Raw genomic sequence first — 56,769 nt, forward strand, 5'->3', positions numbered from 1 at the left:
AGCCGCACACGAGCGCCGGACGGATCCCCACCGATAAGGGTTACCGGCTGTTCGTGGACCGGTTGGCGCAGGTCAAGCCACTGTCGGCGGCCGAGCGCCGCGCGGTGCAGACGTTTCTCGCCGGCGCGGTCGACCTCGACGACGTGCTGCGCCGCAGCGTCCGGCTGCTCGCGCAGCTCACCCGGCAGGTCGCCGTCATCCAGTACCCGACCCTGACCCGTTCGACGGTGTGTCACCTCGAGGTGGTCGTGCTGACCCCGGCCCGGCTCATGCTGGTGTTGATCACCGACAGCGGCCGGGTCGACCAGCGCGTCGTCGACCTCGGGGACGTGCTCTCCGACGACGACGTGGCCACCCTGCGCACGCGAATCAACGCCGCGCTGGTCGGCCGCCCGCTGGCGGCCGCGTCCGCGGAGGTGGCCGAGTTGCCCGACACGGTGCCCCCCGAGCTTCGTGACGTCGCCACCACGCTCTCGACCGTGCTCATCGAGACCCTGGTCGAACATCCGGAGGAGCGGCTCGTGCTCGGCGGCACGGCCAACCTGACCCGGAACGTCGCGGACTTCCCCGGCACCTTGCGCCAGGTGCTCGAGGCCCTCGAGGAGCAGGTCGTGGTGCTGAAGCTGCTGGCCGCGGCGCAGGACCGGAACCTGGTCACCGTGCGGATCGGCGAGGAGAACGAGATCGAGGACCTGCGGGCGACGTCGGTGATCTCGATCGGCTACGGGCTGGGGACGGTGTTGGGCGGTATGGGGGTCGTCGGCCCGACCCGGATGGACTACCCGGGCACAATCGGGGCGGTGCATGCGGTCGCCCGGTACGTAGGTGAGATCCTGGCCGGGCGCTGACTGCGCAGCGGCACGACTCCGAGCGCGAAGGATCATGAGGAACGCAAGGGTGGTTCGGGACTACTACGGGATCCTCGGCATCGAACGCGGTGCCGGGCCCGACGAGATCAAGCGGGCGTACCGCCGGCTGGCCCGGGAGCTGCATCCCGACGTCAATCCCGACCCGGAGGCGCAGGAGCGCTTCCGGGAGGTGAGCACCGCCTACGAGGTGCTCACCGACCCGGAGAAGCGGCGCATCGTCGACCTGGGCGGCGATCCGTTGAGCAACGGCGGTGCGGGCGGCGGCGCCGACCCCTTCAGCGCGTTCGGCTTCGGCGACATCATGGACGCGTTCTTCGGCGCCGCGGGCGGCGGCCGGGGACGCGGCCCCCGCAGCCGCGTTCAGCCCGGCGCCGATGCGCTGATCCGCATGCAGCTGAACCTGGAGGAGTGCGCGACCGGGGTGCAGCGCGAGCTGGCCGTCGACACCGCCGTGGTGTGCTCGGACTGCGGCGGTAGCGGCTGCGCGCCCGGTTGCAGCCCCACCGTCTGTGATATCTGCGGCGGTAGCGGCGAGGTGCAGACCGTGCAGCGGTCGTTCCTCGGCCAGGTCGTCACCTCCCGGCCGTGCCCGACCTGCCGCGGTTTCGGCGAGGTCATCCCGGATCCGTGCCGGCAGTGCGCGGGCGACGGGCGGGTCCGTGTGCGGCGCAGCGTCGGCGTGCGGATCCCGGCCGGGGTGGCCGACGGCATGCGCGTGCGGCTGGCCGGTCAGGGCGAGGTCGGTGCGGGCGGCGGGCCCGCGGGAGACCTGTACGTCGAGGTCGAGGAGATCCCGCACGACGTGTTCACCCGCGACGGCGCGGACCTGCACTGCACGGTCTCGCTGCCGATGACCGCGGCGGCGCTGGGCACCACGCTGCCGCTGCCGACCCTCGACGGTGTCGAGGAGCTGCACGTGGAGCCGGGCACCCAGACCGGGACCGTGCGCACGTTGCGCGGGAAGGGGATGCCGCGGCTGCGCTCGACCGGCCGGGTCGACGGGCAGGGCGACCTCATGGTGCATATCGACGTCGCGGTCCCGACGAAGCTCGACAAGGAGCAGATCGAGCTGCTGCGCCAGCTCGCGCGGCTGCGCGGGGAGGAACAGCCCGACCTGGCGGTCGGGTCGCGCAACGGGCACGGGTTGTTCTCCCGGCTGCGCGACTCCTTCGGCGGCCGGTGAGCACCGCACCGCTGTTTCTGGTCGACGCGCTGCCGACCGGCGAGGAGGCGGTGCTCGATGGTCCGGAGGGCAGGCACGCCGCGACCGTGAAGCGGCTGCGCCGCGGTGAGGAACTGGTGCTGGCCGATGGCCGCGGCGGGCTGGCGCCTGCGGTGGTGGAGGCGGTGACCGGGCGCGACACGCTGGCGGTGCGGATCGTGCACCGGCTGCGGGTCGACCCGCCCGCGCCGCGGGTGCTGCTCGCGCAGGCCCTGGTCAAGGGGGAGCGCGGCGAGCTGGCCGTCGAGCTGGCCACCGAGGCCGGGATCGACGGGGTGCTGCCGTGGCGGGCGGCGCGTTGCGTCGCGAAATGGGAACCGGGGCCGCGCGGGGACCGGGCGCTCGAACGCTGGCGTGGCACCGTCCGCGCCGCCGCGAAGCAGGCCCGCAGGCCGTGGGTGCCCTGGGTCGAGGAGCCGCTCGACACCCGCGCGCTTGCGCGCCGGGCCGCCGCGGCCGACCTCGCGCTGGTGCTGCACGAGGCCGCCGCGGACGGTCTGGCCGATATCGCGGGGCAGTTGCCGGAGCGAGGTGACGTGCTGCTCGCCGTCGGTCCGGAGGGCGGGGTCTCGGATGCCGAGCTCGACGAGCTGGTCGCGGCGGGTGCCCGCGCGGTTCGGCTGGGCCCCGAGGTGCTGCGCGCCTCCACGGCCGGCACGGTCGCTCTCGGCGCGATCTCGGCGCTGACCTCCCGATGGACGCACCCGATCTGACGATTGGGTGATCCGGTGCCCAGTTGACGCTGCAAACGGTCTATCCTTGCGGGCGGTCCGGTAGAGAGCGCGACCGGAACTGGACTGCGGATGTTGCATCCGCTGGGCCGCCGGAGAGTCCCCCTCGGCCGGCGGCACCACGTCGCGGTGGGTATCCCCCCATATCCACCGCGACGTGGCCACCCTGGTCACCCCGCGAGTCGCGGTGTTTCCGCGGCCGAGTCGCTCCACTTCCACGTCGTCCCGGGGGATGCTGGGCTCCTGACCCCGAGGAGCCGCCATGCCCGTGCTGCAGGATCTGCTCGACGCGTTGCGCACCCGCCGCGTCGCGGTCGTCGACCTGACCGCGCCCCTGCACGCCGGCACCCCGGTGCTGCAGCTGCCGCCGCCGTTCGCGAACACCATCGCGTTCGGCCTCGAAGAGATCAGCCGTTACGACGAGCGCGGCCCCACCTGGTACTGGAACGACATCCACACCGGCGAGCACACCGGCACCCACTTCGACGCGCCCGTGCACTGGGTGACCGGCAAGGACGGCGAGGACGTCGCGCAGGTGCCCGCGGCGCGGCTGCTCGCGCCCGCCGTGGTGCTCGACTTCTCCGCCGAATCCGCCGACGACCCGGACTTCCTGCTGGAGATCGAGCACGTGCGCGCCTGGGAGGCCGGGCACGGCGCATTGCCCGAGGGCGGCTGGCTGCTCTACCGCACCGGCTGGGACGCGCGCAGCGCCGACGCCACCAGATTCCTGAACGCGGACGAGAAGGGCCCGCACACCCCCGGCATCTCCGTCGCCTGCGCCCGGTGGCTCGCCGAGGAGACCGCGCTGCTCGGCGTCGGCGTGGAGACCGTCGGCACCGACGCGGGCGGGGCGCACTCGTTCGACCCACCCTTCCCCTGTCACGCGTTCCTGCTCGGCGCGGGCAAGTACGGACTCACCCAGCTGCAGAACCTGGCCCGGCTGCCCGCCACCGGTGCGGTCGTGATCGCGGGTCCGTTGCCGATCGTGGGCGGGTCGGGCAGTCCCGCCCGGGTGCTGGCACTGGTGGAGACATGATCGTCGCCGAGCTGGTCGGCCGGGTGCTCGGCGAGCTGGGCGTCGGGCACGCGTTCGGCGTGGTCGGCAGCGGGAACTTCCACGTCACGAACGCGCTGCGGGCGGCGGGGGTGGAATTCACCGCGGCCCGGCACGAGGGCGGGGCCGCGACCATGGCCGATGCGTTCGCCCGGATGAGCGGGCGGCCCGCGGTGCTCTCGGTGCATCAGGGCTGCGGGCTGACCAATGCGCTGACCGGGATCACCGAGGCCGCCAAGAGCCGCACCCCGCTGATCGTGCTGGCCGCCGACACCGCAGGCGCCGCCGTCCGCTCCAACTTCCGGATCGACCAGGACGCGCTGGTGACGGCGATCGGCGCGGTCGCCGAGCGGGTGCACTCGCCAGGCAGCGCGCTCGCCGACACCGTGCGCGCCTACCGGACCGCCGTGCAGCGCCGGACCGTGGTGCTCAACCTGCCGCTGGACGTCCAGGCCGAGAAGACGGCCGACCCCGGCGCCGTGCCCGCCGTGGCACAGCTGCCGGCGTCCCGGCCCGCCGCGGCCGCGGTCGCCGCACTCGCGGAGCTGATCGCGGGGGCGCGGCGGCCGGTGTTCATCGCCGGGCGCGGGGCCCGCGCCGCCCGGGACGAGCTGTGCGCCCTGGCCGCGGCGTCCGGTGCGCTGCTTGCGACCTCCGCGGTGGCCTCCGGGCTCTTCCGCGGCGACGAGTGGTCGCTGGGCATCTCCGGCGGGTTCGCCACCCCGCTGGCCGCCGAGCTGATCTGCGGCGCCGACCTCGTCGTCGGCTGGGGCTGCGCGCTGAACATGTGGACGACCCGGCACGGCGCGCTGATCGGCCCGGACGCCCGGGTGGTTCAGGTCGACGTCGAGCCCGACGCGATCGGTGCGCACCGGCCCGTCGACCTCGGGGTGCTCGGTGATGTCGCCGCCACCGCCGTCGAGGTGCACGCGGCGCTGCCGGGAACCCGGGCCGGGTACCGGACCGACGAGGTCCGGGCCGCGATCGCCGCGCGCGGACGCTGGCGCGACGAGCCCTACGAGGACCTGACCGGCGCTGCGGGGATCGACCCGCGCACGCTGTCGATCGGGCTGGACGACGTGTTGCCCGCGGAGCGGGTGGTCACGGTGGACTCGGGCAACTTCATGGGCTACCCGAGCGCCTACCTCGCCGTCCCGGACGAGTTCGGGTACTGCCTCACCCAGGGCTTCCAGTCGATCGGGTTGGGCCTGGCCACCGCGGTCGGCGCGGCGCTGGCCCGGCCTGACCGGCTCACCGTGGCCGCGCTCGGCGACGGCGGCGCGCTGATGAGCGCCGCGGAGCTGGAGACGGTGGCGCGGCTGCAGATCCCGATGGTGGTGGTGGTCTACGACGACCGCGGCTACGGCGCGGAGTTCCACCATTTCCCCGATGCCGACCACGGATGCGTCCGGTTCCCGGAGACCGATATCGCGGCGATCGGGCGCGGGTTCGGTTTCGAGGCGGTGACGGTGCGGGCGCCGGCGGATCTCGCGGGCGTCGCCGACTGGGTGGCCGGTCCGCGCTCGGCCCCGCTGCTGGTCGACGCCAAGATCGCCTCCGACGGCGGGTCGTGGTGGCTGGCCGAGGCGTTCCGCGGCCACTGACGTTACGGTGGGTGGGTGCTGATCTCCGCGACCCGGTCGGTGCTGCTGCTCGTCGACTTCCAGGCCCGGTTGATGCCCGCGATCCACGGCGGCGAACAGGTCGTCGCCAACGCCGCGCGGCTCGCCGAGGGCGCCGGGCTGCTCGAAGTGCCGGTCGCGGCGACCGAGCAGAACCCCGACGGCCTCGGCCCGACCGTTCCCGAGCTCGCCGGGTCCGCCCAGCTCGTGCTGGCCAAGACCGCCTTCGGCGCGGTGTCCGACCCGGGGTTCGAGACACTGCTGCCGCCCGGGCGCGACGAGGTCGTCGTGACCGGCTGCGAGGCACACGTGTGCGTGCTGCAGACCGTGATCGGGCTGTCGGAGACGGGACGGCGGGTGGTCCTGGTCGCCGACGCGATCGGCTCGCGCGACCCGGCGAACCGGGACGCCGCGGTGCGACGGGCCCGCGAGCACGGCGCGGAGGTCGTGACGACCGAGATGGTGCTGTTCGAATGGCTGCGCGACAGCACACATCCCCGGTTCCGCGAGGTGCAGAAAATGATCCGATGAACCGCATCCGGGTCGTCGAGGCGAAATCACCGGGCGTTCCGCTGGCCTCAACCGGTAACGTTGCCGACGTCCCACGAGCAGAGCCACAGAAAGCAGGCGCTACCGGTTTTGACACGTACTGAGCCGGCCCCCGTCCAGTCCCGGATGGCCGTCCCGGACGCTGCGCTACTCGCTCTGCTCGGCTCCCGCGACGAGAGCCTGCGCGCCGCGGAGGACCTTCTCGACGCCGACGTGCATGTCCGCGGCAACGAGCTGACGCTGTCCGGCGAGCCCGCCGACGTCGCGTTCGCCGAACGGGTCTTCGCCGAGTTGATCACACTGGCTGGTCGCGGTCAGCAGGTCGGCAAGGACACCGTGGCACGCACGATCGAGATGCTGTCCGACGAGAACGCCGCGCACCATGATCGCATCGGGGAGTCGCCCGCCGAGGTGCTGAGCCTGGACATCCTGTCCCGGCGCGGCAAGACGATCCGCCCGAAGACGCTCAACCAGAAGCGTTATGTCGACGCGATCGACGCCTGCACCATCGTCTTCGGCATCGGCCCCGCCGGGACCGGCAAGACGTATCTGGCGATGGCCAAGGCGGTGCAGGCCCTGCAGGCGAAGCTGGTCACCCGGATCATCCTGACCCGGCCCGCGGTGGAGGCCGGGGAGCGGCTGGGCTACCTGCCCGGGACGCTGTACGAGAAGATCGACCCGTATCTGCGTCCGCTGTACGACGCGCTGCACGACATGATCGATCCGGAGTCCATCCCCAAGCTGATGGCGGCCGGGACGATCGAGGTCGCGCCGCTGGCTTATATGCGCGGGCGTGCGCAACCACTGTCCACGAACGTCCTGACGCCCGACGGTTTCCGCCCGATCGGCGGCCTGAAGGTCGGGGACCTCGTGATCGGCTCCAACGGTGGACCGACCCCGGTCCTCGGCGTGTACCCGCAGGGCGATAAGGACATCTACCGCGTCACGGCCCAGGACGGCTCGTCCACGCTGTGCTGCGGCGAGCACCTCTGGACCGTGCGCACCGCCTCGGACCGGCGGCGCGACAAGCCGTGGCGTGTCCTCGAGACCGAGGAGATGATCGGCAACCTCCGGGCCGCCCACGCCCGGCGGTACGAGCTGCCGCTCCTGACGGCGCCGGTCCATCACCCCGAGCGCAGCGTTCCGATGGACCCGTATGCGCTCGGCCTGCTGCTCGGCGACGGGTGCCTGACCGGTGCGACGACGCCGTCCTTTGCGACCGCGGATCCGGAGCTGGTAGAGGCGCTCGGCGCGGTCCTGCCCGGTGTCGCCGTGCGACACAAGGACGGGCCCGACTATGTGCTGAACCGGGTGCAGACCCCGGGGGAGGTCATCACGCTGGAGAACCCGGTCACGGGTGCCCTGCGGGCGTTGAACCTTCTCGGCACCCGTTCGCACACCAAGTTCATCCCGGAGGACTACCTCCGCAACGCACCCGAGGTGCGACTCGGCGTTCTCCAGGGGCTGCTCGACACCGACGGCGGCCCCGTCACACAGACGGACCGCACCTGCCGCATCCAGTACACGACGACGTCGCCGCGGTTGAGAGACGGCGTGATCGAGCTGGTCCGGTCGCTGGGCGGCGTCGCGTACTCGCGCGTCCGGCCGGCCGAAGGCCGCAACCCAGGACGCTCGAAGGGGCGCGAGGTCGCCTTCCGCCGCGATGCGTATGTGCTCGACCTGCGGCTACCCGCGGGTGTCGAGCCGTTCCGGCTGCGCCGAAAGGGCGAGAAGTACCACGCCGGCGGAGGCGGTGGCAGGCCGATGCGCTTCATCGAGAGCATCGAGCCCGCGGGACGCGCGGAAACGGTGTGCATCCAGGTCGCGGCGGCTGACTCGCTCTACGCCACCGAGGACCACCTGCTGACCCACAACACCCTGAACGACGCGTTCATCATCCTCGACGAGGCGCAGAACACCACGCCCGAGCAGATGAAGATGTTCCTCACCCGGCTCGGCTTCGGCTCGAAGATCGTGGTGACCGGTGACGTCACCCAGATCGACCTGCCGGGCGGGACGCGCTCGGGGCTGCAGGTCGTCCGGGAGATCCTCGCCGATGTCGAGGACGTCCACTTCGCGCTGCTGACCAGCACCGACGTCGTCCGCCACCGGCTGGTGAGCGATATCGTCGACGCCTACGCCCGCTGGGACGCCGCCGGTGAGCGGCGCGGGTTGGCCACCGCCCCACGGACCGGGCCCGAGCAGGTGCGGCGGCGCGGGCGGCGCTGAGCCGGCCCGCCGGTCCTCAGCCCAGCTCGGCCGCGATGGCGCGGGCCGCGGTCATCACCCGTTCGCCGATCCGGCCCGTACCCGTCCGGGCACCGACGTAGACCACCGCGACCGCGGCCGTGCCGGCGCCGTCCGGGGTAGGGATGGGCGCGGCGACCGAACGCATCCCGGGGAGCACCTCCTGGAACGACGTCGCCCAGCCCCGTTTGCGGGCCACCGTCACCTCGCGGCGTTCCCCCGGCCGGGCAGGCCCGCCGGCGAGCAGGGCGAGCCCGGGTGCGCCCCGGTCCACCGGATGGCGGACCCCGGGCCGGTAGGCGACGTGTACATGCGAATGCCGGGGCTCCACGCTCGCGATGGTGACCGCCTCGTCGTGGTCGCGGACCACCAGGAACGCGGTCATGCCGAGCGCCCCGGCCAGATCGGACATCTCCGGCAGCGCCGCGCTCTGCAACGTGGGCTTGACGGAACGCGCGAGCGGAGCCAGACCCACCCCCGGTGCATACCGGCCAGCCGCATCGCGCTCGACCAGCCGATGCCTCTCGAGCGTGCGCAGGATCCGGTACGCGATCGACCGGTGTACCCCGAGCCCGGTGGCGACTTCCTGGATGGACAGCTTCCGCTCGGCCGCGGCGAGGATGTGTAACACCCGGATGCCCCGGTCCAGCGTCTGCGAGTAAATCGTCCGATTCCGCACGTTCTCCGGATTGGTCATCACTTGAAGCGTCACGAATCCCTCGGTATGGTCATTCGCAATCAGAACCAGCGATTCTATATGTGCATTACCGCGGCTCATAACGCGTTGTCACACTGCTGGTCGGGAGGTCCGCATGGGCAGGCGTGTCACCCGTATCGCCCTCCTCGGGGCGCTCGCGCTGGTCCTCGCCGCCTGCGGCGGCGGATCCGGCGGACAGGCCGGCCAGGCCGGCCAGGGCGGCGGGTCCGGTCCGATCAAGCTCGGCCAGATCGCCTCGCTGACCGGCAACTACACCCCGCTCGGCACCAACGACCAGCTCGGCGCCGCGCAAGCTGTCAAGGAGATCAACGACGCGGGCGGGCTGCTCGGCGGCCGCCAGCTGGAGATCACCGTCCGGGACGACAAGACGCAGCCCGACCAGGCCGTCATCGCCTTCAACGACCTGGCGAGCCAGGGGGTCGTCGCGGTCGTGGGCTCCTCGTTCTCCAACTCCAGCCTGGCCGTCATCCCCATCGCGGAACGCCGGGAGATCCCCTATGTCTCCACCGCGGCCGCCGACGAGCAGGTCGAACCGGTCCGCAGCTACGCGTTCATGACCCCGCCGACCGCCGGGGTCGTCGCCGAGCAACTGCTGAAGTACTTCCAGGCCAGCGGCATGACCAGGATGGCGGTCGCCTACGACACGCAGAGCGCGTTCGCCCAGACCGGCTGGAACAAGCAGCAGGCGATGGCCGCGAAGTACGGCGTCGAGTTCGTCGCGGTGGAGTCCTTCGAGACCGGCGCCACGAACTTCAGCTCCGTGCTGACCCACGTCCGAGACAGCGGCGCCCAGGGTCTGATGGTGTGGGCGACGGGCGCACCCGCCGTGATCATCACCAAGCAGTTCGCCACGTCCGGGCTGGCGATGCCGCTGGTGATGAGCCACGCCGAGGCCAGCACGCTCTACACCCAGCCGGCGGGCCCGGCCGCGGAGGGCGTCATCGTCGCCAGCTCGCTGGCGGTCGCCGGGCCGGAGCTGCCCGCTTCCAAGGTCAAGGACGTCGTGCTCGCGATGGCGGGCCCGTTCCAGGAGGCGAACGGCTACTACCCGCCGCAGTTCGCGTTCGACGGCTACGGCGCGGTGAAGCTGATCGCCGCCGCGATCGAGCAGGCCGGAAGCGATGACCCGAAGGCGATCCAGCAGGCGTTGAACAATCTGACGCTGCTCACTCCCGAGGGCGAGTACCGCTATACCCCGCAGGACCATTCCGGGCTGCAGGTCGAGGACGTGGCAATCACCCAAGTTCAAAACGGACAATTCGTTCTCACCGATTGGTCGAGAAAGCAACTGGAAAGTGCGCTGAAGTAGTGGAGATCGAGCCGATGCTCGATGTGCGCCAGGTGTCGCGATCATTCGGCGGGGTGTTCGCCGTCCGCGACGTGACGCTCTCGGTCGCCGACGGGGAGCTGCGCGGCATCATCGGTCCCAACGGCGCGGGGAAGTCCACGCTGTTCAACCTGGTCAGCGGGCATCTGCAGCCCGACGGGGGAACGGTGCGCTACCGCGGCGCCCGCCTGGAGCGGCGCTCGCCGCACCGCCGGGCGCGCGACGGTATCGCCATCGTGTTCCAGGGGGCACGGATCTTCCGCCGGATGACCGCCGTGGAGAACGTGATGGTCGGTGCGCACGGGCACACCCGCTGCGGCTTCGTCGCCGGTGCGCTGCGGTTGCCGGGGCAGCACCGAGAGGAGCGTGCGATCCGCGACCGGGCGTGGGAGGCCCTCGAACAGGTAGGGCTGACCGCGTGGGCGCACCGGGAGGCGGAGTCGCTGCCGCTCGGCCAGCAGCGGCAGCTGCAGGTGGCGCGCGCGCTGTGCGGCGAACCGAGGCTGCTGCTGCTCGACGAGCCCGCCTCCGGGCTGCGCGCCGCGGAGCGAGAGGCGCTGGCGGCGCTGGTGGCCGAGCTGCACGCGGGCGGGCTGACGATGCTGTTGATCGAGCACGACGTGGGGTTCGTGACGCGGCTGGCGGACCGCGTGACGGTGCTCGACCTCGGCGAGGTGATCGCCGAGGGGACGCCCGAGGAGATCGGCCGTGACGAACGGGTGATCACTGCGTACCTCGGCGACGGGGCGGGTGGAGACCGGCGTGCTTGAGGTGACCGATCTGGTGGTCCGGTACGGGCGGGCCACCGCGCTGGACGGGGTGAGCCTCGAGCTGGCGCCCGGCGAGATGGTGGCGCTCGTCGGTCCGAACGGCGCGGGGAAGTCGACCCTGGTCGACACGCTGTCGGGCATCGTCGCGCCCGCGGCGGGCCGGGTGGTGCTGCGCGGGCGGCTCGCCCAGGTCCCCGAGGGCAGGCAGCTGTTCGCCGAGCTGAGCGTCGCGGACAACCTGGCGCTAGGCGCCTGGCGGTCCGGGCGGGGCAGGGCGGGGCGAGACCCTGCTCGGGTGTTCGAGGTGCTGCCCGACCTGCGGCCGCTGGCCGGCCGGCTGGCCGGCACGCTCTCCGGGGGCGAGCAGCAGATGGTCGCGGTGGGCCGCGCGCTGATGGCCGACCCGGACATCCTGGCCGTCGACGAGCTCTCGCTTGGTCTCGCCCCGCGCGTCGTGGCCGACCTGGCCCGCCACCTTCGGGAGCTCAACGCCGAGCGGGACACCACGGTGCTGCTCATCGAGCAGAACGCCCGGCTCGCCTTCGACCTGTGCCGGCGCGCCTACGTCCTGGAGTCCGGACGCATCACCGCATCCGGGCCGTGCGTCCAGCTCGCCGAGAGTCCCCAGGTCGCCCGCGCCTACTTCGGCGGGACGACCGAGGGGGCCGGCGACCCCGTCCCGGGAGGGGCCCGAGACCCGTGAGCGCCTTCCTCACCTACCTGATCACCGGACTCGCCCTCGGTTGCTCGTTCGCGCTGGTCGCCTCTGGTTTCGTGGCGATCCATCGGGTCACCGGGGTGGTCAACTTCGCCCAGGGAACCTTCGCGGTCGTGGCCGGGCTGATGGCGGGTTCACTGCTGGGCCGTGGGCTGCCGCACGGCCTCGCCGAGATTCTCGCGATCCTGCTGGCGGGCGCCGTCGGGCTGGTGGTCGGCGTCATCGCGATCGGCAAGCGGGGCACCCCGCCGCTGGCCTCCCTCGTGATCACCCTGGGGCTGGGCATCCTGGCCTACGCCGTCGAGATCATCATCTGGGGAGACCAGCCCATCTCCTTCCAGATGGTGCCGGGTTCGGTGGACATCGCGGGCGCTCCGATCCTCCGCCAGTACCTCGTGGTGATCGCGGTGGCTCTGGTGACCTTTGCCGGGCTGGGACTGTTCTTCGGTCGCTCGTATCTGGGCAAGGCGCTGACCGCGTGCGCCTCCAACCCCTACGCCGCCCGGCTGGCGGGGATCAACGTGATGCGGATGGGCCTGCTGGCCTTCGCCCTCGGCGGGCTGCTCGGCGGGTTGGCCGGCGTGCTGGTCACGCCGCTGCAGCCGGTGGCCTTCGACTCGGATGTCGCGCTGGCCACCAACGGGTTCGCCGCGGCGATCTTCGGCGGCCTCAACCGGCCCGGGCTCGCGCTGGTCGGCGGGCTGGTGCTGGGGGTGGCCGAGGCATTCGTCGCCGGGTACCTCAGCGGCTCGTACCAGACCGAGGTCGCACTCGCGTTGATGTTGGCGATCATGATCTGGCGGGCCAGCAGGCGGGTCTCGGTCGCCGAGGAGCCGGCGTGAACGCGCCCCGGATGGTCGGATTCGTGCTGGGCGGCCTGGTTGCCGTCGCGGCCCTGCTGGCCCCCCTCGTGCTGTCCGGATCGCAGCTGACGATCTACGTGCTGCTGGGCACGGCCGCGATGGTGACCGTCGGGGTGTCGCTGCTGATGGGCTATGCCGGGCAGGTCTCCCTCGGGCAGGCGGCCTTCTATGCCATCGGCGGCTACACCGCCGGGCTGATGGGCGTGCATGGACTGCCCACCGTCGCGGGCCTGGTCTGCGCGCCGCTGGTGGCCGGGCTGCTCGCCGCGCTGGTCGGAATCCCGATCATGCGGCTGCGGGGGCACTATCTGGCGTTCGCCACCCTCGCGTTCCAGCTGATCCTGCTGTCGGTCGTCGGCCAGCTCGAGGTCCTCGGCGGCGACATCGGGCTGCAGGGCATCCCACGGCTGGGCATCGGCTCGGCGCAGCTGTCGAACACGCAGTCCTACGCCTGGCTGACGTGGGCGGCCACGGCGCTCGTCCTGCTGATCGCCCGCAATGTCATCACCTCGCGGGCCGGTCGGGGACTGCGGGCGCTGGCGACCAGCGAGATCGCCGCCGAGTCGTCCGGCGTTCCGGTCGCGCGCTACAAGCTCGCGGTGTTCGCGCTGTCCGCCGCCTTCGCCGGGCTGGCCGGCGGGATCTACGCCTTCTTCCTCGGCTATATCGCCCCCGGGTCGTTCCCGGTGCTGCTGTCGTTCGAGTTCGTCGTGATGGCGGTGGTCGGCGGGCTGGGCACGATCTGGGGGCCGGTGGTGGGGGCGGCGGTCATCACCGTCCTGGTGCAGGTGCTGAACAGCCTCGGCACCGAGCCCGGGATGCCGCCGTACGCGTCGTCGGTGTTCTCCTATGCGGTCTACGCGTTGCTGCTGGTGCTCACGCTGCTCTTCCTGCCGCGCGGGCTGCTGCCGACCGCGACCGAGTGGGTGCGCCGGGCGCTGCGTGGGCGGGAGCCGCCGGCCGCGGGCGACCGGCCTGCCGCGGCGGTGCCAACCGGAGACGCGAGCGGTTCACCGGCCCGATGAGGCCTGTGGTGGCTGCTACCGACCACGGCCACGCTCGCGCAAGCGGTCCGGGGCAGCCGGCTCACCGCAGCGGCGCACGACCGCGCCATCGACATTCTCGATCGACTGTGGCCGATCTCGGCGTCTCGACGTTCGACCCCGACCGGCCAGCCTGACGGCCCGCCGCCGGCGATACCCTCAATCCTGGTCAGCAGCGCTCGGCAGCGGTTCAGGGGGATTCCCAGGTGAGCATCGAGATCGCCAACGAGTCCGGCATCGCGGTGGACGAGGCGCTGATCGTGTCGGTGGCCCGCTACGCGCTCGACGCGATGGGGGTCAACCCCGCCGTCGAGCTGGCGATCACGGCCGTGACCACGGAGGCGATGACCGAGCTGCACGAGCGCTGGATGGACGAGCCAGGGCCCACCGACGTCATGGCGTTCCCGATGGACGAGCTGGTCGACGAGACCCGCAGACCCGACGCCCCCGACATCGGGCCCGCGCTGCTCGGCGACATCGTGCTGTGTCCCGCGTTCGCCCGCGAGCAGGCCCGCAAGGCGGGCCACGGTCTCGCCGACGAGCTGCACCTGCTCACCGTGCACGGCGTGCTGCACCTGCTCGGCTACGAGCACGCCGAACCCGAGCAGGAACGCGAGATGTTCACGCTGCAGGGCAAGCTGTTGCGCGACTGGCGGCGCGCCCGCGCCGACGCCGCCGCCCGCCGGGCCCAGCGGCGCAGCGACACCCGGGTGCTGGGCACCGTCGGGCTCGAGGACGACTGACGCCGTGAGCGCCACCGCGACGATGATCGCCGTCGCCGTGCTGCTGGTGCCGCTCGCCGGGCTGTTCGCCGCGGCCGATGCCGCGATCACCTCCGTGTCGCGGGCGCGAGTCGAGTCCCTGGTGCGGGCCCGGCGGCCGGGCGCGCGGGCGCTGGCCGCCGTCGCCGCCGATCGGCCCCGGCACGTCAACCTGTTGTTGCTGCTGCGGCTCGCGGCCGAGACGGCCGCGACGGTGCTGCTCTCGGTGGCGCTGCTGCGGGTGGTCACCCCGCCCTGGCTGGGGGTGCTGCTCGCCGCCGTGATCATGGTGGTGGTCAGCTACGTCCTGATCGGCGTCGGGCCCCGCACGCTCGGCCGCCAGCACCCCTACCGGGTGGGCATGCTCGTCGCCGCGCCGATCCGTGCGCTGGCCACCTTGCTCTCGCCGCTGGCCACGCTGCTGATCCTGGTGGGCAACGCGATCACCCCGGGTCCCGGGTTCCGGGAGGGACCGTTCTCCTCGGAGGTCGAGCTGCGCGAGCTCGTCGATATGGCCAGCACGCGCGGCGTCGTCGACGAGAACGAGCGACAGATGATCCACTCGGTCTTCGAGCTGGGCGACACCGTGGTCCGCGAGGTGATGGTGCCGCGCCCGGACGTCATGTGGGTGGAGCACGACACACCGGTGGACAAGGTACTGCGGCTCGCGCTCAAGAGCGGCTACTCGCGGCTGCCGGTGCTCGGCGAGGGCATCGACGACATCATCGGCGTCGCCTATCTCAAGGACCTCGTCGGCGCCCTGCACTCCGACCGGCCCGATGTGGCGCTCACCGAGGTCGCCCGGCCCGCGGTGTTCGTGCCCGACAGCAAGCGGATCGACGAGCTGCTCAAGGAGATGCAGCGCACCCGCAACCACATGGCCATCGTGGTCGACGAGTACGGCGGCACCGCGGGCGTCGTCACGATCGAGGACATCCTCGAGGAGATCGTCGGTGAGATCACCGACGAGTACGACGCCGAGGAGGTGCCTGTGGTCCAGGAGCTGGACGGACGTAGGCTGCGGGTCGCCGCGCGGTTGCCGGTCGAGGATCTCGGTGAGCTGTTCGGCAGCGGAGCCGACAGCGAGCTCGGCACCGAGCTGGCGACGGCGCTGGAGGCGACGGACGTCGACACGGTCGGCGGGCTGCTGGCCGAGCGGCTCGGCCGGGTGCCGCTGCCCGGAGCCGAGGCCGAGGTCGCCGGGCTGCGGCTGCGGGCCGAGGGCGGCAAGGACGCCCGTGGCCGGATCCGGATCTCGACCGTGCTCGTCAGCCCGGTGGAGCGGGAGGCAGGTGCCGAGCACGGCGACGTTGCCGACGGTGCCGACGCAGAGCAGGACGGGGCCGGTGGAGACACCGCCCGTCGGGAAGGAACAGATGTCCGCAAGTGACCGCGGCGGCCTCGACCCCGAGGACGCGAAGATCGTGACCCTGGCCCGTTCCGCGCGAGCCCGCACCGGGGCCGCCGAGGGTGCCGCGGTGCGCGATACCGACGGCCGCACCTACACCGCGGCCACCGTCGCCCTTCCGTCGCTGCGGCTCACCGCGTTGCAGGCGGCCGTGGCCGCCGCGGTGTCCAGCGGCGCGCCCGGTCTGGAGGCCGCTGCCGTGGTGACCGACGCGGACGCGCTCGACGTCGCCTCGCTCGGCGCCGTCCGCGATCTGGCCCCCGCCGCGGCCGTGATCGTCGCGGACGCATCCGGCGCCGTCCAGCAGACCTACGTTGCCGGAGCCACCACGTGACCCCCGCGAGTCGCGGTATTTCCGCGACCGGGTCGGGGGGTCTCCGCGCCGATGCCGCCACCGTGGCCGCGGCCCGCCCCGGCGGGGCGCTGCCGCCCACCCCGCGGTTCGACGTCGTCGTCGTCGGCGGCGGGATCGTCGGGCTGGCCACGGCCTACGAGGTCGCCCGGTCCGGCCGCTCCGTCGCCGTCCTCGAGCGTGAGCCGCGGCTGGCGAACCACCAGACCGGCAACAACTCGGGTGTCATCCACTCCGGGCTCTACTACGCCCCCGGCAGCTTCAAGGCCCGGCTGGCCGTGGCCGGCTGCGCGGAGACGGTGGCGTTCTGCCGCGAGCACGACCTGCCCCACGAGATCACCGGCAAGCTCGTCGTCGCCACCGAGCCCGAGGAGCTGCCGCGGCTCGCGGAGCTCAGCCGGCGCGGCGATGCCAACGGCGTCCCCAACCGCGAGCTGGACCAGGCCGGGATGCGCGAGCACGAACCGCACGTGCGGGGTATCGCCGCGCTCTACGTGCCGTCGACCGGCATCACCGACTACCGCGCGATCGCGGAGAAGCTCGGCGAGCTCGTGGTGAAGGAGGGCGGCGAGGTGCACCTCGGCCGCGCCGTCCGCCGGATCGTGCGCCGGGCCGCCGACGTCGTGGCGCGCACCGAGGATGGCGACCTGCTCGGTACGCAGGTGGTCGTCTGCGCCGGCCTGCGCTGCGACGAGGTGGCGAAGGCCGCGGGCGCCGACCCCGACATCCGGATCATCCCGTTCCGCGGCGAGTACTCGGGCTTCGGCGACCGGGCCGCGGCACTGGTCAAGGGTCTGATCTACCCGGTGCCCGATCCGGCCTTCCCGTTCCTCGGGGTGCACGCGACCCGCGGCATCGACGGGCACGTCCACGCAGGCCCGAACGCCGTGCTCGCGCTGGCCCGCGAGGGCTACTCGTGGGGCGCGATCAAGCCCAGGGAGTTCCTGGAGACCATCACGTACCCGGGCATGCTGCGGATCGCCAGGCGGCACTGGCGCTACGGTTTCGGCGAGATGCACCGGTCGCTGTCGCGGAAGGCGATGGTCACCCAGATCCAGCGGATGCTCCCGGAGGTGCAGGCCGCCGACCTGCATCCGGCGGGAGCGGGCGTGCGCGCGCAGGCCGTCAAACCGGACGGCACGCTCGTCGACGACTTCCTGTTCGTCGAGCAGGGCAGAGTCGACGGCAGCGCCGGTCCGCCCGCGGTGCTACATGTGCTCAACGCCCCCAGCCCGGCCGCCACCGCCGCGCTGCCGATCGGCCGGGAGATCGTCGCGCGGCTGGGGCGTCCGTGAGCGCGCACGTCTGCTCCAGCGTTCCTTCTCGCTCACGAGCCGAGCGGAGCGAGGCGTGACCGGTTTCGCCCAGGTCCCGGAGGGCTTCCGGTCCGGGTTCGCCTGCTTCGTCGGGCGGCCCAACGCCGGCAAGTCCACGCTCACCAACGCGCTGATCGGGTCCAAGATCGCGATCACGTCGAGCCGCCCGCAGACCACGCGGCACGCCATCCGTGGCATCCTGCACCGGCCCGACGCGCAGCTCGTCGTCGTCGACACACCCGGCCTGCACAAGCCGCGCACGCTGCTCGGCAGCAGGCTCAACGACGTCGTCCGCGAGACATGGGCCGAGGTCGACGTCATCGGCTTCTGCGTGCCCGCCGACCAGCCGGTGGGCCGGGGGGACGAGTTCATCGCGGGGGAGCTGCGATCGGTGGCGAACCGCACCCCGGTGCTCGGGATCGTCACCAAGACCGACCTCGCCCGGCCCGAGCAGATCGCCGAGCGGCTCACCCAGGTCACCGGGCTCATGGACTTCGCCGAGGTCGTGCCCTGCTCGGCCGTTGACGGGTTCCAGGTGGACCTGCTCGCCGACCTCCTGGTCGCGCGGCTTCCCGAGGGCCCGCCGCTCTACCCGGACGGCGAGCTCACCGACGAACCCGAGGAGACGCTGGTCGCGGAGCTGATCCGGGAGGCCGCGCTGGAGGGCGTGCGCGACGAGCTGCCGCATTCGATTGCCGTGGTGATCCAGGAGATGGTGCCGCGCGAGGATCGCCCCGAGTCCGCGCCGCCGCTGCTCGACGTGCACGCGACCATCTACGTCGAACGGCCCAGCCAGAAGGGCATCGTGATCGGCAAGGGCGGGGAGCGGCTGCGTCAGGTGGGAAGCGACTCGCGCCGCCAGATCGAGGCGCTGCTGGGCACCAAGGTCTACCTGGACCTGCATGTCACGGTGGCCAAGGACTGGCAGCGCGACCCGCGCCAGCTGCGCAAACTCGGCTTCTAACCCCTGTGAGTGCGTAACAGTGTTCTAACACTGTTACGCACTCACAGGGGGGTTTGAGCTGCGGAGATGGGCTCAGATGAGGAGCCACAGCAGGAGATCGGTCAGCGCGCCGCCGACGACGACGCTCATGAGGCCGACCCCCTCTCTGCCTCCGTGCGCTTGCCCAACAGCGTGACCAGGCCGAGCAGGAGCCCGACCGGCGGCAGCAGAAAGCGACAGCAGGCAGCCGCAGCCGGCGGTGTTGCTGATCTCCGGAGGCCGGGCCGGGCCGGGCCCGGCTGCCCGGTGGGCGGTCGCGGAATCGGACGGGCGTCGGCGGGTGGTACAGGTACCGGTGGTGGGGTCGCCCGCGGTGGGAGCGGTTTCGCGCCCGGCTTGAGCCGTCGGTTCGCCGGTTTCGCGCCCTTCGGCGGGAGCGGCAGCGAGCGCGCCGGGGCCGGTACCGGTCTCGGACGAGCGGCGTGGGGGCGGGCTGGACCACGGGCCCCGGGGGCTGCGGTGGGGCTGGTGCAGCGGCGTCGAGAAGCCCCGGCGGTGTCGGGGCGGAGGCAACGGAACCCACCGTCGGATGCGTGGGTTCCAGCGGGCTCGCGAAGGACTCGCCGGGCACGGCGGCCACGTCCTCGACGAGCGGCTCCAGCCCGGCCGGCGCGGCGAGCGGATCGGGGAACCGTTCCCAGGGTTCGAAGCCGGACAGGGTCGGATCGGCACTCCGCCACGGCTCGCGGTCCACACCCGCATCCTCGCCGGTTCGGTGAGGCCGCGGAAACTGGCCCCGGCGCGCGGTTGGCGATCGCGAACGCGTCGTAGGCTCGTGGAATGAGCCTGTACCGCGACACCGGTGTGGTGCTGCGCGTGCAGAAGCTGGGTGAGGCCGACCGGATCGTCACGCTGCTGACGCGTCGGCACGGGAAGATCCGCGCCGTGGCCAAGGGGGTGCGCCGCACCCGGTCGCGCTGGGGTGCGCGGCTGGAGCCGTTCAACCATGTCGACGTGCAGTGCCACACCGGCCGCACCCTCGACGTCATCACCCAGGCCCAGACGGTCGACGCGTTCGGCGCCGGTCTGATCAGCGACTACGCGCGGTACACCGCGGGCTGTGCGGTGCTGGAGACGGCCGATCGGATCGTCGCGGAGGAGGGCGAGCCCGCGCTGCGGGTGTATCTGCTGCTGGTCGGGGCGATTCGGGCGCTGGCCGGCCGGGAGCGCGACCCGTCGCTGGTGCTCGACGCGTTCCTGCTCCGCGCGATGACGCACGCGGGCTGGGCGCCCGCGATCAACGACTGCGCCCGCTGCGCCGCGCCCGGCCCGCATCCGGCGTTCAACATCGCGGCCGGGGGAGCGGTATGCCCGCGCTGCCGTCCTCCCGGCTCGATCACGCCGTCGCGCGAGACGTTCACGCTGCTCGACGCGCTGTTGCACGGCGACTGGGCCACCGCCGACGCGGCCGCCCCGGTCACCCGCCGCGACACGAGCGGGATCGTGGCCGCGCATCTGCAGTGGCACCTGGAGCGGCAGCTGCGGTCGCTGCCGCTGGTGGAGCGGCGGACGTTCACTCCTGCGGCGGAGTCAGGAACGCGCAGCGTGGGCCAGGAGCCTGTGCGAGCCGACGGTCGAGGATGAGCAGCGGGTGCACGTCGATCGCGACGTCGGCCGCGCCGGGGTGCTTCGCCGCGTTCGTCACGGCCTCGGACACGACGAACCAGGCGGCGGCCCGCACGGCGGGAGGGGGCTCGGCGAGCGCGCACGTGATCCGCACCGGCGAGGCCGACGCCGGGCGCTGCCTACGCGGCGGCCGGAAATTCGATCGCGGTGCCGCGGCGGGCCGACCTAGGCTCGCCGCCATGTCCGCTTTCATGGTGATGGTCCGTCGTGTCCGGCTACGAGCGCCGGAGGCAGGCATGGCCCGCACGGACGCGCCGGTCGTGGGGATGGCACCGGCTCGCTGACGACTGGGCGGTGCGCGTCGTCGCCGAGGCGGGTGTCCGGCCGGGCGACCTGGTGGTCGACGTCGGTGCCGGGAACGGTGCCCTGACCGAGCATCTGGTCGCGGCCGGTGCCCGGGTGGTCGCCGTGGAGCTGCATCCGGTGCTGCAGCGAGCGGTGGTGCGGCGCTTCGTCGAGGGGGGTGCAGCCGGATCGGGGCGGTGGGCTCGTGACTTCGTCCTCCGGCGAGGTCTCGCCATCCCGAGAGCGGCGTTCCGGCCGTCACCCCGGGTCGACTCGGCCGTCCTGGTCATCCGCCCCCGATGACCCCGGCACCGTGCGGCCGGTCGCGCCCCGGCCCGTAGGGTGACCGTCCGTGGCCCGCTTCTCCCCACCCCCGTCGCATCCGTCGGGCGCGCGGCCTCCCGCGATCCCGCCCGAGCTCGTCCCGAACCACGTCGCGCTGGTGATGGACGGCAACGGCCGCTGGGCGAACGCCCGCGGGCTTCCCCGGATCGAGGGGCACCGGCGCGGCGAGGCCTCCCTGATGGACGTCGCCCGCGGCTGTATCGACATCGGTGTGCGGTGGTTGTCGGCCTATGCCTTCTCCACGGAGAACTGGAAGCGCAGCCCCGACGAGGTGCGCTTCCTGATGGGCTTCAACCGCGACGTCATCCGCCGCCGGGTTGATGAGATGCACGCAATGGGGGTGCGGGTGCGCTGGGCGGGCCGCAGGCCGCGGCTCTGGCGAAGCGTGATCAAGGAGCTGGAGATCGCGGAGGAGAAGACGAGGCACAACGACGTCCTGAACCTCACCATGTGCGTCAACTACGGTGGGCGCGCCGAGGTCGCCGACGCGGTGCGGCAGATCGCCCGGCTCGCCGCGGCGGGTCGGATCAACCCCGACAAGATCGACGAGCGGACGATCGCGCGGTTCCTCGACGAGCCGGACATGCCCGACGTCGACCTGTTCGTGCGCTCCTCGGGTGAGCAGCGCACGTCGAACTTCCTGCTCTGGCAGTCGGCCTATGCGGAGATGGTCTTCCTGGACACGCTGTTCCCCGACTTCGATCGCCGGCACCTCTGGCGGGCCGTTGAGATCTACGCGAAACGGGACCGTCGCTTCGGCGGTGCGCTCGACAAGCCCGGGACGGCGTCATGAGTGTCATGAACGGCGACCCGATCCCGGAGATGCTCGACACCGCCCGGCGCGCCCTGGAGCGCTACCTCGAGGTCAACGTCGATCCCGACGGCGCGCTGACCTTCCGGCACGGCGAGGTGCTGTGCGTTCTGCAGGGTCTGGAGCTGGCGGAGGGACTGCCGGTGCTCAGCCTGACGTGCGTCGTCGCCTGGGACCTCCCGGCCGAGTTGGACATCGCCACCCGGGTGGGGCTGCGGGCCGGGGAGGGGTTGTTCGGCTCGCTCGGCGCGGTCAGGGGCAGCCACGGCTGGGACATCACGCTGCGCTACGCGTTCCCGGCCGTCGGGCTGAGCGAGCAGGCGATGGGCACGCTGCTGATGCTGGTGGTCAGCAACGCCTCGACGGTCCGCACCGAGCTGACCGCGGACGTCGAGTAGCGGCGCTCCCCGGGCAGGTCAGTCGCTCAGGTGCACCAACGGAAGGGCGTTGAGCGCCACCGGGTTCATCTCGGCCGCCGCGGCGAGCACCTGCTGCTGGGCCTCCTGCATCCGCCGGTCGACCAGCCCGGACAGCTCGTAGGCGACTCGCCCGAGCTGGCGCACGGTGGTGTCGTCGACGCCGGGCTGGCGCCCGGAGACGACCGCGACGCCGGTCGGGGCCCCGTCGTTCGCCTGCGCGACTCCGATCGTGAAGGTCTCCCGCGGGTTCACGTGCCGGGACGCGTAGTGGTCGCGCAGCCGCTCGAGCAGGTTGTGGAAATCGAGGACCTGGCCCTCGAGGTTGAGCGCGGTGAGGTCGTCCTCGGTGAGCACGCCGGTCCGTCCGGAGAAGCACCGCACGTACCCGACGAGCGCGCCCGTCCAGAGCGCCTCGATCAGCGCGGCGTCGGTCTCCACCCTGGCCGGGCCGGAGTCGGGGGCGTTCAGCGCGGTGACCAGGTGCTCGCAGCAGCGCAGCACGTACTGCAGATCCTCGAAGACGGCCGCCAGCCGGGCGAGCTCGCCGGATTGCGGTGTGTCGAGCCTGCGGACGGAGGTGGGCGCCTCCGGGATGCTGCCGGTCGTCCCGTTGCTCGGCGCGTCTGTCACGTTGGCCTGCCTCCCTGCATGCGTCCGCTGGAGGTTAGCCGCGGGCAGAGGCGGCGAGAATCTCGATATGAGACGCGACCGTGAGTGCGTAACAGTGTTCTAACACTGTTACGCACTCACAGGGGGAGAGCAGGCGCGGCAGAGGCCGAAGATCTCCACGGTGTGGCTGAGGTCGGTGAAACCGTGTTCGTCGGCGACCCGCTGGGCCCAGGTCTCGACCGCGGGCCCCTCGATCTCCGCGGCCGCGCCACAGCGCCGGCACACCAGGTGGTGATGATGGTCGGCCGATTCGCAGCGCCGGTAGACGGCCTCGCCGCTGCTGGTGCGCAGCATGTCGATCTCGCCGCTGTCGGCGAGCGCCTGCAGGGTCCGGTACACGGTGGTCAGGCCGATGCCCTCGCCGTTGCGGCGCAACTCCTCGTGGATCTCCTGGGCGGATCGGAAGTCCTCGAGGCGGTCGAGCAGCGCGGAGATGGCGGCGCGCTGCCGGGTCGCCCGCATCGCGCGCGGCGGGCTCGTGCGGGCGTTGGTCATCCGGGCTCCTCCACATGTGCCACCGCATCGACGACGATATGTGCGAGATGGTCGTCGACGAGTGAGTAGAGGACCTCCCGTCCATGACGCTCGCCGTGCACCACCCCGGCCGCCTTGAGCACCCGCAGATGCTGGCTGATCAGCGGCTGGGCGACCCCGAGCGCATCGACGAGGTCATGCACGCAGCGTGCCGACTCCAGCAGTTGTAGCACGATCGCGATCCGGACCGGTGCGGCGAGCGCGCGGAGCAGGTCGCCGGCCGCGGCGAGGGTGCGCGGGGTGCGCACCGGGCCCGGCTCGACGGGGGGTCGCTCCGTGGAGTGAACATGCTCCTCGGCGGGCCCGGCACCTGCGGTGATCGACATCGTCCCCCCGTTCCGCGGGCGGCGGCCTCGCCCCACGGTGGATCGTCCCTGATGGCCGCGCTCCCCATGGTAGGCGGTCTGGATCGATCGGCCGCGATTCGCGGACGGAGAGCGGGGCGTCCTCGGTCTGCGGCCGTGGCGACGCACCGTGCGCTGCCGGGCCGAGGCCGGAGCGTTCGGCGGCGGCGGCTAACCTGGGGGCTCGCCGTCCCACCTCGCAGGAGTTCGCCTCGTGGCCAGCAAGCCGACTTCCGCCAAGATCGACACCATCGTCGCGCTCGCGAAGCGTCGCGGCTTCGTCTTCGCCTCCGGTGAGATCTACGGTGGAACCCGGTCGGCCTGGGACTACGGTCCGCTCGGTGTCGAGCTGAAGGAGAACATCAAGCGGCAGTGGTGGCGCTCGATGGTCACCGGCCGCGAGGACGTCGTCGGCCTCGACTCGTCGGTGATCCTGCCGCGCCAGGTGTGGGTCGCCTCCGGGCATCTCAGTGCGTTCCACGACCCGCTCGTGGAATGCACGAGCTGTCACAAGCGGTTCCGTGCCGACCAGCTCGCCGAGGAGTACGCGGAGCGCACCGGCAGGCAGATCGCGGAGGACGATCTGTCGCAGGTGCCCTGCCCGAACTGCGGCACCCGCGGCCAGTACACCGAGCCGCGCGAGTTCAACATGATGCTCAAGACGTTCCTCGGCCCGGTCGAGTCCGAGGAGGGCCTGCACTACCTGCGCCCGGAGACCGCGCAGGGCATCTTCGTGAACTTCCTCAACGTGCAGACGACCTCGCGCCGCAAGCCGCCGTTCGGCATCGGCCAGATGGGTAAGAGCTTCCGCAACGAGATCACGCCGGGCAACTTCATCTTCCGCACTCGCGAGTTCGAGCAGATGGAGATGGAGTACTTCGTCGAGCCGGGCACCGACGAGGAACTGCACCAGTACTGGATCGACGAGCGCACGCGCTGGTATGTCGGCCTGGGGATCGCGCGGGAGAACCTGCGCCACTACGAGCACCCCAAGGAGAAGCTCTCCCACTACTCGAAGCGCACGGTGGACATCGAGTACCGGTTCGGTTTCCAGGGCCAGGAGTGGGGCGAGCTCGAGGGCATCGCGAACCGCACCGATTTCGATCTGACGACGCACTCCAACCACTCCGGCGTCGACCTGTCGTTCTACGACCAGGCATCGGGCACCCGCTACCGGCCCTATGTGATCGAGCCGGCGGCCGGTGTCGGGCGGTCGATGATGGCGTTCCTCGTCGAGGCCTACGCCGAGGACGAGGCACCCAACGCGAAGGGTGGGGTGGACAAGCGGGTGGTGTTGCGGCTCGACCGCAGGCTCGCGCCGGTCAAGGCGGCGGTGCTGCCGCTGTCGCGCAACGCCGACCTCTCGCCCAAGGCCCGCGATCTCGCCGCGATGCTGCGGCGGAACTGGAACGTCGAGTTCGACGACGCCGGCGCGATCGGGCGCCGCTACCGCCGCCAGGACGAGATCGGCACGCCGTTCTGCATCACGGTCGACTTCGACACCCTGACCGACGACGCGGTGACGATCCGCGAGCGCGACACCATGGCCCAGGATCGAATCGGGCTCGACCAGGTCGAGTCCTATCTGGCCGCCCGGCTCATCGGGGTCTGACCGCGACCCGGCCGTCCGGTGCGACGGGGGCCGGCCGGCCTCAGCCGAGGTGCCTGACCTCGTAGTTGCCGTACCTCGGGTTTCCGCGGACATCGGGGAACACCCCGGCCTGCACCGCGGCCGTCAGCGCGCCGATGTAGTCCGGTACGCGATGGTCCATCTGGAATCCCAGCCGGTCCGAGATCTTGTCGAACGAAACCCGGTAGTTCCGCGGGTCGGTGTCCCCGTCCCGATAGGTGACCTTCGTGGAGGTCACGTGCTTTTGTACCTCCTCCACGATCATTCGCTTCGTGAACTGCTGGGTGTTGTCGCCGACGTTGAAGACCTCGGCCCGGACCATCTCGGGCGGGGCCATGAGGGCCGTCATGATCGCCTTGGCGATATCGCGGACGTGGCAGTAGGGACGCCAGGTCTCCGCGTCGTAGACCAGCAGCTCCGCACCGGAGGCGAGTTCCCAGGCGAACTGGGACACCGTCAGGTCGAACCGCATTCGTGGCGAGAGCCCATAGGCCGTCGCGATGCGCAGCACGGTGGAACTGGTCTGCATCCGGGTCGCCCGCTCCAGCAGGTACTGCTCGACCTCGATCTTGGTTTGGGCATAGCGGGACTGCGGGTTCAGCTCGCTGTCCTCGCGCGCGAAGGACGCCGGATCGTGGATTCCGTAGTTGCTGCAGGTCGAGGTGAAGACGAATCGCTGCACGCCCAGCGCGTCGAGGTCGTCGATGATGCGCCTGGCTCCGTCCGCATTGACCTGCCGCGCCAGTTCCGGGTATTTCTTGCACACCGGATCGCCCACCAGGGACGCGAGCAGCGCGACGTCGTCGGCTCCGGAGGCCGCCCGGGCGAACACCTCGGGGTCGCGCAGGTCGCCGCGGAGAAAGGTGATTCGCTCGCGATCGAGCAGGTGCTGGAGCGAGAACCCGTTGTCGTAGATGAGCTGGTCGAGCACACGTACCCGCGCGCCCGCGTCGAGCAGCCGGCTGGTCAGTACCGAGCCGACATAGCCGGCACCCCCGACCACCAGCACCGTGCGTCCGTTGAAGTCCAGGTTCACGTCGTCATTCCCTCTCGCTGCGGGCAGCCGTCCCGGCCGCACCCATGGCATCGCGCAGCGAGCGCACGACCCGCTCGACATCCGACATGCTCAGCTGGGGGTGGAGCGGCAGGGTCAGCTCGGTCTCGCTGAATCGCTCGGTGTGCGGGAGCGGGACGGTACCGAACGAGCGCGTGTAGTAGTCGAACAGATGAATCGGTGGGTAATGCATGCTCGTCTGCACCCGTGCGGCGCGCATCCGGGCCATCACCGCTCGTCGATCGACGCCGGGCGGCAGCAGGGCCGGCAGGATGTGCGCCGTCGTCGGGTGTGCCTCGTCGAAGGGCACGACGACCTCGGGAAGCTCGTGCGCCATGGCCCCGCGATAGGCGCGGGTGAGTTCCCGGCGGGTGTCGTTCCACCCCCGCAACCGCTTGAGCTGCACCAGTCCCAATGCCGCGCGGAGCTCATCCATCCGGTAGTTGTGTCCACAGTCGACGACGTCGTAGCCGACCGCACGCCCCCGGTCGCGGTCCGACGTGCCGGCCGTCATGCCGTGGGCCCGCAGGCGCCGGGCCCTGGCGCGGCGCGCCGGGTCGCGGACGAGCAGCATTCCGCCCTCGGCGGTGGTCATGTTCTTGTTGGTGAAGAAGCTGAAGGCGGCGGCGTCGCTGAGCATGCCGGCGGTGCCGGTCAGTCCGGCCGCGTGGGCGGCGTCCTCGAACAGGAGCAGATCGAACCGGTCGGCGAACGCGCGCCACCGCGGCATGTCGAGCCCGTAGCCGCCGTAGTGCATGACGATGACCGCACGCGTCCGTCGGGTGATCCGTGCCCGCGCGTCCTCCAGGCAGAGGTGCGGGCGATCCGGGGCCACCACGTCGACGAACACCGGTTTCGCGCCACTGTGGACGACGACGCTCGCCGTCGCCACGAAGCTGAGCGAGGGAACGAGCACCTCGTCGCCGGGGCCGATTCCGTGGACGGCGAGACTCAGCTGCAGGGCGGCGGTCGCCGAGCTCACCGCCACGGCGTCCTCGACACCGTGCAGCTCCGCGAACGTCTGCTCGAACCGGCGTACCCGCTCGCCCATCGTGAGCCAGCCGTCGTCGATCACCTCGGCCAGTGCGCGCTTCTCCTCCTCGCCGAGGACCGGGGCGCCGAGCTCGATCAACGGTGGCGCGGCGACCGTGCTCACGAGCGGTTCGCGAGGGCGGCGGCGGCCTGTTCCTGGGCGCGGCGCAGATCCTCGATCCGGCCGATGTCGATCCAGCGCCCCTCGTGCTCGTACACGTTCACCGGTGTTCCGCTGTCCAGCATCGCGCGCATGAGCTGGTCGAAGCCGAAGGGACCGCTGGGCGGGATGTGGTCGAAGACGGCCGGTTCCATGAAGTAGATCCCGGTGCTCACCCAGAACTCCTCCGTGGGCTTCTCGCGGAAGTCGACGACCCGGCCCGCGACGTGGTCCAGCACCCCGTAGGCGATGTTCACGGTCTGGCGGGTGACCACGACGGTCAGCGGAGCCGGTTGCGCCTCGTGCTCGGCGAGCACGTCCTTGAGCGCGAGGTCGGTGAAGACGTCGGAGTTCGAGACGAAGAACGGGCCGTCGAGCCGCTGCCGCAGGGGGTTCAACGGACCGATCGTGCCGAGCGGCTCCTCCTCCTTGATGTACTCGATGTCGAGGCCCCAGCGGTCTCCGTCGCCGCAGTAGCTGCGGATCAGGGGGCCGAACTCGCTGACCGTGACGAGCACCGTCCCGACGCCGGCAGCGCTGAACTGCTCCAGCAGGTTGTCGATCACGGTTCCGTCCCGGATCGGCATCAGGGCTTTCGGCAGGACGGTCGAGTACGGGGCCAGCCGCGTTCCCCGCCCCCCTGCTTGGATCACCGCCGTCAGCTCGCTCATCTCCTGCCCCCTTCCCGTCGTCGCTCCATGGGGGGTCGACTCGGGGGATCGGCTCGGTTCGTTACAGTGCCGGCCGAGAACCACGCACGGTCATGGCTCGACCTCTGACCGTGGATCCCGCCCGGGGACGCCGTCACGCACACGGTGTGTTCCGTTACGCAGCGATTAGAGTGGGCATCCTTGCCCAGTCTCGTCAAGATCGCCGGTCCTGCCCGGCAGGCAGGCCCGCGACCGGTGGCGCCGACCTCCTCTGGACGTGATGATGGAAGCTCTCGATCGGCCACTTACGCACCCTCGTGTCGCCCAGTCGCGTGCGGCGATCATGGAGGCGACGATGGCGCTGTTCCAGGAGGTCGACTACCACCAGATGACGATGGAGGGGGTCGCCGCACGCGCCCGGGTCGGCAAGAGCACTGTCTACCGGTGGTGGTCGACGAAGGCGAGCCTGGTCATCGACGCCGTCGATGTTGCGCTCACGGCGATGCGGCAGGGCCCGATCGAGGTGACCGGCGACTCCGCGACGGTCGTCCGCGAGCTGGTCCGGCGGATCGTGGAGGCGGTGGCCTCGCCGGCCGGCCGGATGATCGCGGCGGTCTCGGGCGATCTCAGAAACGATCTGGCGGGCCAGCGGCAGCTTGCCGCGATGCTCGGGCCGCACCGGGCCGCGGGCTCCTCCATCGTCTATGCCCTCATCAGCCGCGGCGACCTGCCACACGACCTTGATGCCGACCTGATGCTCGACCTGATCGCCGGTACGGTGCTCAGCCGGATCCTGCTCGGCCGCCATCCGACCCCGGCACTCGTCGATCAGCTCACGGATCTGGTATTGGAGGGACGGCTCCCCCGGCTGTCGTCGTGACCGCCGGCTGAACCCTGTCGCGGGCGCGACCGAACGAAACGCTGCGTTTCGTATGTTCGCGAGTGGGTTGCGGAAGTAGCGAGGCGTGCCTGCGCCAAGTAGGTGGTCTGGTCTTCCGACAATACGAACAGTGCTCGACATACCCCGCATTTCGATACGTGCAGTGACGATATCACCCGTATTGAGTAGCGTTCAAAGCGAAACGTCACGTCGCGTTCCTTCGAGCTACCCGGTGGCTCATCACGCCGGTCCGGTGACACCGACCGGGCCAAGGGACCAGTGATCCACGGGGAGCAGCTGACCATGACCGCAACGCTCGATGCGGACTCCGTCGAGCCGGGACCGTCGAAACCGGCAACTCGAGGCGAGATCGGCGCCCGGCGGTGGCCGAGCATCCACAGTCTCTCGATCGTCATCCCGGCGTTGAACGAGGAGGAGAACATCCCGCGGGTGATAGGCACCATCCCGCGAGAGGAGATCGCTGCCGAGGGCTGCGATCTGGAGATCATCATCGTCGACAACGCATCGAATGACGCCACCGCGGAGGTCGCCACCGCCCACGGCGCCCTCGTCTACCTGCAGCCGGCCCGCGGTTACGGGAACGCGTACCACACCGGGTTCGCGGTCGCTCGCGGCGACGTGATCGCGACGGGAGACGCCGACTGCACCTATCCGTTCGACGCACTCCCCGGTCTCCTCGACCATATGCAGGCCGGCAGGTTCGACTTCCTGTCGACGAACCGTCTCGGCCGCGCGAACCGGAACGCGATGAAGAGGTCGCACACCGTCGGGAACCGGGTGTTGACCGCAGCCAACCGCGGACTCTTCCATGTACCCTTCCGCGACTCGCAGTCCGGGATGTGGATCTTTCGGCGGAGGATCTGGCGGCATCTCGACGTGCGGTCGGGAGGAATGCCCTTCTCTCAGGAGATCAAGAACGAGGCCTATGTGAAGGGATTTCGTTGCGACGAGGTCCCGATCGAGTACCGGCCGCGCGGCGGCATGGTCAAGCTGAACGCGTTCCGGGACGGGACGCGCAACGTCTCCCAGCTCGCGGGGCATCGGATGCGCGCCCGTCGCCAGCTGGTCGTCGTCCGGAGGCTCGCGGACTCCATCGGCGATGGCCTGGTGCCACGACCCACCGGAACGACCGCGGTGCTGCGGGTCGACTCATCGTGATCGGCGCCGGCCGGGCCCGCGATCGCGTGACCGATGGTGCGTCGCCGCCGCGGCCGCCGTGGCGGCGGGCACCCGGCAGGTCGGCCGTTGCGCTCGGGCTCGGCGTGCTCGCCGTCGCCCTGTGGGTCCTCGTACCGGAGGTCCGACATCAGCTCAGGTTCTCCTTCAGCGCGCAGCCGTCGGGCTACAGCGAGCTGTACTTCACGGGTGGCGCGGCCGTACCCACCGGCTCGCCGGCGGGGCGGCCGCAGGTCGGCGTCGACTTCGTCATCGCCAACCATGGCGAGGGTTCCGAGCCCTACACCTACCGGGTTCGAGCCCTCGACGCCGCGGGAGCGCCGGTCGCGGAGAACACCGGAACGCTCCCGGTGGACGACGGTGCGCGACGCGCGGTGCACGTGACGCTCGATCTCCCGGCCGCGGCCCGCTGGGCGGTGGTCAAGGTGAGCCTCGTGGGCAGGCCCGAGTCCATCCACTACGCCGCACCCGATGCCGGTCCGGGAGGGCGATGATGCGGGCGAGGGGCAGCGTCGGGCAGGGTCGGCGACATCTGATCGTCCAGGTGACGCCCTACTACCCGCCGCGCCTCGGCGGGATGGAACGGGTCGCGCAGTGCGTGGCGACGGTCCTCGCGGGGCGCCACGACGTCGAGGTCATCACCACGCGGAACCGGTCCGACGGATCTCCCCCGCGGGAGATGGCCGGATGGGTCCTTGTCCGGCGGTTCCGCGGCTACGAGATCGCCCACACCGCGTTCTCGATGGGAATGGTCGTGCGGCTGCTGACCCTGCCGCGCCGCACGATCGTGCACGCCCACGTCGCGCAGGCGTTCCTCCCGGAAATGGTGTGGTTGACGTCGTGGCTGCGGCGGCGGCCCTACATCCTGCACTTCCATCTCGACGTGGACCCTTCGGGGCGGTTCGGCCGGCTGCTGCCGGTGTACAAGCGCCTCGTGCTCGGGCCCGTGCTGCGGCGAGCCGCGGCGGTGATCGCGCTTTCCCCGGCCCAGGCCGACTTCCTGGCCACGGGTTACCGGGTCGCCCGGACGAACATCGCGGTGCTGCCCAACGGCGTCGACCCGGCGTTCTCCGGCGCCGGGAAACGATCCCATGACCACCGGCGGGACGGCGCGCTGCGGCTGCTGTTCGTCGGCAGGCTCGACGCGCAGAAGAACGTCCTGCGGTTGCTGGACGCGATGAGCCAGGTACAGGCGCCGGTGGAGCTGGTCATCGTCGGCGACGGAGAGCAGCGCGGTCTTGCCGCCGAGCGAGTCCGTTCCCTGGGACTGCCGAACGTGCGCTTCGCGGGCGCACAGACCGGCGACGAGTTGCTGGCGTGGTACCGGTGGGCGGACGCGTTCGTGCTCCCGTCGGACAAGGAGGGGATGCCGCTGGTGCTGCTCGAGGCCATGGCCGCGGGTCTGCCCATCATCGCGACCGACGTGCCGGGCTCGCACGAGCTTCTCGACGGCGTCGGGCTCCTCACCGCGCCGAACGCCTCGGCGCTCGGCGCGGCCATCGAGCGGTTGTCCACGGATCCGGACCTGCGCGCGCGGCTGGTCGCGAACAGCGCCGAACGTGGCACGAGGTACTCGTGGACCGAGCGAATCCCCGAGCTCGAACGTCTCTACGACCGCGTGGTGAGCACACGATGACGGCCCTGCTCAGCCGGACGGCCGGAGGGCCGGAGGTCGAGCCGCCCGAGCCCTCCCCGGCCGACCGCCGCGCCGGTGTCGTCCTCGCGGCTCTCGCGGTCGTCGCGTCCGTCGTCGTGGCCCTCGACGCGCAGATCCCGGTCCTGCGGGCGTTGGCCGGCCTGTATCTGATGATCGCCCTGCCGACCTACCTCCTGCTCGTCACGAAGGACTGGTCACGGGCCAGCACACCCGAAGCGATCGTGTACTGCCTGGCGATCGTGCTGCTCGGCGTCATCGTCGTCGGTCTCGCGATCAACGAGGCGCTGCCGCTGCTCGGCCTCGCCCGCCCGCTGGACCGGATACCCGTGCTCCTCGCGACGGACGTCACCCTGGTGGGGCTCGGCTGGTGGCGCCGGAAGCGGTGGGGGGAGGAACGCCGGCTGCGCCTGCGGGCGCTCTCGCTCGTGCGGGGATCGGCGGCGCTCGACCGCCGGATGGTGATCGCCGGGCTGGTCCTGGTGCTCGGCGTGGTCGCCGGCGCGATACGGCTCAACAACGGCGCCTCCGGGACCGTGACGCTCGGAGCGCTCTGTCTGGCCGGCCTGCTCGTTCTCGCGCTCATCGGGTGGCGCCGGCGACTCCGGCCGACCACGGTCGTCGTGACCGTCTATCTGCTGTCGGTCGCGTTGCTGTTGATGACCTCGCTGCGCGGCTGGCAGATCAGCGGCCACGACAGCCAGCTGGAGTACTACCTGTTCCAGCTGACCCATGCCAACGGCGTCTGGCGTCTCGAATCGTTCCAAGCCGCGTACAACGCCTGCCTGAGCATCACGATCCTGCCGACGATGTTTGCCGAGGTGACCGGAATCCCGGGCATCTACGTCTTCAAGGTTCTGCTTCAGCTGGCCTTCGCGGTTTGTCCGGTCATCGTCTATCTCATTGCCCGGCGGTTCGGTTCCGTCCTGGTCGGCGTGCTGTCCGCCGTGTACTTCGTCAGCTTCCCGACGTTCTTCACCGATATGCCGTTCCTGGCCCGGCAGGAGGTCGCCTTCCTCTTCCTCGGCGCAATACTCCTGGTCGCCACGAACCGTCGATGGGCGGTCCAGCGCCGCCAGCTCTGGGTGACGTTCTTCTCCGTCGGGCTCGTGCTGTCGCACTATTCGACGACCTATGTGTTCATCGGGCTGCTCGTGGTCGCATTGCTCACGCGGGGGTTCGGGGCGGCCGCTGCGCGGCTCGTCGCGACGTTCCGCCGGACCTCGACGGTGAGGGAGCGCAGGCCGTCCGCGGTGCTCGGCCTGGCCAACATCGTGGTACTGGTCGCACTGGCCGCGGTCTGGACCGGCCCGATCACGCACAGCGGCGGGCAGGTGGGGGAGACGGGCTCGCGGCTGACGGCCGCGCTGTTCGGCACGGCCGACGGTGCGCAGTCCTCGGACGTCGCCTACAGCCTCTTCGCGGCGGACCAACCGAGCGGCGAGCAGCGGCTGCGCGACTACACCACCCAGACCATCGAGGAAACCGCGCCGCGTCGGGCCGGGGAGTACTACCCGTTGTCGACGATCGACCGGTATCCCGCCGGCTACGTGGAGACCCCGGAACTGCTGCCGCTCACCGCGGTGGGCCAGGCTCTCGACGACGCCGGAGTCGACGTGCGGTTCCTCAACTCGGCCATGCGGCAGGGCGCCGCGAAGCTGCTTCAGGTGTTCGTCTTCGTCGGTTTCGTGTTCGTGCTTCTGCGGCGGGCCCGCGGGCTGCGGGTCAGCCGGGAGTTTCTGCACCTCGCGATCGCCGCCTCCGTGGTCGTGGTGTCGCAGGTCATGCTGCCTTCATTATCGGTCGACTACGGCGTCCTCCGCGCCTTCCAGCAGTCGCTGTTCGTCCTCGCACCATTCCTCGCCGTGGGTAGCGTGCACATTTTCGGATGGTTGGGACGGCGGTGGTCGGTGGTCGCCGCGACGACGGTGGCCGGCGTGTTCTTCTTCTCCCTCACCGGCATCATTCCGCAGGTCCTCGGCGGCTATCCAGCGCAGCTGCACCTCAACAACGCGGGGCAGTACTACGACCTCTACTATTCGCATCCCGAGGAACAGGCCGCGGCGAACTGGCTCGAAGCCCAAACACTCGCGGTGGGTGACGGAACCATCCAGACGGTGATCGCCAACCGATTCCTGTACGGTCCCGCACCGACGATCGACGCCATTCGCGCCATCTATCCCACCGTGGTCCAGCGCGACGCCTATGTGCTGCTCGGCACCGCCGCGGTCGTCAAGGGCCAAGGGACCGTCTTCCACGGCGGCGACCTGCTCAGCTACACGTATCCGACGGCGTTCCTCGATCGGACCAAGAACCTCGTCTACAGCAGCGGCCGAGCGGTGATCTACCGATGAGGCGGTACCCGACCGAGGAACCGCTGCCCGGCGGACGTCGCCGGGCAGGTTACCTCCGCGCGCTCCTCGAGACCGCGGCCCTCTACGGCCTGCTCGCCTGGATCTACGTCGCCGCCTTCGCGGCGACGGACCCCGGCGACCTCGACCACTGGGTGACGCGGTGGCTGCCGCTGCGGATCGACACGGCCGGCACGATCGCCTTCGCGGTGTCGGTGGCGAGCTTCCTGCTGCTGAACCTGTACCCGTCCGATACGGGGGAACGTCGCGGATGGGGTGGCCGATGAGCGCCGGATCCGGGACCGCCGCCACCCGCCGGGTGCTGCTGGTGAGCCACTACTTCCCCCCGCATGTCGGCGGGGTCGAACGGGTCGTCCAGGGCGAGGCCGTGCAGCTGGCCGGGCACGGCCACGAGGTCACGGTGCTGACCACCGCGGCCGGATCCCGGCCCGGGGTCGAGCGGGTCGCGGACGGATACTCGGTGGTCCGGCTACGGAGCTGGAACGGGATCGAGCGGCGGAGCGGGATTCCGTTCCCGCTGGTCGCTCCCTGGACCGTGCTCGCCGTCGCGCGGCTCGTCCGCGGCGTGGACGTCGTGCACTGCCACGACGTCCTCTACCTGACCACCTGGTTCGCCGCGATCGCGGCGCGGCTGCTCGGAAAGCCGCTCGTGCTCACCCAGCACGTGCAGCGCATCGCCCATCCGCGGCGGATCGTCGGACTCGTCCAGCAGCTGGTTCACCGCACGATCGGCGGGTTCGTGATCCGGTCGGCCGCCCGCATCGCGGTGATCAACGGTCGGGCGTTCGACTTCCTGCGCGCCATGGACATCCCCGCCGAGACAGTCGTGCTGTTGCCCAACGGCACCGACACCGGCCGGTTCCACCCGGCGGCCGGGGACAAGCGGCCGCTGCGGCGCAGGCTCGGGCTGCCCGAAGACGATGTGCTCGCCCTGTTCGTCGGGCGGTTCGTGCCCAAGAAGGGATACGACAAGCTCCTGCAGGCGGCCGGTGACGGCTATCTGCTCGTGCTGGCCGGAGGGCCACCGCCGGCTGCCGCCGGTGAGGTCACCGGCGCCGTCTTCGTCGGATCGAAGACGCCGGACGAGCTGGCGGATCTGTACCGGGCCTGCGATCTGTTCATCCTCCCTTCGGAGTGCGAGGGATTCCCCCTCAGCGTGCAGGAGGCCATGGCCTGCGGGCTTCCGGTGATCACCTCGGACGACCCCGGCTACGATGTCTACGGCCTGGACCGGGAGTGGGTCGAGCTCATCCGGCCGACCGTGCCCGAGATCCGGGCGGCGCTGCGCAGGCTGGCGGACGACGAGGTGCGGCGGGCGCGGATGTCGCGCTACTCCGCCGGTCTCGCAGTCAGCAACTTCTCCTGGTCGGCGCACCGGCGACGGCTGGAGACGGTGTATGCCGAGGCGCTGCGGACCCACCGAGGAAACGTTCGTGAAGCCGCCTGAGCCTCGTCCGGGCAACCGTCCGCCGTCGTTTCGGTTCCGGCTCCTGCGCGCCGTCCTGCGGACGGTCCTCGTCTACGGGCTGCTGGTGTGGGGCTATCTCGCGGCCAACTCGCGGACCCATCCGGAGACCCTGCAGCAACCGCTCACCCACTTCCTGTCATGGCCTATCGAGGAGGACGCCGCGATCGGATGTTTCATCGCCTCCGCGGCCGCCTTCTTCGTGCTTCGGACGCCTGCCGTCAGGGACCGGGGGAGGCATTGATGGCACGGATGTCCGCCGTTGGCGAGGCCCGTTCCGGCGTGCGCGCGGCCATGACCCGGGCCCAGGACGATCCGCTGGTCCGCAACTCGTTCTTCCTCATGGCGACCACGGCCACGACCGCGGCGGTGGGCTTCCTGTTCTGGCTGATCGTGGCCCGGCTGTACCCGGTCACCGCGGTGGGCAAGGCGACGTCGCTGCTGTCGGTGCTGTCCCTGCTGTCCTACATCAGCCTGATCGGGATGGGCGCCAGCCTCATCCGGCACCTCCCGACGACGACCCGGCGGGCCGAGCATGTCAGCACGTCGCTGCTCGCGGTGGGGGGATCGGCGCTGCTCATCGCGTTGGTCTTCGTGGTCGTCGTGCCGTTCACCTCGCCGGAGCTCGCGTTCGTCGGCGACTCCGCGATCCATATCGCGATCTTCGCCGCGCTCGCCACGTGTGCCGCGCTCAACCTGCTGACCAACTCCGTCTTCGTCGCGATGCGCGCGGCGCGCTACAACCTCCTGATCAACGGCGGGCTGATGGGCATCGCCAAGATCGCTCTGCCGTTCGTGTTCGTCTTCGCGGGCGCGATGGGCATCTTCGCCGCGAGCGGGGTCGCCTCTCTCCTCGCCGCGGTGGCGAGCGTGCTCGCGATCCGCCGCCGGTTGAAGATCCGGGTGCGCTGGGCCTTCTCGGCGGGTCTGGCACGCCGGACCTTCCGCTTCTCCATGGGCTACTACGTCACCGCGTGTCTGAACCTGGCGCCGTCGCTGATCATCCCGATCCTCGTGCTGAACCAGCTCGGCCCCGAGATCGCCGCGGGCTATTTCATGGCGTTCCAGATCGCGACCGTGATCAACTCGGTGTCGTTCGCCGTCGGAGAGGCCCTGTTCGCCGAGGGCGCGCACCGCCAGGAGGGACTCGGGGCGCTCGCGCGACGCTCGCTGGCGATCATGGGAGCGGTCACCGGTCCCGCGGTCGTCATCGTCGTGGTGCTCGCCGTTCCGGCGCTCGCCCTGTTCGGGCCCTCCTACGTGTCGACCGCGCGCGGCGCGCTGATCGTGCTCGCGGTGTCCGCCTTCGCGGTGGCCTTCCACAGCTGGACCAGCTTCCTGATCAAGATCACCGATCAGTTCGCCGCGATGATCGTGACGGAGGCGGTCTTCGCCGTGGCGACGACGGTCCTGGTGGTGCTCGCCGCGTCACACGGCGCGGTATGGATCGCCGCCGCCTGGGGCGCGGGGAACGTGCTGTCCGGCGTCGTCGCCGGTGTCGCGCTGCTGGCCGCGCGCCGTCGGCGGGCGGTGCGCCCGGGCGGTCAGCTCACCCGCGGGGCGGACGCGGGAGGGCCCGGTCGGAACGGCCGAGGTGTTCGAGCCGGGCAGCACGCCCTGGCGCAGGAGGAGTCCGGATGAGGATCTGCCACGTCATCAACATCGGTTTCGAGGCCGGCGGCGCGGAGAAGGTGGTCCGGCTGGTGGCCGAGGGACTGCGCGCCCGGGGCCATCGGGTGAACATCATCGCCACCGAGCACCGGCTGGACGGCCATGAGGCCTTCGCGGACATCATCGTGCCGGAGGTCCGCGGCAACCCCGTGGCCCGGGTGTCCGGGTTCTTCTGGCACCACGAGGCCTATCGCCGGGTCAAGGCGGCCGTGCGGCAGATCCGTCCGGACGTGGTGCATCTCCACACGATCGGGCTGTTCAGCCCCTCGGTGCTCAGCGCGACCGCGGGCGTCCCACGGGTGTTGACGGTGCACGGCCCCGAGGACTGGACGCTCGAGCTGCTGTCGTGGAACCTGCGCAGCCGCAGCACCGGCTCCGGCAGGTTGAGCGCGATGGACCGGGCACGCTATGCCTACCTGCGGTTCCTCCAGCGGCCGGCCTACCTGCCTCGGTTGCGCAGACTGGATCGCGTGCTCGTGCCCAGCGCGTACTTCGCCGAGTCCATCCGGCGCGACGTCGGCGGCGTCCCGACGCATGTGGTGCCGAACGGAATCGAGCTGCCCGCGAGCTCGCCGGTGCCCGACTCGGGACGGGTCCTCTACGTCGGGCGGCTCGAGTCGGTGAAGGGCCCCGCTGTGCTCGTCGAGGCCTTTGCGCGCGTGCTCCGAGCCCGGCCCGGCGCCCGGCTGACCCTGATCGGCCGTGGCCCGCAGCAGCAGGCGCTCGAGGGCCTGGTGGCCCGGCTCGGGCTCGCGGACAACGTGCGCGTCGCCGGATATGTGCCGGACGACGAACTGCTGGCGGCCTACCACGCGTCGATGGCGGTCGTGATCCCTTCGGTGGGTCCCGAGAACTTCCCGACCGTCGCGCTCGAGGCGCTCGGCGTGGGCAGGCCCCTGATCGCGACGAGGGTGGGCGGACTGCCCGAACTGATCGGCCACAGCGACAACGGTTTCCTCGTCCCGCCCGGCGATGCCACCGCGCTCGCCGAGGCCATGGGGCGGGTGCTCGCCGACCCGGACCTGGCGTCGGGGATGGGGCGGCGCTCGGTCGAGCTCGCGCGAGACTACTCGACGGAGCTGTTTCTCGATCGCCTCGAGGCCCACTACCGCGAGGTGGTCTCCGCGCATTCCCCGGTCGATCGGATCGCCGCCGCCGTCGGCCCGGCCGCCGGGCCATGACGCGCCCGACGGTCGCCGTCGTCGCGCCGTTCTACCCCCCGCATATCGGCGGGGCCGAGCGGTACGCCGAGCGGATCGCGCACGAACTCAGGGACAGCCCCGATCTGGAGCCGGTCGTCATCACCGCGGCGCCGGGCCGGCGGACGGAGGTGGAGACCCGCGATGGCGTCGTGGTCGTGCGCCTCGCGCGATGGTTCACGGTGTCCAACACGCCGGTGAACCCGCTGTGGTGGTGGAACATCCGCCGAATCCTGCGGCGGTACCGGGTAGCGGTGATCAACACCCACGCGCCGGTGGCGTTCCTCGCCGACGTCGCGACCCTCGTCGCCGGTCGTCGCCCCGTGGTGCAGACCTATCACGCGGGCTCCATGGTGAAGCACACGGGCCATCTCGATCGGCTGATCTCGGGCTACGAGAAGCACCTGCTGCCGAGGGTGTTTCGCCGGGCCGACGTCCTCGTCGCCGTGTCCCCGACCTCCCTGGCGCACGCCGTGCCCGGATCGCTCGTCATCCCTCCGGGCGTGGACACCACCGTGTTCACCCCGGCGCACCATCCGTGGGGCGACACGCTGCTCTACGTCGGGCGGATCGACCGCAGCTCGGCCTGGAAGGGCGTCGACGTGCTGATCAGGGCCTTCGCCGTCGTCGTCCGGCAGCACCCGCGGGCGCTGCTGCGGATCGTCGGGGTGGGGGACGCCCTCGACGATCATCGAAAGCTCGCGGAGTCGCTCGGGGTCGCCGATCACGTCGAGTTCGCGGGCCTGCTCGCGGTCGAGGATCTGGTCGACGCCTACCAGCGCGCGCGAACGGTGATCCTGCCCTCCCGCACCGAGTCCGAATCGTTCGGTATGGCGCTCGTCGAAGCCATGGCGTGCGCGCGCCCCGTCATCGGGTCCAGGGTCGGGGGCATTCCGACCGTGATCGACGAGGGCCGCACGGGCCTGCTGGTCCCGCCCGGCGATGCCGGATCGCTCGCCGAGGCATGTCTTCGACTGCTCACCGACGACGAGATGTGCGCGCGGCTCGGGATGGCCGGGCGGCACCACGTGGAGCATGCGTACGCGTGGCCGGGCCTCGTCGATCGCTACCTCGACACGTTCCGGGGACTGCTGCCCGGCGCGGCGGCCGCTACCTCGCGGCGAGTCCGAGCTGGGTCACGGCCGACCTGAAGGCGTTGAAAGCCGGCTTCTTCGTGCCGTCACTGCGGCGGAGGCCGTAGAAGTTCAGGTTCGTCTCGGTGTCGTCGCCGAGGTCGCGGTCCGAATACCAGATCAGCGCGCCGATCGCGGGATCCGCCGCGACCGTGCGCAGGACGTCGCGCGCGATCTCGGCCTGCCGCTGCACGGTGACATGCGTGGTCTGATCGGACGTTCCGCTGGCGGTGCCGTCCGAGGCCTGACCCGGGCCGTCGGTCGGTGCCCCGTACTCCGTCAGCCAGACCGGGAGATCCGAGCTTCCGTGCCGCGCGGCCACATCCCGCAGGCTGTTGCGGTCGGCGTCGATCCGGCTCCACGGGCTCGGGCCTGCCCTCGACTCGCTCGCCAGGTAGGGGTAGGTGTACGGGTGGTAGGCGATCGCGCTGATGGCCTCGTTGCCCCCGAGTTCGCACACGCGCGACAGGAACTCCTGCGGCGCCATGCCTCCGCCCGGCCGGGTGTCGACCGAGGCGAGCCCGCCCAGCAGGATCAGCGCCGAGGGATCGACCTGCCGGATCGCTGCGCTCGCGGACCGCAGCAGTACGGTGTACCCGTCGGGATCGACCTCGGGGGCCCAGAACCCCGGCGTGTTCGGCTCGTTCCAGATCTCCCAGGCGAGGACGCCCTGCGGCGCGTACCGAGCCGCGGCCGATCTCGCGAAGTCCGCGAACCGGTCCGGATCCGCGGGGGCACACATGCTGCTGTCACATCCGGGTGGGCGAGCCCACTGCGGCGTGTAGGCGAGGACGAGCAGGAGCTTCAGGTCACGGTTGCGGGCCTCGTCCACGACCCGGTCGAAACGGGTCCAGTCGTAGTCGTCGGCCGATCGGGGCTGGATGTCGTACCAGGCGAGATCGGTGCGAACGACCCCCGCGCCGAGCGAAACCGCGTCGTCGAGGGCATCGGCCAGTTCGTCGTCGTCCATCCCGATCAGGGTGTTTCCGTAGGCGACTCCGATCTGCAACGGTCGGGTCGATGGGATGTGCACCGGGTGGGCAGCGCAGGACAGGAGGCCGAGGAGCACCAGGAGCGTCAGCACCAGCTTCACGGCTCACGCCACGCTCCTCGCGCGCTCCCGCCGCACCCCGCGCACCAGCCCGGCCACCACCACGGCGGCGTTGTCGCCCGGCGCGAGCACCCGGCGCCTGATCTCGAAGGGCTCGGTGGTGGAGCGGTTTGCCACGCCGTGCGTCGTGACCGCCTGCGCGTAGCCTGCCGCCCGCGCCGCGGCGAGCGTCGTCCCGTCATAGTCCCCGGGTTCCCCGTTCGGGTAGGCGAGCGACGCGACGGGTAGCTCGAGCGCATGTTCCAGCAGCGCCCGGGACTCGCGCAGATCCCGGCGTTGCACGGCCTGGTCCTCCCGGGCCAGCACGGCGTGGCACATCGTGTGGGAGCCGATCGACATGCCGGAACGGGCCATGATCCGCGCCTCGTCCCAGTCCATGAACAGCTCGTCACATCGGCAGGATCCGGCCGGGGCCATGCTCTCGACCAGCTCGGCGACCGCTCGCCGGCGACCGGTCTCGTCGCGGGACTTGAGCAGCGGCTCCACCCGGGTCAGCGAGCGTCGGCGCGCGGCCGGATCGGTGACGTCGAGTGAGATCCCGGCGAACTCCGCCTTTCGCACCGTGGCATTGGCGAAGGCCCAGGCGAGGTGCTCCCACCACGGTTCGTGCCGCCGGCCGAGGAATCCCGGAACCAGGAAGAAGGTGGCCGGGAGCCCGAGCTCGCGCAGCAGCGGCATCGCCAGTGCGAGATTGTCCCGGTAGCCGTCATCGAAGGTCAGGGCGACGGCGCGGGGCGGGAGCCGGCCTCCGCCCCGCAGCGTGGCCAGCGCGGGGTCGAGCGGCACCACGCTCGTCAACGCGCGCAGCGCCCGCAGCTGTCGCGCGATGGACCGGGTGCCGCTACCCGGCTCGGCCGGGTACCGACAGGTGCTCTCGATGTTGTGCCAACCGAGGACCACGAGCTCGTGGCCGCCCGCCCAGCTGTCCCGGAACAGAGTTGGCCCGCGCACCGTGACGTCACCGCCGCCCGGATCCGGTGTGCAGGGGTGGTCCGGGATGGGCCGGCCACGACCGCTGCGGGGGCGCCGGCCTCGTCCCCCGCAGCGCAGCCGCGGCACGGCCGGCCGCGGCCCAGATCTCGGACCGCACGATCGCGGGCAACGGGTCGTCCCAGCGCAGCACCGCCAACGTCTGCGGGCGCAGCAGGCTGCGTAACCACGCCCCGGTGCCCAACTCACCGCGCCGGCGCAGGACGAGGAAGGCGCGCAGATCCACCATGTGGTGGATCAGCCAGAGGCCCGTGCGGTACCGCGTGGGCAGGATCGGGTTCTCCCCGAGCACCCGCAGGTAGACGTACCGGGCCAGGTCGATACCGGCCGCGGTCAGCAGGCAGTTCGCGGCGGTGAAGCGCGCGTTGCATTCGATCAGCTTCAGCCGGCCGTCCCGCACGTCCCGCTTGAACTCCGCGTTCGCCACTCCACGCAACCCCACGTACGTGAACAACCGCAGGGCGACCTCCCGTACCTCGGGATTCCAGTCGGTGACGTGGTAGCAGCCGAGCCCCATGCCCGGTGGGTACCGGCGCGGCACGCGTTTGGTGAAGTCGAAGGTCGGTGTGCCGCTCTGGTCGAGGTAGGTGTAATAGCTGCACAGCAGGTCGTCCGGTCCGGGAATCTGCTCGACCAGCAGGACACCGATCCCGGCGCGGGTGAGCTCCCGGTGTGCGGCCAGCAACGCGTCCACGTCGTGGACGAGACGGAACTTGCTCAGTCCCGGAAACGCGGCCTGGTACTGATGGGACAGCAGCGGTTTGACGATCAGCGGAAACACGAGCTCATCGCGGTATCGCTCGACGTCATCGGGCCCGTCGCAGCGCCAGAAGCGCGGCGTCGGCACCCCCGCCTCCACCGCGAGCTCGTAGGTGCTCAGCTTGTCGAGCATGGCGAGCTGGGCGGCGACATCGGAGATGTCGAGGCGGAACCGGTCTGACAGTTCCGCCCGGTGCCGCGCCAGCACCGAGAGCCCGATATCGCTGGCCGCGAGCACGACGGCACCGCGAAGGTGATCGGTGTCGGGGCCCCGCAGGCAGGCCGCCCACGCCGCTGCGGTGTCCGGTCGCGACGGCGGACGGATCGGACGAACGAAGCGCGAGCGGTTGGCCACGGGCGCGGCACCGATCGCGTAGACGGGCGCCCCCAGCGTGCCAAGGCTGCGGGCCGCCGAGAGCGTGTTCAGGTCGCCGCCGAGCAGGATGACCGGTGGGCGTCCGGTCCGCGCCGCCCGGCTCATGTCCGGCCTGCCGCGAGATGGCGCAGGATCACGGTCGCTGGTTCGACGGCGCCGGGATGACCGTGATGATGCATGGCCAGCCCGGGTGTGGTGTTGACCTCGAGGATGCAGCCGGTCGAGCCGGTGAGTGCCTGCCCGGGCCGGTGGGTGATCACGTCGACGCCGGCCAGCCGCGCCCCGACGATGGACGCGGCCCGTGCGGCCTGGTCGATGAGGGCGTCGCAGAGTTCGCCGCGCGCCGGGTGGTTGCATTCCGGAGGGTTCTCGTTGACCGTCGTCTTGAGCTGCACCCTCCGGCCGGGCAGCGGCACATCGGTGGGCCGCAGGCCCTGCCGGGACAGGTTCTGTGTGAGCTCGACGTCGACGCTGACGAGGTTCAGGGCGTGTGGCCCCGACGAGCGGAGGCGTTCCTCGTTGTGGGCCGCGATGAGCCGGGCGATCGTGGCCCGTCCGTCACCGATCACGGTCGGGGGCTCGCGCCGGATCGCGTCGATCAGCTCGCCGTCCAGGTAGAGCAGCCGGTAGTTGGCACCAGCGATCTGGTGTTCGATCAGCAGCGGCACCTCCTCGAGATCCCGGAACAGCTCGCGCAGCCGCTGCAGCGGCGGCCCTGGCCTGCGGACCCTGGCTCCCGCCGCCGCCGCCGCTGCCGCCGCCCGCACCAGCTGAGGGCAACCCTGGACACCGGTCGTCACGCCCCGGCCCGCGGCCGTGTTCACGGCCGGTTTCACCACGCACGCCCGGTGGGCGTCGGCGAGGAACCGTTGTGCCTCATCCAGCGTGGACAGAGTGAACACGCGGTGCGGCGCGACGGGTAGGCCCGCCTCGGCCATGAGCCGCCCGACCACCGGCTTGTTCCCCGCGAAGTCGAGAACGTCGGGTCCGTCGATGGAACAGTGGGTTCCGTTCACGCGCACGCGATGCGACCCCAGCGCGATGTCCAGCGCCTCGTTCGGTGCGGGCGACACGGTCGCGCCGAGATCGTCGGCGGCCGCCCGCCACAGGTCCTGGTAGAAGCGGGTCCGCTGCCGCCTCGACGTTCTCGCCGAGACCGTCGCGTCCGCGAGGAGTTGCTGCACCATCCGCGTCCGGGCCCGGGTCCTCAGGACGGGCATCGCCGTGAGCATTCGAGCCACCGCAGGCCGATCCATGTCGATCACGTCGACGGCGATCCGGTGCGGCCGCGTCGACCGGGGGCGGTACCTGTCGGAATCGGATCGCTCGGATCAGTCCTCGCAAATGGGATCTGAAAAGACACAACGTCTCCTCGGCTCCGGCTCGGTCCTGCGGGTGGCAAACACCAGTTTGTGGAGTCGCAGACGATCGCCATGGCGTTATCCGCTCGCCGGGAATCAGGAGCGAGATACTCCTCGGGCGTTAACGGAGCCGGGTGGTCCTGCGACTTCTGCACGTGGGTCGGCGGCGGTCGAGCGGCACGACCAGTAACGGCATGGAGAGGACCAGGACATCGTGGAACCACAACACCCACCTGACGAGCTCACCGGCTCGAGCCGCCCGCGCTCGGCCGATATCCATCCGGGCCCCGGGTTCCGGGTGCGCCTCGGGATCCCACCGCTCGACGACGAGATCGTGCAGGGCTTCGCCGAGTTCGACACCCCGGAGATCTCCGACCTGCTCAACCGGCTCTACGCCCTGGACTCCGACATCGTCTGCCTCAGCGGCGGGCCACGACGGATCGCCGGGCGCGCGTGCACGGTACGGGTGTACCCAGGTGACAACCTCATGGTGCACAAGTCGTTGGACGTCGCCCGGCCCGGCGATGTCGTGGTGATCGCCGCAGGCGGCTCTCGGTCCAACGCCGTGCTCGGCGACGTCATCTCCACCAAGGCGCGCCACCGAGGGATCGCCGGCTTCATCATCGACGGGCTCGTCCGGGACCTGCCCGCCATCCATGCGCTGGAGTTTCCCGTCTACGCCAAGGGCACCACGCCGATCGGCCCGCTGCACCGCGGCCCCGGTGAGATCAACTATCCCATCGCCTGTGGCGGCGTCGTGGTCAATCCGGGAGATGTCGTGGTCGCGGACGCGGCCGGTGTCGTCGTCATCCCGCAGCAGATCGCGGCCGAACTGCTGGCCCGGTTGCGCGCGAACGCGGTTCACCAGGCCGCCTACCTGGCCACCGTGCAACGCGGCGACTTCGACAACACCTGGGTGGACACCCAGCTGGCGTTGCACGGCTGTCCTGTCGACCAGCACGACCCCGACGGCGCGCCGGCCATGCTGGTCGCCGAGGGCGGTACGGGTGTTGCGCGCGGGGAGTGATCCCGCCGGCGGGAGCCACGGTGAACGCCGGCGCGGGTAGCGCTCGCCGCATCGGGTTGCTGCATCCGGGCCAGATGGGCGCGGCGGTGGCCGCACAGGCGCGCCGCACGGGCGCCGAGGTCCTCTGGTGTGCCGCCGGACGAAGCCCGGCGAGCCGCGACCGCGCCGATGCGGCGGGGTTGACCGCCGTCGCCGAGCTCGCCGAGCTGCTCGACCGCTGCGCGACCGTGCTGTCGATCTGCCCGCCTGCCGCGGCGGAGGAGCTGGCCTCCTCGGTCGCCGATCACGGCTTCGCCGGCCTGTTCGTGGAGGCCAACGCGATCAGTGTCGAGCGCGCCGAACGGATCATGCAGCGCATGGCGCGGTCGGGCACCCGGGTCGTGGATGCGGCGATCTTCGGACCGCTGCCCCGTGACGAGCGGTCGGCCAACCTGTATCTGGCGGGTGCGGCCGCCGATCTCGCCGAGGTGGCCGAGCTGTTCCGGGGAACCTCGGTGGCGGTGATCCCGACGGAGGGTGCTCCGGGCTCGGCCAGCGCGTTGAAGATGGCGCACACCAGCTACCAGAAGACCGCCCGCGCACTGGCCGCGGTCGCGCACGCGCTCGCGGCCGGCCACGGAGTGACCGCTCACCTGCTCACCGAGGCCCGGCGCAACTCCGCGTCGCCACTGGCCGAACCCGAGCGCCTGACCGGCGTCGCCGCCCGCGCCTGGCGATGGGCGCCGGAACTCGCCGAAGCCGCCGACACCCTCGCCGCGCAGGGCCTCCCGGCCGATCTCGCCCGGGCCGCCGTCCCGGTCCTCGACCGGTGGGCGCAGCGGCGCGACGCCTGGGACCTTCCGCTGGAGATCGTGCTCGACGACCTCGGCACCGGGCAGCCTGAGGACCGGGCACGCAGGCCCTGAGTGACGTCCGCAGAGCCGGAGTCCACCTGGGCGTGCCGCCCCCGAAACGGCACGCCCGGGTGAACTCGAAACCAGGACTCGGTGCGCGACGCTGTGGCGTTACCGACGTCGAGCAGATTTTTTCGGCCTTCTTGCCTCTCGTTTCCGAACGATTCTTGGCGATCTTTGAGATTGGATCACGCTCACCTGTCGGGTGATTTCGCGGGTGGTGGGGAATTGTCCTGACCACGGCGATCTGACAGCGCTCGTCGCGGTGCCCGCGCTGGTGCTGCTGTTCGCCGTCGCGGGCCTCGTGATGCACGTCGACCTGACGGCGCCGGCCTGGCTGGGGGTGCTGCCGTTCGCCGCGCTCGGGTTGCTGGTCGGGATGGTCGTCACCCAGGACTCCGCGCAGCCCGTGGCTGCGGTGACGATGCTGGTGTTCAGCCTGCTCGGCGGCATCTTCATCCCGGCCCAGCTGATGCCCGCGGGGCTGGCGACCCTGGCCCATCTGCTGCCCAGCCACTGGCTGGCCGAGATCGCTCGCGGGCAGGCGTGCGGTGAGCCGCTCCCCGGTCCTGCGCCGCTCCTCGCGCCGGCCCGTGCGCATTGTGGCTCCATAACGTTCCCGCAGCCGCCGGCCCGTGCGCATTGTGGCTCCATAATGCGGTGGGAGGTGCCGGCTCGGCCGGGCCCCGCGGCCCACTCGCTACCCTGAGTCAGGTGAGCGCCGTGACCGTGCCGTCCCCCGTTCCCCCGACGGATCCGGTAGCTCCCGCCGATCCGCTGACCAACGGCCGGATCGGGGGGTGACCACCTCCGGATCGGGCGTTGCCCGGGCGCGGCGCCCAGCTCACCCCCGGGGCGGCGCCGATGAGAGGGGCACCGTCCCGCTGCACCCCACCCCGGCGCCACGCCGGTCGCGGCTGCGGTGGCCGGCGCGGCTGCTCCTCGGCGGGTTGCTCGTCGTTGCGATCATCTTGGGTGGCACGGCCTTCCGGGTGTGGCAGACCGCGCGGGTGGACGGCGACCGCTCCGTCGACGCGGTCGTCGTCCTCGGCGCCGCGCAGTACGACGGGGACCCGAGCCCGGTGTTCGCCGCCCGGCTGCGGCACGCCCACACGCTCTTCCAGGAGGGGCTGGCACCGCGGATCGTCACTGTCGGCGGCAACCGGGCGGGTGACGAGTACACCGAGGCCGAGGCGGGCCGGCGCTACCTGATCGAGCGCGGCGTACCGCGCGAGGCCGTCGTCGCCGTCGGCGAGGGTGCCGACACCCTGGCCAGCCTGCAGGCGGTGGCGGCGAGGGCCGAGCGCGACGGCTGGAACACCGCGCTGATCGTCAGCGATCCGTGGCATTCGCTGCGGGCCCGGACCATGGCGCAGGACAGCGGGCTGACGGCGTGGACCTCGCCGACGCGCAGCGGGCCGGTCGTGCAGACCCGCGAGACCCAGGCCCGCTACATCTTCCGGGAGACCGGTGCGCTGGTGTACTACCGGCTCACCCACGCCTCGATCGACACCGAGACCACCGGACTGCGATGAGCGGCGTCGTGTCCGGCGCCGCGCCGGCACCCGGCGGGTACACCGCCCACGACCGGACGAGACTCCTTCCGGAGCCGCCCAAGGCCGCCGACCGCGGGCGTCCACAACGGCGCAGCCCGTTCGCCCGCGACCGCGCGCGGGTGCTGCACTCCGCGGCGCTGCGCAGGCTCGCCGGCAAGACCCAGGTGGTCGGCCCCGGGGAGGGCGCGGAGATCACCGGTGTCCCGCGGACCCGGCTGACGCATTCGCTCGAGGTCGCTCAGATCGGGCGGGGGATCGCCGAGGAGCTGGGTGCCGATCCGGATGTCGTGGACACCGCGGGGCTGGCCCACGACATCGGGCATCCGCCCTTCGGACACAACGGGGAGCGGGCGCTCGACGAGGTCGCGGCCGGGTGCGGTGGTTTCGAGGGGAACGCCCAGACGCTGCGGATCCTCACCCGGCTCGAACCGAAGGTCGGGCACGGGCCGGGCGCGGGCGGGCTGAACCTGACCCGCGCGACGCTGGACGCGGCGTGCAAGTACCCGTGGGGAGCAGAGCAGGCACAGCCGGGTGCCCCGGCGCTGTGGTCGGTGCAGCGCAAGTACGGGGTCTACGATGCCGACCGCGCGGTCTTCGACTGGATCCGGGAGGGCGCACCGCCGCGGCGGCGCTGCCTCGAGGCGCAGATCATGGACTGGTCCGACGACGTCGCGTACTCGGTACATGACGTCGAGGACGGGATACTGGCCGGCCGGATCGACCCGGCGGCCCTGGGTTCACCGGACGAGCGGTCCGCGCTGGCCGAGCTGGCCGGCACCCATTTCGGGGCCGACCCGGCGGCGTTGGAGCAGGCCGCGATGGATCTGCTGGCGTTTCCGGCGGTGGCCGCGGTGCGTGGTTTCCACGCGCCGTCCGCGCCGGGGCGGGCGCATGTCGCGCTGAAGGTGCTGACCAGCGAGTTGGTCGGCCGGTTCGTGCGGGCGGCGACCGACGCCACGCTCGAGGCGTACGGCGGCGCGGAAGGTGGGGGACCGCTGTTGCGCTACACCGCCGGCCTGGTCGTGCCGCCCCCGGCGGCGGCGGAGGTCGCGCTGCTCAAGGCGGTCGCGCTGCGCTACGTGATGAGCGACCCCGTCCGGCTGGCGATGCAGGCGCGGCAGCGCACGCTGCTGGCCGAGCTGGCCGAGGCGCTGCTGGCCGGCGCCCCGGCGACCCTCGACCCGGTACGCGCCGAGGACTGGTCCGCCGCCCCCGACGACGCCGCCCGGCTGCGCGTGATCGTCGACCAGATCGCGATGCTCACCGACCAGCAGGCCGTCGCCTGGCACGGCCGCCTCGCAGCCGGCCGTCCCGCGGCGGCGCGGCCCCACACCTGATGTCACGAACCTCCCGGCGTTCTCGTCCATGGGGTGAGAGGGAGGACGAGATGGGACGAATCCCCGCGGTGCCCGCGAGTGCGGCCGGCGTGTTCGGCCGGCTGATCTATCGACTCGCGGAGCGGCGGTTCGGCGCGGTACCGAGCCGTTCGCGGTGACGTGGCACCACCGCAGACTGTTCTGGGCCGGGCTGATCGCGGAGCTGGCCTACGAGAAGGCATCCACCAGGGCTTCGACGCGGCCTGCCAGGTCAGGGTGTAGCGCAGCGGTCAGGCCGCGGGGCGGAGCGCGGTGTCGGACGGCAGCGGCTCGCCGGGGCAGTGCTCCAGGAGGCCCGCGATCGCGTCGCGCTCGGCCTCGGTCACCCACAGCCGGTGCTTGGTCTTGACCGCGACCTGCCGCGCCACGTAGGCGCAGCGATAGCTGTGGCTGGGCGGCAGCCAGGTGGCGGCGTCTGCGTCGCCCTTCTGCTGGTTGAGCGGGCCGCTGACGGCGAGGAGGTTCAGCGGGTCGTTCGCGAACTCTCTGCGCTGCTGCTCGGTGAGCTGCTGGGCGCCCTTCTGCCAGGCATCCGACAGGGCGACGACGTGGTCGATCTGCACGGCGCTGCTCGTCTCCTTGCCCCGGTGGAACAGGATGTCCTCGCCGCTGTAGGGGTCGGCGAGCAGACCGGCCAGCACGATGCAGCCGCGGGCCCCGGGCTTGAGCTCGGCGCCCGACAGGTCGCGCTTGAGGATGTCGTTGCGCGTGTCGCAGCCGTTGTCGTCGACATCGGCCCACGCCGGGCCGAACTTCTCGCGCTCGTACCCGGTCTTCGGGGCCCGGCCCTTGACCGGCAGCGCCTCGAGCGCCGTGGCGGCCGCCCCGGTGAGCACCGGCCGGGTCGCGGCCGCGCCGGCGTCCTCCAGCTCGAGCACCGCGCACCCGGAGCTGAGCGCGCCGACCATCACCATGGCCAGCACTGCTCGCCACGTCCGCCGGAACCGGATACCACGCATCGCACGCATCCGGCGATCCTCGGTGATCCCGGCCGCTGGACGCATGAGCGACACATGTGATTCGTGCGGTACAACGGAGGCTCGACGAGCGGGGAGGGCGAGCCGGGATGCGGGCACGGACCTACCACGACAGCGACGCCGACCTCGACGTGCTCACCGGCCGCACGGTGGCCGTCGTCGGCTACGGCAACCAGGGTTGCGCGCAGGCCCAGAACCTGCGCGACTCTCGCGTGCGCGTCGTCGTCGGCAACCGCGACGACGACTATCGCGCCCGTGCGGTGCACGACGGGTTCGAGGTGCTCGGCATCGACCAGGCCGCCCGCGCTGGCCGGATCGTGCTGTTGCTGATCCCCGACGAGGTGCAGGCCGGCGTGGTCGCCGAGCAGATCGCGCCAGGGCTCGGCGCGGGCGACACCCTCGTCGTCGCCTCCGGCTACAACCTGGCGTTCGGCCTGCTCGATCTGCCCGCCGACGTGGACGTGGTGATGGTGGCGCCACGGATGATCGGCGAGGCGGTGCGCGACCGCTACCTGCGCGGGGCCGGCTACCCCTGCCTGGTCTCGGTGGAACGCGACGTCACGGGGACGGCGCTGGCGACGGCGCTCGCGGTCGCGCGGGGGATCGGGGCGACCGCAGCGGGTGCCATCGAATCGAGCGCCCGGGAAGAGGCGGCGCTGGACCTGTTCTCCGAGCAGGCGATCTGGCCCACCGTGTTCGCCGTCCTGCAGGCGTCCTACGAGGTGCTGGCCGACGCCGGTTTCAGTGACGAGGCGATCCTCGACGAGATGTACCTGTCCGGCGAGCCCGCCGAGGTCTTCGCGCGGATCTCCGAGATGGGGCTGCTCGAGCAGCTGCGGGTGCATTCGCGCACCAGCCAGTACGGGCAGCTGCTGCACCTGGAGCGCTCGGCCGAGCTGGTCGGGACGCTGCGCGACCGGTTCGCTCGTATCCTGCGCGGTGAGATCCTCTCCGGTCGGTTCGCGGCCGAATGGTCGGCCCCGGGCGCCGATACCGAGTCCAGGATCCGGGCGCTGCTCGATCGGGCCGGCACACACCCGCTGATCGCCGCGGAGCGCGCGGTCAGGGCCCGCGGCTAGGCCCACGCGAGCCGGGTCAGCTTGTCCGGGTTGAAGACCTGGTAGACCGCCCCGATCCGGCCGTCGGAGACCGGAAGCACGACGACCGAGGGCGGTACCGTCGCCGTGCGCGGCGTCTGGAAGCCGAGCTCGCCGTTGACGAGCAGCGGAATCCAGCCCTCGCCGAGCTCGGCGCCGTGCTTGCGCAGCAGGCCCAGCAGCAGCCGCACCACCTTCTCCGCGCCCCGCACCGGCTGCCGCGCCGCCCGCACCTTGCCGTCGCTGTCGCTGATCAGCACGGCGTCCGGGTGCAGCAGCGCCACCAGCGCGGCGGCATCGGCGCGGGAGATGGCATCGGCGAACGCGGCGAGCACCGCCTGCTGCTCACCGGTGGGAGCGCGGCGGGGGAGCTCGGCCTCGGTGACGATCCGGCGGGCCCGGCTGGCATGCTGGCGGGCGGCGGGTTCGGAGCAGCCGAGGACCCCGGCGATGTCCGCGAACGGCAGCGTCAACGCCTCGTGCAGCACGAACGCCACCCGCTGCGGCGGACTCAGCCGTTCCAGCACCAGCATCGCCGCCATCCGCACGCCCTCGTCGCGCACCACGGCCGCCAACGGATCGTGGTCGGGATGCGCATCGGGGCTGGTCATGAGCGGTTCGGGCAGCCAGGGGCCGACGTAGCGCTCGCGGCGCGCGGCGGCCGAGCGCAACCGGTCCAGGCACAGCCGTCCGACCACGGTGGTGAGCCAGGCCCGCAGGTCGCGGATGCCGGCGCGGGCGCCGTCGTCCAGCGCGGCGAAGCGCAGCCAGGCCTCCTGCACGGCATCCTCGGCGTCGGCGAGGACACCGGTGATGCGATAGCCGATCCTGAGCAGATGCGCCCGGTGCTGCTCGAACGGCGCGGTCTCGGGCTCCACGGCGGACGACGATAACGCCGGTGGGCGTCGCCGACGCACCGGCGGGATCGGGCGAGGGGCCCGACCGGTCAGGGCGCGGGGGTGAGGACGAGGTAACCGTCGATGACGGTGAGGCGCTCGGACCGGGGGAGCGCGGGGAGCGCATGATCGAGCTGCTGCTGGCGGACCTCACCGATCCACCGGTCGTGCTGGTACTCATGGTTGATGACCGCGACGAGCAGGTTCTGCGCGACCACCCGGAGCTGGCCGGGCGCGCCCACCTGGCCGGCGTCGATGGCCTCGAGCCGGTAGTGCAGCCGCTCGGCCACCGCGTCGCGGTAGGCGGCCAGCCGGTCGGGGTCGGGCAGGTCGCCGCGGCCCTGGGTCGGGGTCGCCGAGTCCATCATCTGGTCCAGCTCGGGGTCGGGACTGGTCTCGGCGGCGGTGAGGTTGCGAACCATGAAGTGCGCGACCGCGGCCTGGTGGCCCAGGTGCCAGCCGATCGCGCTGGCCGTGTCGTCCGGCCGCCAGCGGATCTCCTCGGCGGTCAGGTCCTGCCAGAGGGTGTTGGTGTAGACCCGGGCCCGGTCGTACTCGGCGAGTAGCTCGGGCAGCCCCGGCGTGTCGGTCATGGTGTTCCTCCGGTCGTGGTGGGTACCGGTCCGGCGATCGTCGCGGCGACCCGGGCCGCGGCGGCGAGTGCGCCCTCGATGTGGCCGGCGTGCGCGCCACCGGTCTCAGTGGCGGCCCAGTGCAGCCTGCCGTTCATGGTGGGGTGGGAAAGGGCCGTGGGCTCCGCGCCGCGGCCGGGGGACTGCTCGACCCCGGGCGATGCGGTGAACGGCTCCCGCCGCCAGTCCTGGACGTAGCAGCGTACGGGGTCGGCGGCAGCGGTGCCGAACAACCAGACGAGCTGGGCGATCAGCTGATCGTCGCGGACGGTCGGGGCGGCGGGGCCGGCCGGCGGGACGAACCCGAACAGCGCGGCGGGGGTCGCGCCGGGTCCGCACATGTCGTGGATCTCGCGCATCGGCCCGGTGTGGCTGATCACGGCCCCGGACAGTCCCTGCTCGCGCCAGAAGGGGCGCCGGTATTCCACGACGGCCTTGGTGATCGTGCCCATCCAGACCGGGGTGGTCCGGGCGGCCGTGGCCACCGGCGCCGGCAGTGCGGGGGTGAACCGGATCGACGCCACCGCCAGGGCGGGCGGCACCGCGGCGACCACGTGCCGGCTGCGCAGCGCACCGGAGGCGGTGTCGACGGTGAGGTGGGACCCGGCGCCGGTGATCGCGTGCACCGGTTCGCCGAGCCGGACGGTGCCCGGCGGGAGCCGGTCGGCGAGGCGGACCGCCAGTGCCTGCGCCCCGGGACCGAACCGCCAGGACGGGACGTCGATCGGATTGCCGGACAGCCGCATCATCCCGCCCGGGGTCTCGTACAGGGCGTCGCCGGCGGTGTGCTGCGGGTGGACGGGGATGCCGAGCTCGGTGACGAGCCGCGTCACCCGGTGCTCGCCGGGCCAGAACCACGTCGCGCCGAGATCGACAGCGGCGCCGTCTCCTCCCGCTGTCAGCAGCCGACCGCCCACCCGGTGCCGCGCCTCGAGCACCGCGACGGTCACGCCGACCGCCGTGAGCCGGCGGGCCACCGCGAGCCCGGCGATGCCGGCGCCGACAACGGTGACGTCCGGGTCTCCGTCCCGCACCGTCAGTCCCGCTCGACTGGGCGGATCTCGGGTAGCGCGGCGAGCCGTTCCGAGGGCGGGCCGGGGACCGCGGTGGTGACCGAACTGCTCGGCATGGGGACATCCTTCGGTTCGGGATCGGAGGCTGCGGGCAGCACGTACCCTGCCAGCGGCGTTCGCGGGTCAGAAGAGCGGAAATCCCATGGCTGGCATAACCGATGTGAATGGCATGACGATCAAGGTCACGCAGCTGCACTACGCGCGGGCGGTCGTGGACCAGGGGTCGTTCTCCCGCGCCGCCGCCGCCCTCGGCGTCACCCAGCCCGCGCTGTCCACCGGCATCGCCGCGCTGGAACGGGTGCTCGGGGGCCCGCTGTTCGAGCGCACGACGCGGGGAGCCGCTCCCACGCCGCTGGGCACCCGGCTGCTGCCGCACATCGACCGAGTGCTCGCCGCGGTTGACCGGTTGGTGGCCGAGGCCCGCACGATCGGCGGCCGGGGGGAGCCGCTGCGGATGGGGGTATCCCCGCTCATCCATCCGCGGCTCGTCGCGCGGGCGTTCGAGGCCGCGCGGCACGGCGAGGGCGCCGGGCTGGTGCTGCGAGAGGACAACCTCGCCCGGCTGCGGGCGGCGCTCACCCACCGGGAGCTCGACGTGATCCTGACCCCGGCGGTGGCCGACCCCCAGGGCTTCCGGCGCCGCGAGATCGAGGTGGAACCGCTGCGTTACGTCGGCAGCGGGCTGCCGCCGGACGCGGCGGGTGGCCCGCCCATCGAGCTGGCGGAGGTGGCGTCCGAGCCACAGGTGCTCGTCACCGACGAGTGCGGGCTCACCACGTTCGTCCAGGATCTGTTCGCGCGCGGCGGCAGCGAGCTGCGGCGCTACCCGGGGGCGGCGCACAGCTACCGCAACCTGGTCGAGTGGGCCTCGCTCGGGCTCGGCGGCGCGATCCTGCCCGAGTCGAGAATGGACGCTGGTGCGAGCACCGGTCGTCCGCTCGTCGAGCACGGGCGGCCGATCCGGATCCGCTACGAGGCGTTGTGGCTGCCGGGACCCCGCGCAGCGGCGGTGGAGACCCTGCTGGACGCCCTGCTCGCCGGCTGACCGATCCCGCGATGCCCCGCATAGACTTGGCTCGTGGCGGGGCGAATCCGGGACAGCGACATCGCGGAGGTCCGCGACCGCACCCGGATCGACGAGGTGGTCGGCGAGTACGTGGCGCTGCGCCGCGCCGGGGCCGGGTCGATGAAGGGGCTGTGCCCGTTCCACGACGAGAAGACCCCGTCGTTCAACGTGCGCCCGACGCACGGGACGTTCCACTGCTTCGGCTGCGGCGAGGGCGGCAGCGTCATCGACTTCATCATGAAGATGGAGAGTGTCGGTTTCGTCGAGGCGGTCGAGCGGCTCGCCGACCGGATCGGCTACCGCCTCACCTACACCGGCGGCGGGTCGAGCGTGCAGCGTGACCGCGGTACCCGCTCCCGGCTGCTCGAGGCCAACCGGCGGGCCGCGGAGTTCTACGCCGCCCAGCTGCGCACCCCGGAGGGCGCGCCGGCGCTGCAGTTCCTCACCGGCCGCGGCTTCGACGCGGCCGCCGCGCAGCAGTTCGGCTGCGGGTTCGCCCCGGCGGGCTGGGACACGCTCACCAAGCATCTGCTCGGGGCCGGGTTCTCCCTCGAGGAGCTGATGAAGGCAGGCCTGTCCAAGGAGGGCAGGCGCGGCCCGATCGACCGGTTCCACCGCAGGCTGCTGTGGCCCATCCGGGACCTCGGCGGCGATGTCGTCGGCTTCGGGGCGCGTCGGCTGTTCGACGACGACCAGATCGAGGCCAAGTACCTCAACACGATCGAGACGCCGGTCTACCGCAAGACCCACGTGTTGTTCGGGCTCGACCTGGCCAAGCGGGCGGTCGCCAAGAACCGGCAGGTGGTCGTCGTCGAGGGTTACACCGACGTGATGGCGATGCATCTGGCCGGGGTGCCGACCGCCGTCGCGTCCTGTGGCACGGCGTTCGGTGCCGAACACATCAGCGTGATCCGCCGCCTGATCGGGGACGACTCGTTCGATCTCGGCGAGGTCATCTACACCTTCGACGGCGACGCGGCCGGTCAGGCGGCCGCGCTCAAGGCGTTCGAGGGTGATCAGTCCTTCGCCGCCCAGACGTTCGTGTCCATCGCGCCTGACGGGCTGGATCCCTGTGAGCTGCGGCAGCGTCACGGTGACACCGCCGTGCGTGATCTCGTGGCCCGGCGCGAGCCGCTGTTCGAGTTCGCGATCCGCTCGATGCTGCGCGACTACGATCTCGACACCGCCGAGGGCCGGGTCGCGGCGCTGCGGCGCACCGTCCCGCTGGTCGCCCGGATCCGTCGCGAGGAGTTGCGTGACGAGTACGCCCGCCGGCTCGCGGGCTGGACCAGCTGGGACGACATCGCGATGGTCGTGCGAAGGGTGCGCGAGCATGCAGGGGGAAGGGGGGCGCGGGGCCGCCGGGAGCCCACGGCCCTGCCGCGCCGCGGAGATCCGAGGCTGCATCTGCAGCGGGAGGCGCTCAAGGCCGCCCTGCAGGTTCCCGCGATCGCCGGGCCCTCCTACGACGAGCTGCCGGAGCAGGCCTTCAGCCACCCGTCCTTCGCCGGGGTGCACCGGGCGATCCAGGCCGCAGGCGGGGTCTGCGGCGGGCTGGCCGGGCCGGCCTGGGTGGAGGCGGTCGTCGCCGAATGCCCGGCCGATGTCCGCGGGCTGGTCAGCGAGCTGGCCGTCGAGCCGCTGGACCTGCCGCGGCGCAATGCCACGCGCGTCGACACCGACCAGGCCCGCTACGTCGGGAGTGTGGTCGCCGGGGTGCGGCTGGCGCTGGTCGAGGCGCAAGTCGCCGAGCTCAAGGCCCGGCTGCAGCGCACCAACCCGATGGAGGACGCAGACGTCTATCATCAACTCTTCGGCGATCTCGTGCCGCTGGAGCAGTATCGGATCGCGTTGCGGGACAAGGCGATGGGGGCGG

Annotated in this window: 55 protein-coding genes and 3 pseudogenes (2 of these 58 cut by a window edge); 43 read left to right on the forward strand and 15 right to left on the reverse strand. The window is 71.7% G+C overall.

Going from position 1 to position 56,769, the window contains the following annotated elements:
• The 9 genes and pseudogenes from hrcA to G567_RS36165 form a co-directional block, all read left to right on the forward strand.
• Positions 1–848 carry the 3' portion of a heat-inducible transcriptional repressor HrcA gene (gene hrcA, locus G567_RS0111600; RefSeq protein WP_245585635.1) on the forward strand. The gene continues 175 nt to the left of window position 1, outside the view, so the window shows 848 of its 1,023 coding nt (coding positions 176–1,023); its start codon lies beyond the left edge, outside the window; it ends in the stop codon at positions 846–848.
• A gap of 49 nt (positions 849–897) precedes the next feature.
• Positions 898–2,052 carry a molecular chaperone DnaJ gene (dnaJ, locus tag G567_RS0111605; RefSeq protein ID WP_028930126.1) on the forward strand — a complete coding sequence of 385 codons (1,155 nt, stop codon included), beginning with the start codon at positions 898–900 and terminating at the stop codon, positions 2,050–2,052.
• On the forward strand, positions 2,049–2,804 hold the full coding sequence (locus G567_RS0111610) for a 16S rRNA (uracil(1498)-N(3))-methyltransferase (RefSeq protein WP_028930127.1): 756 nt from the start codon (positions 2,049–2,051) through the stop codon (positions 2,802–2,804). The genes dnaJ and G567_RS0111610 overlap by 4 nt, the downstream gene beginning before the upstream one ends.
• A gap of 280 nt (positions 2,805–3,084) precedes the next feature.
• The gene (locus G567_RS0111615; RefSeq protein ID WP_028930128.1) at positions 3,085–3,858 is read left to right on the forward strand and encodes a cyclase family protein; all 774 of its coding nucleotides are present in this window, start codon (positions 3,085–3,087) and stop codon (positions 3,856–3,858) included.
• Positions 3,855–5,480, forward strand: coding sequence for a thiamine pyrophosphate-binding protein (locus G567_RS0111620; protein WP_028930129.1), 1,626 nt, complete (start codon positions 3,855–3,857; stop codon positions 5,478–5,480). The genes G567_RS0111615 and G567_RS0111620 overlap by 4 nt, the downstream gene beginning before the upstream one ends.
• A 15-nt stretch (positions 5,481–5,495) precedes the next feature.
• Complete coding sequence (locus tag G567_RS0111625) at positions 5,496–6,029, forward strand: isochorismatase family protein (protein ID WP_028930130.1); 534 nt, start codon at positions 5,496–5,498, stop codon at positions 6,027–6,029.
• Positions 6,030–6,173: 144 nt separating this feature from the next.
• Positions 6,174–6,842, forward strand: a pseudogene (locus G567_RS36155) (PhoH family protein); the annotation flags it as partial.
• A 351-nt stretch (positions 6,843–7,193) separates the two neighbouring features.
• Positions 7,194–7,655, forward strand: a pseudogene (locus tag G567_RS36160) (LAGLIDADG family homing endonuclease); the annotation flags it as partial.
• Positions 7,656–7,922: 267 nt separating this feature from the next.
• Positions 7,923–8,276: pseudogene (locus G567_RS36165) on the forward strand (PhoH family protein); the annotation flags it as partial.
• Between the two features lie 16 nt (positions 8,277–8,292).
• On the opposite strand, the gene G567_RS0111635 reads toward G567_RS36165, so the two are convergent.
• Complete coding sequence (locus tag G567_RS0111635; RefSeq protein WP_245585636.1) at positions 8,293–9,006, reverse strand: IclR family transcriptional regulator; 714 nt, start codon at positions 9,004–9,006, stop codon at positions 8,293–8,295.
• Positions 9,007–9,106: 100 nt separating this feature from the next.
• On the opposite strand from G567_RS0111635, the gene G567_RS0111640 reads away from it, so the two are divergent.
• From G567_RS0111640 to G567_RS0111705, 14 genes are all read left to right on the forward strand, one after another.
• Positions 9,107–10,321 carry an ABC transporter substrate-binding protein gene (locus tag G567_RS0111640; protein WP_028930132.1) on the forward strand — a complete coding sequence of 405 codons (1,215 nt, stop codon included), beginning with the start codon at positions 9,107–9,109 and terminating at the stop codon, positions 10,319–10,321.
• Positions 10,321–11,109: an ABC transporter ATP-binding protein gene (locus tag G567_RS0111645; RefSeq protein WP_211223900.1), complete on the forward strand. Its 789-nt coding sequence runs from the start codon at positions 10,321–10,323 to the stop codon at positions 11,107–11,109. Before G567_RS0111640 ends, G567_RS0111645 begins: the two co-directional genes overlap by 1 nt.
• On the forward strand, positions 11,102–11,812 hold the full coding sequence (locus tag G567_RS28280) for an ABC transporter ATP-binding protein (RefSeq protein WP_051232839.1): 711 nt from the start codon (positions 11,102–11,104) through the stop codon (positions 11,810–11,812). Before G567_RS0111645 ends, G567_RS28280 begins: the two co-directional genes overlap by 8 nt.
• A complete protein-coding gene (locus G567_RS0111655; RefSeq protein WP_028930134.1) occupies positions 11,809–12,669 on the forward strand; it encodes a branched-chain amino acid ABC transporter permease in 861 nt (286 codons plus the stop codon). The genes G567_RS28280 and G567_RS0111655 overlap by 4 nt, the downstream gene beginning before the upstream one ends.
• Positions 12,666–13,715: a branched-chain amino acid ABC transporter permease gene (locus G567_RS28285; RefSeq protein ID WP_211223901.1), complete on the forward strand. Its 1,050-nt coding sequence runs from the start codon at positions 12,666–12,668 to the stop codon at positions 13,713–13,715. The genes G567_RS0111655 and G567_RS28285 overlap by 4 nt, the downstream gene beginning before the upstream one ends.
• Positions 13,716–13,939: 224 nt before the next feature.
• The gene (gene ybeY, locus G567_RS0111665) at positions 13,940–14,476 is read left to right on the forward strand and encodes an rRNA maturation RNase YbeY (protein WP_028930135.1); all 537 of its coding nucleotides are present in this window, start codon (positions 13,940–13,942) and stop codon (positions 14,474–14,476) included.
• 4 nt (positions 14,477–14,480) lie between these two features.
• Complete coding sequence (locus tag G567_RS28290; protein WP_084796068.1) at positions 14,481–15,884, forward strand: hemolysin family protein; 1,404 nt, start codon at positions 14,481–14,483, stop codon at positions 15,882–15,884.
• Positions 15,871–16,236: a hypothetical protein gene (locus G567_RS0111675; RefSeq protein ID WP_028930136.1), complete on the forward strand. Its 366-nt coding sequence runs from the start codon at positions 15,871–15,873 to the stop codon at positions 16,234–16,236. Before G567_RS28290 ends, G567_RS0111675 begins: the two co-directional genes overlap by 14 nt.
• Positions 16,237–16,325: 89 nt before the next feature.
• Positions 16,326–17,549 carry an L-2-hydroxyglutarate oxidase gene (gene lhgO, locus G567_RS0111680; protein ID WP_028930137.1) on the forward strand — a complete coding sequence of 408 codons (1,224 nt, stop codon included), beginning with the start codon at positions 16,326–16,328 and terminating at the stop codon, positions 17,547–17,549.
• 55 nt (positions 17,550–17,604) lie between these two features.
• Entirely contained in the window at positions 17,605–18,534 is a 930-nt protein-coding gene (era, locus tag G567_RS0111685) for a GTPase Era (protein WP_028930138.1), read from the forward strand.
• 819 nt (positions 18,535–19,353) lie between these two features.
• Entirely contained in the window at positions 19,354–20,157 is an 804-nt protein-coding gene (recO, locus tag G567_RS28295; protein WP_051232797.1) for a DNA repair protein RecO, read from the forward strand.
• Positions 20,158–20,406: 249 nt separating this feature from the next.
• Entirely contained in the window at positions 20,407–20,787 is a 381-nt protein-coding gene (locus G567_RS28300) for an rRNA adenine N-6-methyltransferase family protein (protein ID WP_147200920.1), read from the forward strand.
• 49 nt (positions 20,788–20,836) lie between these two features.
• Positions 20,837–21,622 (forward strand): isoprenyl transferase, encoded by a 786-nt coding sequence (locus G567_RS0111700; RefSeq protein WP_028930139.1) that lies wholly within the window; start codon positions 20,837–20,839, stop codon positions 21,620–21,622.
• A complete protein-coding gene (locus G567_RS0111705; RefSeq protein WP_028930140.1) occupies positions 21,619–22,038 on the forward strand; it encodes a hypothetical protein in 420 nt (139 codons plus the stop codon). The genes G567_RS0111700 and G567_RS0111705 overlap by 4 nt, the downstream gene beginning before the upstream one ends.
• Before the next feature lie 18 nt (positions 22,039–22,056).
• On the opposite strand, the gene G567_RS0111710 is transcribed toward G567_RS0111705, so the two are convergent.
• From G567_RS0111710 to G567_RS0111720, 3 genes are all read right to left on the reverse strand, one after another.
• Positions 22,057–22,689, reverse strand: a complete 633-nt coding sequence (locus tag G567_RS0111710; protein WP_028930141.1) for a hypothetical protein — start codon at positions 22,687–22,689, stop codon at positions 22,057–22,059.
• Between the two features lie 108 nt (positions 22,690–22,797).
• A complete protein-coding gene (locus tag G567_RS0111715; RefSeq protein WP_028930142.1) occupies positions 22,798–23,223 on the reverse strand; it encodes a Fur family transcriptional regulator in 426 nt (141 codons plus the stop codon).
• On the reverse strand, positions 23,220–23,588 hold the full coding sequence (locus tag G567_RS0111720; protein WP_028930143.1) for an ArsR/SmtB family transcription factor: 369 nt from the start codon (positions 23,586–23,588) through the stop codon (positions 23,220–23,222). Before G567_RS0111720 ends, G567_RS0111715 begins: the two co-directional genes overlap by 4 nt.
• 232 nt (positions 23,589–23,820) lie before the next feature.
• On the opposite strand from G567_RS0111720, the gene G567_RS0111725 reads away from it, so the two are divergent.
• A complete protein-coding gene (locus G567_RS0111725) occupies positions 23,821–25,218 on the forward strand; it encodes a glycine--tRNA ligase (RefSeq protein WP_028930144.1) in 1,398 nt (465 codons plus the stop codon).
• Positions 25,219–25,258: 40 nt separating this feature from the next.
• On the opposite strand, the gene G567_RS28305 is transcribed toward G567_RS0111725, so the two are convergent.
• The 3 genes from G567_RS28305 to G567_RS0111740 are packed head-to-tail and all read right to left on the reverse strand — an operon-like array spanning position 25,259 to position 28,153.
• Entirely contained in the window at positions 25,259–26,272 is a 1,014-nt protein-coding gene (locus G567_RS28305; RefSeq protein WP_051232805.1) for an NAD-dependent epimerase/dehydratase family protein, read from the reverse strand.
• A 4-nt stretch (positions 26,273–26,276) separates the two neighbouring features.
• Positions 26,277–27,446 carry a DegT/DnrJ/EryC1/StrS family aminotransferase gene (locus G567_RS0111735; RefSeq protein ID WP_211223902.1) on the reverse strand — a complete coding sequence of 390 codons (1,170 nt, stop codon included), beginning with the start codon at positions 27,444–27,446 and terminating at the stop codon, positions 26,277–26,279.
• Positions 27,443–28,153 carry a nucleotidyltransferase family protein gene (locus tag G567_RS0111740; RefSeq protein ID WP_211223903.1) on the reverse strand — a complete coding sequence of 237 codons (711 nt, stop codon included), beginning with the start codon at positions 28,151–28,153 and terminating at the stop codon, positions 27,443–27,445. The genes G567_RS0111735 and G567_RS0111740 overlap by 4 nt, the downstream gene beginning before the upstream one ends.
• Positions 28,154–28,475: 322 nt before the next feature.
• Here G567_RS0111740 and G567_RS0111745 point away from each other — a divergent pair, with 322 nt between their 5' ends.
• The 11 genes from G567_RS0111745 to G567_RS0111795 all read left to right on the forward strand — a co-directional run bounded on the left by G567_RS0111745 (position 28,476) and on the right by G567_RS0111795 (position 39,721).
• Positions 28,476–29,012 (forward strand): TetR/AcrR family transcriptional regulator, encoded by a 537-nt coding sequence (locus G567_RS0111745; RefSeq protein WP_028930147.1) that lies wholly within the window; start codon positions 28,476–28,478, stop codon positions 29,010–29,012.
• A 303-nt stretch (positions 29,013–29,315) separates the two neighbouring features.
• A complete protein-coding gene (locus tag G567_RS28310) occupies positions 29,316–30,191 on the forward strand; it encodes a glycosyltransferase family 2 protein (RefSeq protein WP_084796082.1) in 876 nt (291 codons plus the stop codon).
• A gap of 26 nt (positions 30,192–30,217) precedes the next feature.
• Positions 30,218–30,703, forward strand: coding sequence for a hypothetical protein (locus G567_RS34815; protein ID WP_161631691.1), 486 nt, complete (start codon positions 30,218–30,220; stop codon positions 30,701–30,703).
• Positions 30,700–31,845: a glycosyltransferase family 4 protein gene (locus tag G567_RS32010; protein ID WP_161631692.1), complete on the forward strand. Its 1,146-nt coding sequence runs from the start codon at positions 30,700–30,702 to the stop codon at positions 31,843–31,845. Before G567_RS34815 ends, G567_RS32010 begins: the two co-directional genes overlap by 4 nt.
• Positions 31,842–34,217, forward strand: a complete 2,376-nt coding sequence (locus G567_RS0111765; protein ID WP_028930149.1) for a DUF2206 domain-containing protein — start codon at positions 31,842–31,844, stop codon at positions 34,215–34,217. Before G567_RS32010 ends, G567_RS0111765 begins: the two co-directional genes overlap by 4 nt.
• The gene (locus G567_RS0111770) at positions 34,214–34,501 is read left to right on the forward strand and encodes a hypothetical protein (protein WP_028930150.1); all 288 of its coding nucleotides are present in this window, start codon (positions 34,214–34,216) and stop codon (positions 34,499–34,501) included. The genes G567_RS0111765 and G567_RS0111770 overlap by 4 nt, the downstream gene beginning before the upstream one ends.
• Positions 34,498–35,682, forward strand: a complete 1,185-nt coding sequence (locus tag G567_RS28320; RefSeq protein ID WP_037056863.1) for a glycosyltransferase family 4 protein — start codon at positions 34,498–34,500, stop codon at positions 35,680–35,682. Before G567_RS0111770 ends, G567_RS28320 begins: the two co-directional genes overlap by 4 nt.
• A complete protein-coding gene (locus tag G567_RS34160; protein WP_028930151.1) occupies positions 35,669–35,944 on the forward strand; it encodes a hypothetical protein in 276 nt (91 codons plus the stop codon). Before G567_RS28320 ends, G567_RS34160 begins: the two co-directional genes overlap by 14 nt.
• Positions 35,944–37,341 (forward strand): oligosaccharide flippase family protein, encoded by a 1,398-nt coding sequence (locus G567_RS0111785; protein WP_161631693.1) that lies wholly within the window; start codon positions 35,944–35,946, stop codon positions 37,339–37,341. Before G567_RS34160 ends, G567_RS0111785 begins: the two co-directional genes overlap by 1 nt.
• A complete protein-coding gene (locus tag G567_RS28325; protein WP_037056865.1) occupies positions 37,338–38,552 on the forward strand; it encodes a glycosyltransferase family 4 protein in 1,215 nt (404 codons plus the stop codon). Before G567_RS0111785 ends, G567_RS28325 begins: the two co-directional genes overlap by 4 nt.
• Complete coding sequence (locus tag G567_RS0111795) at positions 38,549–39,721, forward strand: glycosyltransferase family 4 protein (RefSeq protein WP_028930153.1); 1,173 nt, start codon at positions 38,549–38,551, stop codon at positions 39,719–39,721. Before G567_RS28325 ends, G567_RS0111795 begins: the two co-directional genes overlap by 4 nt.
• Here G567_RS0111795 and G567_RS28330 read toward each other — a convergent pair.
• The 4 genes from G567_RS28330 to G567_RS0111815 are packed head-to-tail and all read right to left on the reverse strand — an operon-like array spanning position 39,681 to position 44,159.
• Complete coding sequence (locus G567_RS28330) at positions 39,681–40,796, reverse strand: cellulase family glycosylhydrolase (RefSeq protein WP_051232809.1); 1,116 nt, start codon at positions 40,794–40,796, stop codon at positions 39,681–39,683. The two genes, G567_RS0111795 and G567_RS28330, sit on opposite strands and share 41 nt — an antisense overlap.
• Before the next feature lie 3 nt (positions 40,797–40,799).
• Entirely contained in the window at positions 40,800–41,765 is a 966-nt protein-coding gene (locus tag G567_RS28335) for a polysaccharide deacetylase family protein (protein ID WP_161631694.1), read from the reverse strand.
• A 7-nt stretch (positions 41,766–41,772) separates the two neighbouring features.
• Positions 41,773–43,044 carry a carboxylate--amine ligase gene (locus tag G567_RS34820; protein ID WP_028930154.1) on the reverse strand — a complete coding sequence of 424 codons (1,272 nt, stop codon included), beginning with the start codon at positions 43,042–43,044 and terminating at the stop codon, positions 41,773–41,775.
• Positions 43,041–44,159: a hypothetical protein gene (locus G567_RS0111815; protein WP_147200922.1), complete on the reverse strand. Its 1,119-nt coding sequence runs from the start codon at positions 44,157–44,159 to the stop codon at positions 43,041–43,043. The genes G567_RS34820 and G567_RS0111815 overlap by 4 nt, the downstream gene beginning before the upstream one ends.
• Positions 44,160–44,514: 355 nt before the next feature.
• Between G567_RS0111815 and G567_RS28340 the strand changes: the two genes are divergently transcribed.
• From G567_RS28340 to G567_RS28350, 5 genes are all read left to right on the forward strand, one after another.
• Complete coding sequence (locus G567_RS28340; protein ID WP_051232816.1) at positions 44,515–45,327, forward strand: RraA family protein; 813 nt, start codon at positions 44,515–44,517, stop codon at positions 45,325–45,327.
• A gap of 20 nt (positions 45,328–45,347) precedes the next feature.
• Complete coding sequence (locus tag G567_RS0111825) at positions 45,348–46,232, forward strand: NAD(P)-dependent oxidoreductase (RefSeq protein WP_028930156.1); 885 nt, start codon at positions 45,348–45,350, stop codon at positions 46,230–46,232.
• Between the two features lie 193 nt (positions 46,233–46,425).
• A complete protein-coding gene (locus G567_RS32015) occupies positions 46,426–46,929 on the forward strand; it encodes an ABC transporter permease (protein ID WP_051232817.1) in 504 nt (167 codons plus the stop codon).
• 208 nt (positions 46,930–47,137) lie between these two features.
• Positions 47,138–47,755: a YdcF family protein gene (locus tag G567_RS0111835; RefSeq protein WP_028930158.1), complete on the forward strand. Its 618-nt coding sequence runs from the start codon at positions 47,138–47,140 to the stop codon at positions 47,753–47,755.
• Positions 47,752–49,113: a deoxyguanosinetriphosphate triphosphohydrolase gene (locus G567_RS28350; protein ID WP_051232821.1), complete on the forward strand. Its 1,362-nt coding sequence runs from the start codon at positions 47,752–47,754 to the stop codon at positions 49,111–49,113. Before G567_RS0111835 ends, G567_RS28350 begins: the two co-directional genes overlap by 4 nt.
• Before the next feature lie 269 nt (positions 49,114–49,382).
• Here G567_RS28350 and G567_RS28355 read toward each other — a convergent pair whose 3' ends face one another.
• Complete coding sequence (locus tag G567_RS28355) at positions 49,383–50,120, reverse strand: HNH endonuclease family protein (RefSeq protein ID WP_186814181.1); 738 nt, start codon at positions 50,118–50,120, stop codon at positions 49,383–49,385.
• A gap of 98 nt (positions 50,121–50,218) precedes the next feature.
• Here G567_RS28355 and G567_RS28360 point away from each other — a divergent pair, with 98 nt between their 5' ends.
• The gene (locus G567_RS28360; protein WP_051232824.1) at positions 50,219–51,208 is read left to right on the forward strand and encodes an NAD(P)-binding domain-containing protein; all 990 of its coding nucleotides are present in this window, start codon (positions 50,219–50,221) and stop codon (positions 51,206–51,208) included.
• Here G567_RS28360 and sigJ read toward each other — a convergent pair.
• The 3 genes from sigJ to G567_RS28365 all read right to left on the reverse strand — a co-directional run bounded on the left by sigJ (position 51,205) and on the right by G567_RS28365 (position 53,788).
• The gene (sigJ, locus tag G567_RS0111860) at positions 51,205–52,104 is read right to left on the reverse strand and encodes an RNA polymerase sigma factor SigJ (protein WP_028930159.1); all 900 of its coding nucleotides are present in this window, start codon (positions 52,102–52,104) and stop codon (positions 51,205–51,207) included. The two genes, G567_RS28360 and sigJ, sit on opposite strands and share 4 nt — an antisense overlap.
• A 68-nt stretch (positions 52,105–52,172) precedes the next feature.
• The gene (locus G567_RS0111865) at positions 52,173–52,715 is read right to left on the reverse strand and encodes a DinB family protein (RefSeq protein WP_028930160.1); all 543 of its coding nucleotides are present in this window, start codon (positions 52,713–52,715) and stop codon (positions 52,173–52,175) included.
• Complete coding sequence (locus G567_RS28365) at positions 52,712–53,788, reverse strand: flavin monoamine oxidase family protein (protein ID WP_051232825.1); 1,077 nt, start codon at positions 53,786–53,788, stop codon at positions 52,712–52,714. Before G567_RS28365 ends, G567_RS0111865 begins: the two co-directional genes overlap by 4 nt.
• A 208-nt stretch (positions 53,789–53,996) precedes the next feature.
• Between G567_RS28365 and G567_RS0111880 the strand changes: the two genes are divergently transcribed.
• Both G567_RS0111880 and dnaG read left to right on the forward strand, forming a co-directional pair.
• Complete coding sequence (locus G567_RS0111880) at positions 53,997–54,872, forward strand: LysR family transcriptional regulator (protein WP_245585637.1); 876 nt, start codon at positions 53,997–53,999, stop codon at positions 54,870–54,872.
• A gap of 33 nt (positions 54,873–54,905) precedes the next feature.
• Positions 54,906–56,769, forward strand: the 5' portion of a protein-coding gene (gene dnaG / locus G567_RS0111885; protein WP_028930162.1) for a DNA primase. The gene runs 5 nt beyond the window's last position; 1,864 of the gene's 1,869 nt are visible here — the first part of the coding sequence; it begins with the start codon at positions 54,906–54,908; its stop codon lies beyond the right edge, outside the window.

The sequence above is a fragment of the Pseudonocardia asaccharolytica DSM 44247 = NBRC 16224 genome, assembly GCF_000423625.1.
Taxonomy (GTDB): domain Bacteria; phylum Actinomycetota; class Actinomycetes; order Mycobacteriales; family Pseudonocardiaceae; genus Pseudonocardia; species Pseudonocardia asaccharolytica.

What these genes read in the sequence shown, in the direction of transcription:
- G567_RS0111715 (WP_028930142.1), bottom strand. Translation starts at nt 23,223, where the DNA reads ATGACCAACGCCCGCACGAGCCCGCCGCGCGCGATGCGGGCGACCCGG.
- G567_RS28350 (WP_051232821.1), top strand. Translation starts at nt 47,752, where the DNA reads ATGAGCGGCGTCGTGTCCGGCGCCGCGCCGGCACCCGGCGGGTACACC.
- G567_RS32010 (WP_161631692.1), top strand. Translation starts at nt 30,700, where the DNA reads ATGATGCGGGCGAGGGGCAGCGTCGGGCAGGGTCGGCGACATCTGATC.
- G567_RS28310 (WP_084796082.1), top strand. Translation starts at nt 29,316, where the DNA reads ATGACCGCAACGCTCGATGCGGACTCCGTCGAGCCGGGACCGTCGAAA.
- G567_RS0111770 (WP_028930150.1), top strand. Translation starts at nt 34,214, where the DNA reads ATGAGGCGGTACCCGACCGAGGAACCGCTGCCCGGCGGACGTCGCCGG.
- G567_RS0111765 (WP_028930149.1), top strand. Translation starts at nt 31,842, where the DNA reads ATGACGGCCCTGCTCAGCCGGACGGCCGGAGGGCCGGAGGTCGAGCCG.
- G567_RS28360 (WP_051232824.1), top strand. Translation starts at nt 50,219, where the DNA reads ATGCGGGCACGGACCTACCACGACAGCGACGCCGACCTCGACGTGCTC.
- G567_RS0111620 (WP_028930129.1), top strand. Translation starts at nt 3,855, where the DNA reads ATGATCGTCGCCGAGCTGGTCGGCCGGGTGCTCGGCGAGCTGGGCGTC.
- G567_RS0111785 (WP_161631693.1), top strand. Translation starts at nt 35,944, where the DNA reads ATGGCACGGATGTCCGCCGTTGGCGAGGCCCGTTCCGGCGTGCGCGCG.
- G567_RS0111795 (WP_028930153.1), top strand. Translation starts at nt 38,549, where the DNA reads ATGACGCGCCCGACGGTCGCCGTCGTCGCGCCGTTCTACCCCCCGCAT.
- G567_RS0111675 (WP_028930136.1), top strand. Translation starts at nt 15,871, where the DNA reads ATGTCCGCAAGTGACCGCGGCGGCCTCGACCCCGAGGACGCGAAGATC.
- G567_RS0111740 (WP_211223903.1), bottom strand. Translation starts at nt 28,153, where the DNA reads ATGAGCGAGCTGACGGCGGTGATCCAAGCAGGGGGGCGGGGAACGCGG.
- G567_RS34820 (WP_028930154.1), bottom strand. Translation starts at nt 43,044, where the DNA reads ATGAGCCGGGCGGCGCGGACCGGACGCCCACCGGTCATCCTGCTCGGC.
- G567_RS0111640 (WP_028930132.1), top strand. Translation starts at nt 9,107, where the DNA reads ATGGGCAGGCGTGTCACCCGTATCGCCCTCCTCGGGGCGCTCGCGCTG.
- G567_RS0111815 (WP_147200922.1), bottom strand. Translation starts at nt 44,159, where the DNA reads ATGCCCGTCCTGAGGACCCGGGCCCGGACGCGGATGGTGCAGCAACTC.
- G567_RS0111865 (WP_028930160.1), bottom strand. Translation starts at nt 52,715, where the DNA reads ATGACCGACACGCCGGGGCTGCCCGAGCTACTCGCCGAGTACGACCGG.
- G567_RS28355 (WP_186814181.1), bottom strand. Translation starts at nt 50,120, where the DNA reads ATGCGTGCGATGCGTGGTATCCGGTTCCGGCGGACGTGGCGAGCAGTG.
- G567_RS0111745 (WP_028930147.1), top strand. Translation starts at nt 28,476, where the DNA reads ATGGAGGCGACGATGGCGCTGTTCCAGGAGGTCGACTACCACCAGATG.
- G567_RS0111880 (WP_245585637.1), top strand. Translation starts at nt 53,997, where the DNA reads ATGACGATCAAGGTCACGCAGCTGCACTACGCGCGGGCGGTCGTGGAC.
- G567_RS28320 (WP_037056863.1), top strand. Translation starts at nt 34,498, where the DNA reads ATGAGCGCCGGATCCGGGACCGCCGCCACCCGCCGGGTGCTGCTGGTG.
- G567_RS0111705 (WP_028930140.1), top strand. Translation starts at nt 21,619, where the DNA reads ATGAGTGTCATGAACGGCGACCCGATCCCGGAGATGCTCGACACCGCC.
- G567_RS0111720 (WP_028930143.1), bottom strand. Translation starts at nt 23,588, where the DNA reads ATGTCGATCACCGCAGGTGCCGGGCCCGCCGAGGAGCATGTTCACTCC.
- G567_RS0111615 (WP_028930128.1), top strand. Translation starts at nt 3,085, where the DNA reads ATGCCCGTGCTGCAGGATCTGCTCGACGCGTTGCGCACCCGCCGCGTC.
- G567_RS28325 (WP_037056865.1), top strand. Translation starts at nt 37,338, where the DNA reads ATGAGGATCTGCCACGTCATCAACATCGGTTTCGAGGCCGGCGGCGCG.
- recO (WP_051232797.1), top strand. Translation starts at nt 19,354, where the DNA reads ATGAGCCTGTACCGCGACACCGGTGTGGTGCTGCGCGTGCAGAAGCTG.